Origin of the sequence: Curtobacterium sp. MCBD17_021 (genome assembly GCF_003234525.1) — a bacterium.
GTDB lineage: Bacteria > Actinomycetota > Actinomycetes > Actinomycetales > Microbacteriaceae > Curtobacterium.
On the sequence record NZ_QKTS01000003.1, the window covers coordinates 172,584 to 229,817 of the forward strand.

At 71.2% G+C, this 57,234-nt stretch carries 49 protein-coding genes, 5 tRNA genes, 1 other RNA gene and 1 pseudogene (1 of these 56 cut by a window edge); 13 read left to right on the plus strand and 43 right to left on the minus strand.

What is annotated here, in order from left to right; all coding sequences use genetic code 11:
- Both DEI83_RS04400 and DEI83_RS04405 read left to right on the plus strand, forming a co-directional pair.
- Window positions 1-627, plus strand: the 3' portion of a protein-coding gene (locus tag DEI83_RS04400) for a metallophosphoesterase (RefSeq protein ID WP_111080583.1). 327 nt of this gene lie to the left of the window's left edge; only the last 627 of its 954 coding nucleotides appear in the window; its start codon lies off the left edge, out of view; its stop codon occupies window positions 625-627.
- A gap of 94 nt (window positions 628-721) precedes the next feature.
- Window positions 722-795: transfer RNA gene (locus tag DEI83_RS04405), tRNA-Pro, on the plus strand.
- Window positions 796-1,014: 219 nt separating this feature from the next.
- On the opposite strand, the gene DEI83_RS04410 is transcribed toward DEI83_RS04405, so the two are convergent.
- The 12 genes and pseudogenes from DEI83_RS04410 to ffs form a co-directional block, all read right to left on the minus strand.
- Window positions 1,015-2,055, minus strand: a complete 1,041-nt coding sequence (locus tag DEI83_RS04410; RefSeq protein ID WP_111080584.1) for an LLM class flavin-dependent oxidoreductase — start codon at window positions 2,053-2,055, stop codon at window positions 1,015-1,017.
- Between the two features lie 121 nt (window positions 2,056-2,176).
- Window positions 2,177-2,812 (minus strand): thymidine kinase, encoded by a 636-nt coding sequence (locus tag DEI83_RS04415; protein WP_111080585.1) that lies wholly within the window; start codon window positions 2,810-2,812, stop codon window positions 2,177-2,179.
- Window positions 2,812-3,513, minus strand: a complete 702-nt coding sequence (locus DEI83_RS04420) for a response regulator (protein WP_258371057.1) — start codon at window positions 3,511-3,513, stop codon at window positions 2,812-2,814. Before DEI83_RS04420 ends, DEI83_RS04415 begins: the two co-directional genes overlap by 1 nt.
- A complete protein-coding gene (locus DEI83_RS04425; protein ID WP_111080586.1) occupies window positions 3,500-4,669 on the minus strand; it encodes a hypothetical protein in 1,170 nt (389 codons plus the stop codon). Before DEI83_RS04425 ends, DEI83_RS04420 begins: the two co-directional genes overlap by 14 nt.
- Window positions 4,666-5,913 carry a sensor histidine kinase gene (locus tag DEI83_RS04430; RefSeq protein ID WP_111080587.1) on the minus strand — a complete coding sequence of 416 codons (1,248 nt, stop codon included), beginning with the start codon at window positions 5,911-5,913 and terminating at the stop codon, window positions 4,666-4,668. The genes DEI83_RS04425 and DEI83_RS04430 overlap by 4 nt, the downstream gene beginning before the upstream one ends.
- Before the next feature lie 440 nt (window positions 5,914-6,353).
- Window positions 6,354-7,478: pseudogene (locus DEI83_RS04435) on the minus strand (Rv2578c family radical SAM protein); the annotation flags it as partial.
- A 46-nt stretch (window positions 7,479-7,524) separates the two neighbouring features.
- Window positions 7,525-9,012: a malate:quinone oxidoreductase gene (locus DEI83_RS04440; protein WP_111080588.1), complete on the minus strand. Its 1,488-nt coding sequence runs from the start codon at window positions 9,010-9,012 to the stop codon at window positions 7,525-7,527.
- A gap of 135 nt (window positions 9,013-9,147) precedes the next feature.
- Window positions 9,148-10,206 carry an aspartate-semialdehyde dehydrogenase gene (locus DEI83_RS04445; protein WP_111080589.1) on the minus strand — a complete coding sequence of 353 codons (1,059 nt, stop codon included), beginning with the start codon at window positions 10,204-10,206 and terminating at the stop codon, window positions 9,148-9,150.
- 20 nt (window positions 10,207-10,226) lie between these two features.
- Window positions 10,227-11,492 (minus strand): aspartate kinase, encoded by a 1,266-nt coding sequence (locus tag DEI83_RS04450; protein WP_111080590.1) that lies wholly within the window; start codon window positions 11,490-11,492, stop codon window positions 10,227-10,229.
- Between the two features lie 117 nt (window positions 11,493-11,609).
- Entirely contained in the window at window positions 11,610-12,209 is a 600-nt protein-coding gene (recR, locus tag DEI83_RS04455) for a recombination mediator RecR (protein ID WP_111080591.1), read from the minus strand.
- On the minus strand, window positions 12,209-15,127 hold the full coding sequence (locus DEI83_RS04460) for a DNA polymerase III subunit gamma and tau (RefSeq protein ID WP_111080592.1): 2,919 nt from the start codon (window positions 15,125-15,127) through the stop codon (window positions 12,209-12,211). The genes recR and DEI83_RS04460 overlap by 1 nt, the downstream gene beginning before the upstream one ends.
- A 94-nt stretch (window positions 15,128-15,221) precedes the next feature.
- Window positions 15,222-15,318, minus strand: an RNA gene (gene ffs, locus DEI83_RS04465) — signal recognition particle sRNA small type.
- 37 nt (window positions 15,319-15,355) lie between these two features.
- Here ffs and DEI83_RS04470 point away from each other — a divergent pair.
- Entirely contained in the window at window positions 15,356-16,030 is a 675-nt protein-coding gene (locus tag DEI83_RS04470) for an NAD(P)H-binding protein (RefSeq protein WP_111080593.1), read from the plus strand.
- A 183-nt stretch (window positions 16,031-16,213) separates the two neighbouring features.
- On the opposite strand, the gene DEI83_RS04475 is transcribed toward DEI83_RS04470, so the two are convergent.
- Complete coding sequence (locus DEI83_RS04475) at window positions 16,214-17,410, minus strand: acetate/propionate family kinase (RefSeq protein WP_111080594.1); 1,197 nt, start codon at window positions 17,408-17,410, stop codon at window positions 16,214-16,216.
- On the minus strand, window positions 17,407-19,536 hold the full coding sequence (pta, locus tag DEI83_RS04480; protein ID WP_111080595.1) for a phosphate acetyltransferase: 2,130 nt from the start codon (window positions 19,534-19,536) through the stop codon (window positions 17,407-17,409). Before pta ends, DEI83_RS04475 begins: the two co-directional genes overlap by 4 nt.
- Before the next feature lie 164 nt (window positions 19,537-19,700).
- Between pta and DEI83_RS04485 the strand changes: the two genes are divergently transcribed.
- Together DEI83_RS04485 and DEI83_RS04490 are read left to right on the plus strand one after the other, a co-directional pair.
- A tRNA-Ser gene (locus DEI83_RS04485) sits at window positions 19,701-19,785 on the plus strand.
- Window positions 19,786-20,107: 322 nt separating this feature from the next.
- The gene (locus tag DEI83_RS04490) at window positions 20,108-20,749 is read left to right on the plus strand and encodes a hypothetical protein (protein WP_146243236.1); all 642 of its coding nucleotides are present in this window, start codon (window positions 20,108-20,110) and stop codon (window positions 20,747-20,749) included.
- A gap of 20 nt (window positions 20,750-20,769) precedes the next feature.
- Here the strand turns inward: DEI83_RS04490 and DEI83_RS04495 are convergent, their stop codons facing one another.
- Window positions 20,770-21,987, minus strand: a complete 1,218-nt coding sequence (locus tag DEI83_RS04495; RefSeq protein WP_111080698.1) for a multidrug effflux MFS transporter — start codon at window positions 21,985-21,987, stop codon at window positions 20,770-20,772.
- A 348-nt stretch (window positions 21,988-22,335) separates the two neighbouring features.
- On the opposite strand from DEI83_RS04495, the gene DEI83_RS04500 reads away from it, so the two are divergent.
- Complete coding sequence (locus tag DEI83_RS04500; RefSeq protein WP_181431069.1) at window positions 22,336-22,917, plus strand: TetR/AcrR family transcriptional regulator; 582 nt, start codon at window positions 22,336-22,338, stop codon at window positions 22,915-22,917.
- A 27-nt stretch (window positions 22,918-22,944) separates the two neighbouring features.
- On the opposite strand, the gene DEI83_RS04505 is transcribed toward DEI83_RS04500, so the two are convergent.
- From DEI83_RS04505 to DEI83_RS04525, 5 genes are all read right to left on the minus strand, one after another.
- On the minus strand, window positions 22,945-23,535 hold the full coding sequence (locus tag DEI83_RS04505) for a substrate-binding domain-containing protein (RefSeq protein ID WP_146243237.1): 591 nt from the start codon (window positions 23,533-23,535) through the stop codon (window positions 22,945-22,947).
- Window positions 23,536-23,613: 78 nt separating this feature from the next.
- Window positions 23,614-25,017, minus strand: a complete 1,404-nt coding sequence (locus DEI83_RS04510; protein WP_111080599.1) for an MFS transporter — start codon at window positions 25,015-25,017, stop codon at window positions 23,614-23,616.
- 77 nt (window positions 25,018-25,094) lie between these two features.
- Complete coding sequence (locus DEI83_RS04515; RefSeq protein ID WP_111080600.1) at window positions 25,095-26,240, minus strand: cystathionine gamma-synthase; 1,146 nt, start codon at window positions 26,238-26,240, stop codon at window positions 25,095-25,097.
- Window positions 26,241-26,371: 131 nt separating this feature from the next.
- A complete protein-coding gene (locus DEI83_RS04520) occupies window positions 26,372-27,736 on the minus strand; it encodes a cystathionine beta-synthase (RefSeq protein ID WP_111080601.1) in 1,365 nt (454 codons plus the stop codon).
- 138 nt (window positions 27,737-27,874) lie between these two features.
- Window positions 27,875-29,755 (minus strand): ABC transporter ATP-binding protein, encoded by a 1,881-nt coding sequence (locus DEI83_RS04525; RefSeq protein WP_111080602.1) that lies wholly within the window; start codon window positions 29,753-29,755, stop codon window positions 27,875-27,877.
- A gap of 210 nt (window positions 29,756-29,965) precedes the next feature.
- On the opposite strand from DEI83_RS04525, the gene DEI83_RS04530 reads away from it, so the two are divergent.
- Complete coding sequence (locus tag DEI83_RS04530) at window positions 29,966-31,378, plus strand: amino acid permease (protein WP_111080603.1); 1,413 nt, start codon at window positions 29,966-29,968, stop codon at window positions 31,376-31,378.
- A 343-nt stretch (window positions 31,379-31,721) separates the two neighbouring features.
- Here the strand turns inward: DEI83_RS04530 and rplL are convergent, their stop codons facing one another.
- The 4 genes from rplL to DEI83_RS04550 form a co-directional block, all read right to left on the minus strand.
- The gene (rplL, locus tag DEI83_RS04535) at window positions 31,722-32,105 is read right to left on the minus strand and encodes a 50S ribosomal protein L7/L12 (protein ID WP_110824614.1); all 384 of its coding nucleotides are present in this window, start codon (window positions 32,103-32,105) and stop codon (window positions 31,722-31,724) included.
- A gap of 54 nt (window positions 32,106-32,159) precedes the next feature.
- Entirely contained in the window at window positions 32,160-32,675 is a 516-nt protein-coding gene (rplJ, locus tag DEI83_RS04540; RefSeq protein WP_111080604.1) for a 50S ribosomal protein L10, read from the minus strand.
- 302 nt (window positions 32,676-32,977) lie between these two features.
- Entirely contained in the window at window positions 32,978-34,576 is a 1,599-nt protein-coding gene (locus DEI83_RS04545; RefSeq protein ID WP_111080605.1) for a cell wall metabolism sensor histidine kinase WalK, read from the minus strand.
- A 14-nt stretch (window positions 34,577-34,590) separates the two neighbouring features.
- Window positions 34,591-35,331: a response regulator transcription factor gene (locus DEI83_RS04550; RefSeq protein ID WP_111080606.1), complete on the minus strand. Its 741-nt coding sequence runs from the start codon at window positions 35,329-35,331 to the stop codon at window positions 34,591-34,593.
- A 228-nt stretch (window positions 35,332-35,559) separates the two neighbouring features.
- Between DEI83_RS04550 and DEI83_RS04555 the strand changes: the two genes are divergently transcribed.
- Window positions 35,560-37,083 carry an ABC transporter permease gene (locus DEI83_RS04555; protein ID WP_111080607.1) on the plus strand — a complete coding sequence of 508 codons (1,524 nt, stop codon included), beginning with the start codon at window positions 35,560-35,562 and terminating at the stop codon, window positions 37,081-37,083.
- Window positions 37,084-37,175: 92 nt separating this feature from the next.
- The gene (locus DEI83_RS04560; protein ID WP_258371059.1) at window positions 37,176-37,907 is read left to right on the plus strand and encodes an ABC transporter ATP-binding protein; all 732 of its coding nucleotides are present in this window, start codon (window positions 37,176-37,178) and stop codon (window positions 37,905-37,907) included.
- A gap of 233 nt (window positions 37,908-38,140) precedes the next feature.
- Here DEI83_RS04560 and DEI83_RS04565 read toward each other — a convergent pair whose 3' ends face one another.
- The 6 genes from DEI83_RS04565 to DEI83_RS04590 form a co-directional block, all read right to left on the minus strand.
- A complete protein-coding gene (locus DEI83_RS04565) occupies window positions 38,141-39,079 on the minus strand; it encodes a hypothetical protein (protein WP_111080609.1) in 939 nt (312 codons plus the stop codon).
- Between the two features lie 122 nt (window positions 39,080-39,201).
- Window positions 39,202-40,041, minus strand: coding sequence for a carbohydrate ABC transporter permease (locus DEI83_RS04570; protein WP_111080610.1), 840 nt, complete (start codon window positions 40,039-40,041; stop codon window positions 39,202-39,204).
- Window positions 40,034-41,029, minus strand: coding sequence for a carbohydrate ABC transporter permease (locus DEI83_RS04575; protein ID WP_111080611.1), 996 nt, complete (start codon window positions 41,027-41,029; stop codon window positions 40,034-40,036). The genes DEI83_RS04570 and DEI83_RS04575 overlap by 8 nt, the downstream gene beginning before the upstream one ends.
- Before the next feature lie 92 nt (window positions 41,030-41,121).
- On the minus strand, window positions 41,122-42,423 hold the full coding sequence (locus DEI83_RS04580; protein ID WP_111080612.1) for an ABC transporter substrate-binding protein: 1,302 nt from the start codon (window positions 42,421-42,423) through the stop codon (window positions 41,122-41,124).
- A gap of 134 nt (window positions 42,424-42,557) precedes the next feature.
- Window positions 42,558-43,709 carry a Gfo/Idh/MocA family protein gene (locus tag DEI83_RS04585; protein ID WP_111080613.1) on the minus strand — a complete coding sequence of 384 codons (1,152 nt, stop codon included), beginning with the start codon at window positions 43,707-43,709 and terminating at the stop codon, window positions 42,558-42,560.
- Window positions 43,706-44,452 (minus strand): sugar phosphate isomerase/epimerase, encoded by a 747-nt coding sequence (locus DEI83_RS04590; RefSeq protein ID WP_111080614.1) that lies wholly within the window; start codon window positions 44,450-44,452, stop codon window positions 43,706-43,708. Before DEI83_RS04590 ends, DEI83_RS04585 begins: the two co-directional genes overlap by 4 nt.
- 141 nt (window positions 44,453-44,593) lie before the next feature.
- Here DEI83_RS04590 and DEI83_RS04595 point away from each other — a divergent pair, with 141 nt between their 5' ends.
- The gene (locus DEI83_RS04595; RefSeq protein ID WP_258377024.1) at window positions 44,594-45,805 is read left to right on the plus strand and encodes an ROK family transcriptional regulator; all 1,212 of its coding nucleotides are present in this window, start codon (window positions 44,594-44,596) and stop codon (window positions 45,803-45,805) included.
- 71 nt (window positions 45,806-45,876) lie between these two features.
- Window positions 45,877-46,569 carry a YqaJ viral recombinase family protein gene (locus tag DEI83_RS04600; RefSeq protein ID WP_111080615.1) on the plus strand — a complete coding sequence of 231 codons (693 nt, stop codon included), beginning with the start codon at window positions 45,877-45,879 and terminating at the stop codon, window positions 46,567-46,569.
- Here the strand turns inward: DEI83_RS04600 and DEI83_RS04605 are convergent.
- The 6 genes from DEI83_RS04605 to DEI83_RS04630 form a co-directional block, all read right to left on the minus strand.
- Window positions 46,520-47,170: a Pr6Pr family membrane protein gene (locus DEI83_RS04605; protein WP_146243238.1), complete on the minus strand. Its 651-nt coding sequence runs from the start codon at window positions 47,168-47,170 to the stop codon at window positions 46,520-46,522. The two genes, DEI83_RS04600 and DEI83_RS04605, sit on opposite strands and share 50 nt — an antisense overlap.
- Window positions 47,171-47,285: 115 nt before the next feature.
- Window positions 47,286-47,978 (minus strand): 50S ribosomal protein L1, encoded by a 693-nt coding sequence (gene rplA, locus DEI83_RS04610; RefSeq protein WP_110824625.1) that lies wholly within the window; start codon window positions 47,976-47,978, stop codon window positions 47,286-47,288.
- Between the two features lie 80 nt (window positions 47,979-48,058).
- Window positions 48,059-48,490 (minus strand): 50S ribosomal protein L11, encoded by a 432-nt coding sequence (gene rplK, locus DEI83_RS04615; protein WP_111080617.1) that lies wholly within the window; start codon window positions 48,488-48,490, stop codon window positions 48,059-48,061.
- Window positions 48,491-48,632: 142 nt separating this feature from the next.
- Window positions 48,633-49,697 (minus strand): transcription termination/antitermination protein NusG, encoded by a 1,065-nt coding sequence (nusG, locus tag DEI83_RS04620; RefSeq protein WP_111080618.1) that lies wholly within the window; start codon window positions 49,695-49,697, stop codon window positions 48,633-48,635.
- A 170-nt stretch (window positions 49,698-49,867) separates the two neighbouring features.
- Window positions 49,868-50,143 carry a preprotein translocase subunit SecE gene (secE, locus tag DEI83_RS04625; protein WP_111080619.1) on the minus strand — a complete coding sequence of 92 codons (276 nt, stop codon included), beginning with the start codon at window positions 50,141-50,143 and terminating at the stop codon, window positions 49,868-49,870.
- A gap of 19 nt (window positions 50,144-50,162) precedes the next feature.
- Window positions 50,163-50,235: transfer RNA gene (locus tag DEI83_RS04630), tRNA-Trp, on the minus strand.
- Between the two features lie 272 nt (window positions 50,236-50,507).
- Here DEI83_RS04630 and DEI83_RS04635 point away from each other — a divergent pair.
- The gene (locus DEI83_RS04635) at window positions 50,508-51,689 is read left to right on the plus strand and encodes a pyridoxal phosphate-dependent aminotransferase (protein ID WP_111080700.1); all 1,182 of its coding nucleotides are present in this window, start codon (window positions 50,508-50,510) and stop codon (window positions 51,687-51,689) included.
- Window positions 51,690-52,017: 328 nt separating this feature from the next.
- On the opposite strand, the gene DEI83_RS04640 is transcribed toward DEI83_RS04635, so the two are convergent.
- From DEI83_RS04640 to DEI83_RS04650, 3 genes are read right to left on the minus strand one after another with little or no spacing between them, the layout of a single operon-like run.
- Window positions 52,018-53,055 carry a UDP-N-acetylmuramate dehydrogenase gene (locus DEI83_RS04640; protein ID WP_375334647.1) on the minus strand — a complete coding sequence of 346 codons (1,038 nt, stop codon included), beginning with the start codon at window positions 53,053-53,055 and terminating at the stop codon, window positions 52,018-52,020.
- Complete coding sequence (locus DEI83_RS04645; protein WP_111080621.1) at window positions 53,052-53,474, minus strand: MaoC/PaaZ C-terminal domain-containing protein; 423 nt, start codon at window positions 53,472-53,474, stop codon at window positions 53,052-53,054. Before DEI83_RS04645 ends, DEI83_RS04640 begins: the two co-directional genes overlap by 4 nt.
- On the minus strand, window positions 53,471-53,920 hold the full coding sequence (locus DEI83_RS04650) for a MaoC family dehydratase N-terminal domain-containing protein (protein WP_111080622.1): 450 nt from the start codon (window positions 53,918-53,920) through the stop codon (window positions 53,471-53,473). The genes DEI83_RS04645 and DEI83_RS04650 overlap by 4 nt, the downstream gene beginning before the upstream one ends.
- 105 nt (window positions 53,921-54,025) lie before the next feature.
- On the opposite strand from DEI83_RS04650, the gene DEI83_RS04655 reads away from it, so the two are divergent.
- Entirely contained in the window at window positions 54,026-54,439 is a 414-nt protein-coding gene (locus DEI83_RS04655; RefSeq protein ID WP_111080623.1) for a hypothetical protein, read from the plus strand.
- Between the two features lie 149 nt (window positions 54,440-54,588).
- Here DEI83_RS04655 and DEI83_RS04660 read toward each other — a convergent pair.
- From DEI83_RS04660 to DEI83_RS04675, 4 genes are all read right to left on the minus strand, one after another.
- A tRNA-Met gene (locus DEI83_RS04660) sits at window positions 54,589-54,662 on the minus strand.
- Window positions 54,663-54,711: 49 nt separating this feature from the next.
- Window positions 54,712-54,783, minus strand: a tRNA-Thr gene (locus DEI83_RS04665).
- Between the two features lie 135 nt (window positions 54,784-54,918).
- On the minus strand, window positions 54,919-56,199 hold the full coding sequence (locus DEI83_RS04670) for a M23 family metallopeptidase (RefSeq protein ID WP_111080624.1): 1,281 nt from the start codon (window positions 56,197-56,199) through the stop codon (window positions 54,919-54,921).
- 147 nt (window positions 56,200-56,346) lie between these two features.
- A complete protein-coding gene (locus DEI83_RS04675; RefSeq protein ID WP_111080625.1) occupies window positions 56,347-57,180 on the minus strand; it encodes an inositol monophosphatase family protein in 834 nt (277 codons plus the stop codon).
- Window positions 57,181-57,234 lie beyond the last annotated feature (54 nt).

Below are 57,234 nucleotides of genomic sequence, written 5' to 3' on the forward strand. Positions count from 1 at the left end.
GGGGCGTTCGTCAACGGATCGAACGACCACTTCGCACCGTCACCGCGCAACCCGGCGAAGTACCTGTCCGGGCCGAGCAGCCTACGCCCGGACGCCGAACCGGCGAAGCTCGACGTCGACCGGCAGACAGCGTTCTTCGAGTCCCTCGGCTGGCTCGACCTCAACGACCATGCTCGTGCGATCGAGGTCCGTGGGTCGCGGTTCGAACTCTTCGGGACCTCGGACGCGCACCGCGACTGGGACCGGCTCGACCTCCTGCCGGCCAACGTCGACGAGATGCGCTCGGAGGTGCCCTGGTCCGAGGACGAGAGCGGCCCCTCCCCCGTCTCGATCGGCGTCACGCACGCGCCCTACCGCCGCGTGCTCGACGCCTTCGTGACCCAGGGCGCGGACATCGTCTTCGCCGGGCACACGCACGGCGGCCAGGTGGCGGTCCCCGGGTTCGGCGCACTCGTGACGAACTCGGACCTGCCCCGGCGGTACGCGAGCGGGCTGCACCAGTGGCAGAACCGCACCCACTGGTCGTGGTTGAACGTGTCGGCGGGTCTCGGGACCTCGATCTACGCGCCCGTCCGGTTCGCCGTCCGTCCCGAAGCCGTCGTCGTCACCCTCACCGCCCGCACCTGAGCGCGACGCGCCCGGCCGTCACGGTGTGGTCGTGACCACCCCCGAACATCGGATAGACTTCTGGGGTTGCTCCGGGAACGGAGTGATCACACCGCGGGGTGTGGCGCAGCTTGGTAGCGCGCGTCGTTCGGGACGACGAGGTCGCAGGTTCAAATCCTGTCACCCCGACAGCCACGGCCCTGGTTCCACTCGGAACCAGGGCCGTTCTGCATCTGCCGTGGCTCCGCGCACAGCGAAGACCGGCTCGGTCAACGGAGCTCCGCTGCCCGAACCGGTCGCTGGCTCAGCCGGTCGCTGGCTCAGCCGGTCGCTGGCTCAGCCGGTCGCTGGCTCAGCCGGTCGCTGGCTCAGCCGGTCGCTGGCGAGCCAGCCCCCGACGCCGCTGCGCTACCCGACCGCGACGCCGGGCCGGACGAGCCGTCCCTCGGCGTGGAGTCCGGCCACCACCTCGAGCGCCTGGTGCCGGTAGCGGGCCTGTGCCGCCCCCGGAGCGACGATGACGCCGTCGGCACCGGTCGACTCGACGAGCTCGTTGATCTTCACCGCCACCTGCTCCCGAGACCCGTACGCCTGGCGCTCGGTCCGAGCAGCGATGAACCGACGCTCGAGGTCCGAGAACTCGTACGCACGGGCCTCCTCCATCGACACCGGCTCGGGCTTCGCCCCCTGGCGCATGCGGATGAACGAGATCATGCCGGGTGCGCTCTGCTCCTCCACGACGCCCGGGTCCTCGTCCGTGACGACCTGCACGCCGATGAGCGCAAGCGGCTCGGAGCGGAAGCGAGACGGCCGGAACGCCTGGTGGTACAGGGCGAGGGCCGCCTCGGTGTTGTCCGACGCGAAGTGGTGGGCGAACGCGAAGGGGATGCCCAGGGCTCCGGCGACCTGCGCGCTGTAGCCCGAGGACCCGAGCAGCCAGAACTCCGGCACGTCGCCGTAACCGGGCACGGCTCGGATGCGGGACAGAGGGTTCGACTCCTCCATGCCGGTGAAGAAGCCGACCAGGTCGGCGAGCTGTTGCGGGAAGTCGTCGACGTCGAGCCGGTCGGTGCGGCGCAGGGCCATCGCGGTTGCCCCGTCGGTTCCGGGGGCGCGGCCGATGCCGAGGTCGACCCGGTCGCCGTACAGCGCGCGGAGGGTGCCGAACTGCTCGGCGACGACGAGCGGCGCGTGGTTCGGCAGCATGACGCCGCCGGAGCCGATGCGGATGGTGGAGGTCGCCGCCCCGACGGCGCTGAGCAGGACCGCCGGCGCCGACGAGGTGATCCCCGGCATGCCGTGGTGTTCGGCGACCCAGAAGCGCTCGTAGCCGAGCTGTTCTGCGCGGACGGCCATGTCGATCGAGCCCTGCAGGGCTTCGGTGTTCGATTGGCCGTACTCGCGCGTGGCGAGGTCGAGGACGGAAAGGTGCAGGGGTGCGTCGCTCATGTCCGAGGCAACGTCCTGCGTCGAGCGCCCATTCCGGGCCACGTGTGGGACAGGAGGCCCGCGACGTGTCGGCCGGGAAGCCCGCGACGGCTCCGGCCCGCGCCTCCCGTCCGTCCGGCGCTCAGCGCCCGGTCTCGCCGTCCAACCGACCGCCCGACTCGGTGAGGTAACAGTTGGCGCAGAGGGACTCGTACTCGACGTCGACGCCGTCGATCGCGACCTGTGACCCGTCGAACACGAACCGTCCGTCGACCTTCCGCGCGTTGAACACGGCCTTGCGGCCACACCGGCAGATGGTCTTGAGCTCCTCGAGGGAGTGCGCGACCTCGAGGAGACGTCGGCTCCCCGGGAACGCCTCGGTCCGGAAGTCGGTGCGGATGCCGTACGCGAGGACCGGGATGTCGTCGAGGACCGCGATGCGCAGCAGGTCGTCGACCTGCCGCGGGGTGAGGAACTGCGCCTCGTCGACGAGCACGCAGCTCACCGGACGGACCATGCCGTCCAGCCGGTCTGACGCCGGGTCGGTCGCACCCGCGTCGGCGACGGCGGCACGGACGTCAGCGTCGGCGGGCAGCACGACGTCCACGGTGCGGGTCACCCCGAGCCGCGACACGATCTCACGGTCGCCCTTGGTGTCGACGCTGGGTTTCGCGAGCAGGACGCGCTGGCCCCGCTCCTCGTAGTTGTACGCAGCCTGCAGGAGCCCGGTGCTCTTGCCGCTGTTCATCGCGCCGAAGCGGAAGTAGAGCTTGGCCACTAGGCGAGGAACCCGTCCTCCGCCGCACGACGGATGAGGTCCGACTTCTTCGACGCCGGCCGACCGACCTTGGCGTACTTCTCGCGGACGCGCCGGAGGTACGTCTTCGCGGTCTCGTACTGCACGTTCATCTGCGCGGCGACCTCGTTCGTCGAGTAGCCGGACACGTAGAGACGGAGCGCCTCTTCCTCACCGTGACTGAGCTTCGGACGCTGGTGCGCACTGGCACCGGTGGGCAGCGGCCGCCACTCCCGCTGTGCCGGCGTCTCGCGAGCGACGCCCATGACCTCGCGCGCGATGTCCATGACCTCGCGCATCGGCAGGGACTTCGACAGGAACGCCGCTGCACCGGCCGCCAGGGACCGGTCGCGGGACTCACGGGCGTCGACGCTGGAGAGCACGATCACCTTCGCCCCGGCCGCTCGGCAGGTCCGGACGCGGGCCTCGATCGACACCGGCTCCTTGAGCTGGAAGTCGAGGAACACCAGGTCGGTCGGGAAGCTGTCGCTGTGCACCATCTCGAGCCAGGTGTGCGCGGTGAGTGCCAGGTCGAAGTCGAAGGCGTTCACCGCGATCCAGCTCGACAGGCTGTCGAGCAGGACCTCGTGGTCGTCGAGGATGGCCAAGCGCACCCGGCGGGAACCCGGGGTCGGCATGGCGGGACCGCCCTCCGGGAACCGGGTCGGGTCAGTGCTGGTCATACGAGAACCTTAATGTCAGGGACGATGGTCGGACGGCGACGTCGAGGTCGGGGAACGTCACCCGGAGGACGGCGAAGTACGGGTCGAACGTGCGGTGGATGCCGACGTCCGAGTCGGCCACGGCGACGTCGAAGGTCATGGTGACCGGTGGCGACCCACCGCTGGCCGGGTCCTGCGGAGCGACGGTCACCCGGATGCCGGCGGGGTCGACCGTGTCGGCGGCGAGCACCGCGCGCACGAAGGTGCGGACGACGGTCCGCTGGTCCGCGTCCATCGCCGCGGCGAGGCCGTGCGGATCGTCGACGGTGGCCGCGGCGTCACCCGCGACGCGGACGGCGTACTCGAGCCAGGTCCGGTCCGCCTCGGCGACCATGACGCGCCGGATGCCGTCGGCGATGTCGCGCGCCCGGGCCCGGTCGGCGTCGGTGACCGACGCCCGCGTCCGGAGCTCGGCGAAGAACGGGGCGACGTCCCGCGCGAGGATCGTCGACCGGTCCTGCTGCACGCTCGCCGTGATGCCGTCGCGTTCGGCTCGCTCGACCGAGTACGAGCCGGCCCGGATCTGCACCCGCTCCGCCAGTCCGGCGAAGGTGTGGGCGAAGACGGCAGCCGCCGCGGTGAGGACCAGGGTCGGCGCCGCAGCGAGGAACGCGGCCACCGGCACCGGGACGCCCGCCGGGTGCATGAACGCCACCGTCCCGCCGGTCGCGGCGTTGACGGCTGCGAGCCCGATCCCGCCGACGACCAGGTCCGTCCAGGGACGGTACGGGGCGACCGCGACGACGCCCACCGCGCTCAGCAGCACCATGAAGTCGTTCACGAGCGACCGGTCCGGGCCCCACTGCGCCGCAGCACTCGTCACGGTCGCGAGCGCGAGCAGCGCGACGTGGGCGACGAACGCCCACCTCGTGAACGGGGCACGGAACGGACTGGAGGCGCTGATCACCACGACCGCGGAAGCGGCGAGCAGCAGGACGGTCAGGGCGCTCAGCGTCGGACTGCCGAGGACGTCCCGGTCGAGGAGTGACACGAGGGAAGCCCACAGCACCCCACCGGCACCGAGCACGACGGCGAGCGGCCGGGACCCCATCGCGCCGAGCGGGTCGTACTGCTGCGCGGTCCGGCGACCCGACCCGCGCTGCCGTCCGGCGCTCACGAGGCACGCTCCACGTCGTCGTCGCCGTGCTGGAGGACCGGGACGACTCCGGCCGCCGACGTGTACGGGACGCTCATCATGACGCTCGTGCCGGAGCCGGGCGAGGACCACACCTGCACCTCGCCACCGACACGGCCGATGCGCTCCCGCACCGAGTTGCGGAGGCCCATGCGGTCGGCTCCGGTGGCCTGCTCGTCGAACCCGCGGCCGTCGTCGACGACCATCACGGTGCACGCGACGCCGTCGTCGAAGACGCTGACCTCGGCCGCGTCGGTGCCCGCGTGCTTCCGGACGTTGGTCAGGCACTGCGCGACCGCGCGGAGGAGCGCCGTCATCGCGCGGGGATCGAGCCGGGCGACCGAGACGGGGTCCCCGGTGACGGTCACCTGGAGGCCGGTCTCGCGTTGCTCGGCGAGCATCCGCTCGAAGGCGGCGACCGCTCCCGCCGTCGCGTCGTCGGCGGTCGGCTCGGTGGTGGAGGCGTCGCCGGCGAGCCACGCCCGTCCGGTGAGCATCGCGACGTCGGACTCCATCGTCTGCGCGAGGTGCTCGTCCATCGGGCCGGCCGGAGCCAGCGCGATCGCGTTGAGGTGGTTCAGGACGGTGTCGTGCAGGATCGCCGCCGCCTCCGCTTCGATGCCGGCGCGGTACGCCGTCACGTGCTCCTCACGCGCCGACCGCAGCAACTCGGGCTGGATCCGCTCGGAGCGGGCGGTGGAGCGGCTGACCGCCAGCACCAGTCCGATCACGAAGCCGAGTGTCACCCAGGCGAGCACGAGCGGGTGGTCGGGACCGCCGGCCTGTGCCGCGGCGATCGACGTCACGACGCGCCCGACGACGAAGCCCGACACGGACCAGATCACCACGCGCACGGTCCCGCTGCCGGATCCGCCGATGAGCACGAGCGGTACGACGACGAGCGAGAGCAGGTACGACGTCACCCACGGGACCTCGGCGAGTTCGCGCTGCACGACCGTCGCGAACCAGTACGAGCAGAGGCCACCGACGACGAGGAACGCGGCGGCCGACCGCCAGGTGCCGACGTGGACGTGCACCCCGATCATGACGAGCATCGGCACGACGGCGAGCACCGCTCCGAACACGTGGTCGGACGGCGCGTCGATCCGGTAGAGCAGGAGGAGCAGGGCGGCTGCGACGAGGGACCCGATCGCAGCCGCGTGGAAGGCGCGCACGGTCGACCACGCGTTCACCCGTGGGGCGAGATGCGTGGGGATGCCGAGCACCGGGGCTGTCCTTCCGTGCGGTCGAGGGGTCACGGAGCACCCGGTCACCGGGTGCTCACCGCTACCGCAGGCCGTGGGGTGGCCTGTCGGACGCGGGGGCGCCGTCTTCGATCCAACCACGATGGGTACGGTCGTGTACCCCGATCGGTTCGTCCGGAGGCGGACTCGATCATGGTAGCGGCGACCACCGACCCTTCACTGTCCCCCGGAAGCGGGATCGACGATCAGAAGAGGCGCGGTGCCGTCGTGGCCGTGGTCACTGCTGCTGCTGCCGCGGTCCCTGCCGCCGCCGTCCGTGCCGCCGCGTCCCGTGCCGCCGCCGTCCGTGCCGCCGCCGTCGGTGCCACCGCCGTCCGTGCCGTCGAGCGGAACGGACCTGCCGCACCCGTCCCGTCCGACGCGACGGTGCCGTTGCCGACCCCCGTTCCGCTCCCGACCCGCGTCCCCGCCCCCGTGCCGGCTCCAGCTCCAGCTCCGGCCCCGGCCCTGGCGGCCGGACGGTACTCGGCCCGGTGCGCGTAGCCCGGGTCCGACCGTTTCAGCGGCGACTGGTCGGACGTGCGCGGTACGGCGTCGTCGGAGAACCCCATCGAACCGGTCGCCGGGTCGACCCGTCCGAGGGACAGCCCGTGCTCGTGCAGGATCGGACGGACGCGTTCCGCCAGCCACCGCCGGTAGTCCTTCGGGGCGTAGGTGTTGTCGAGGTACATCGCCCGGTAGCGGCCGACGAGGTCGGGGTGGGTCCGGCCGAGCCACTCGTACCACCAGGGCTTGATGCCCGGTTTGAGGTGCAACGCGGAGTACATCAGGCTCGTGGCGCCCGAGGCCGCGGCCCGCCCGACCGCGTCCTGCAGGTGCGCCCGGGTGTCCGTGATGTACGGCAGGACCGGCATGAGGAACACCGAGCAGTCGAGCCCGGCGTCACGCACCGCCCTGACGGTCGCCAGGCGTGCGGAGGTCGTGGGCGTCCCCGGCTCCACCGACTGCTGCAGGTCGTCGTCGTACACGGCGATCGACATGGCGATGTCGACGGGCACCGACTTCGCCGCCTCGGCCAGGAGCGGGATGTCCCGACGGAGCAGACTGCCCTTCGTCAGGATGCTGAACGGCGTGCCCGAATCGGTGAGCGCCCGGATGATCCCGGGCATCAGCCGGTACCGACCCTCGGCCCGCTGGTACGGGTCGGTGTTCGTCCCGAGCGCCACCGGGTGACGGTCCCAGGTCGGCTTCGCGAGTTCCCGGGTCAGGACGTCCGCGACGTTCGTCTTCACGACGATCTGCTGGTCGAAGTCGGCTCCGCCGTCGAACTCCAGGTACGTGTGGGTCGGGCGGGCGAAACAGTACACGCACGCGTGACTGCACCCGCGGTAGGGGTTGATCGTCATGCCCCAGGTGCCGCCGTCCGCTCCCCCGACCTTGTTCAGCGCCGACTTCGCCAGGACCTCGTGGAAGGTCACGCCGGCGAACTCGGGCGTCGTCACACTCCGGACGAACCCGCTGTTCGACTCGAGCCCGGGGAGCATGTCGCTCCGCTCGGCCGTGATCGCCTGTCCGTCCCACCGCATGCCTCCATTCGAACACACGTTCGAACGAGGCGCAAGGTGTGGCTCGTCAGCGGCGCAGCCCGAGCACCGATGCGGTCCGGTCGAGCGTCGCGCTCGCCAGGGCCGCGTCGTCGCCCAGGTCCTGCCCGTAGGTCGGGACCATCTCGCGCACGGCACCCTGCCAGCCGTCCCACCGGTCCGGGAAGCACTTGCGGAGGAGCCCGAGCATGATCGGCACCGCGGTCGAGGCGCCGGGCGATGCGCCGAGGAGCCCCGCGATCGAGCCGTCCGCCGACGTGATGACCTCGGTGCCGAACTGCAGCACGCCACCCTTGTCGGCATCGGGCTTGATCACCTGCACCCGCTGACCGGCCGTGATCCGGTGCCAGTGCTCCGGTCGGGCGCTCGGCATGAACTCGCGGAGCGCCTCGAACTTCGTGCGCTTGGACGCGAGGAGCTGACCGACCAGGTACTTCACGAGGTCGAGGTTCGAGAACGCGACGGCCAGCATCGGCCGCAGGTTGTGCGGGCGGATCGAGGCGAACAGGTCGAGGACGGAGCCCTGCTTGAGGAACTTCGGGCTGAACCCGGCGTAGGGCCCGAACATGAGTGAGGCCTTGCCGTCCACGATGCGGGTGTCGAGGTGGGGCACCGACATCGGCGGGGCACCGACGCTCGCCTTGCCGTAGACCTTCGCCGCGTGCCGCTGCACGACCTCGGGGTCGTCGGTGCGCAGGAACTCCCCGGACACCGGGAAGCCGCCGTAGCCGCGGATCTCCGGGATGCCCGACTTCTGCAGCAGCTGCAGCGCACCGCCTCCGGCCCCGACGAAGACGAACTTCGCGGCGACCCGCTGCTTCGAGCGCCCGACGTCGTTCATGACGTCGAGCACCCAGCCCTCGGAGACCTTCGAGCGGACGATCTTCGTCACGCGGTGCGAGGGCTCGAACTGCAGGCCCTCGATCTCCAGGTGGTCGAACAGCTGCCGGGTGAGCGAGCCGAAGTCGACGTCGGATCCCGCGGCCGAGTACGTCGCCGCGATCGGCTGGTCCTTCCTGCGCCCGGGGATGAGCGCCGGTGCCCACTTCCGGATCTGCTCGGCGTCCTCGCTGTACTCGAGCCCGGCGAACAGGGGGTGGTCCTTCATGGCGTCGTACCGGGCCCGCATGTAGGCCACGTTGTCCGCGCCCCAGACGAAGGAGATGTGCGGCGTCGGGTTGATGAAGCTCGTCGGGTCGGGCAGCGTGCCGTCCTCGACCAGGTGGGACCAGAACTGTCGCGAGACCTGGAACTGCTCGTTGACCGTGACGGCCTTCGCGATCTCCACACGGCCGTCCGGCAGTTCGGGGGTGTAGTTGAGCTCGCAGAGCGCCGAGTGTCCGGTCCCGGCGTTGTTCCACGGGTTCGAGGACTCCTGCGCCGCGCTGCCCAGCCGCTCGTACACGCGGATCGTCCAGTCCGGCTCGAGCCGGTGGATGATCGCGGCGAGGGTGGCGCTCATGATCCCTCCGCCGACGAGGACGACATCGATGGGGTCCACCTGCTTCACTGCCACCCGTCGAGCCTACCGCCGCCGCGCGTGAGCAGCCCACGACGCCACGGGAGGCCCGGTACCACCTGGTACCGGGCCTCCCGTGGCGTCAGTGGTCGCGACGGGCCGTGCGGAGCACCGTCCTGCCGCCCGAGCGCGTCAGACGGTGGCCGCGCGTCGCGCGACGACGACCTCGGCGATCTGCACGGCGTTGAGCGCGGCGCCCTTCCGCAGGTTGTCGTTGCTGACGAAGAGCGCGAGCCCGCGGCCCGCGGGGGCGGACTGGTCGGCGCGGATCCGTCCGACGAAGGACGGGTCCTGGCCGGCGGCCTGCAGCGGCGTCGGGACGTCGGAAAGCTCGACGCCGGGAGCACTCCCGAGCACCTCGGTCGCCCGCTCGGGCGACAGCGGCCGCTCGAACTCGGCGTGCACGGAGATGGAGTGCCCCGTGAAGACGGGGACGCGGACGCAGGTGCCCGCGACCAGCAGGTCCGGCAGGCCGAGGATCTTCCGGCTCTCGTTGCGGAGCTTCTTCTCCTCGTCGGTCTCACCCTCGCCGTCCTCGACGATGCTGCCCGCGAGCGGGACGACGTCGAAGGCGATCGGCCGGACGTACTTCACCGGCTCGGGGAAGGTGACGGCCGAGCCGTCGTGGGTGAGCGCTGCGGTGTCCTGCTCGAGGGCCGCACGGGCCTGTCCGAGCAGTTCCTCGACACCGGCCAGGCCGCTGCCGGACACGGCCTGGTACGTCGTCGCGACGAGACGGCGGAGGCCCGCCTCGGTGTCGAGCACCTTGAGGACCGGCATGATCGCCATCGTCGTGCAGTTCGGGTTCGCGATGATGCCCTTCTCGGCGGCGTCGATCGCCTCCGGGTTCACCTCGCTGACCACGAGCGGGACCTGCGGGTCCATCCGCCAGGCGCTGGAGTTGTCGATGACCAGCGCCCCCGCTGCAGCGAAGCGCGGCGCGAGTGCGCGGGACGCGGTGGCACCGGCCGAGAAGAGCGCGATGTCGATGCCGGACGGGTCGGCCGTCTCGGAGTCCTCGACGACGATCTCCTCGCCGCGGAACGGCAGCGTGGTACCGGCCGAGCGGGCACTGGCGAAGAAGCGGACCGTGCTGGCCGGGAAGTCGCGCTCCTCGAGCAGGCGGCGCATCACGGCGCCGACCTGTCCGGTGGCGCCGACGACGGCGACGGTGAGCTGGGTGTCGGTCATGGTCGTGCTCCTGCTCGGGTTCAGCGGCCGGTGCCGGCGTAGACGACGGCCTCGTTGTCGGCGTCGAGTCCGAACGCCTCGTGCACGACGCGCATCGCGTCGTTGAGCGTGTCGGCGCGCGTGACGACCGAGATGCGGATCTCCGACGTCGAGATCATCTCGATGTTGATCGAGGCGTCGTGCAGCGCGCGGAACAGCTGCGCCGAGACGCCGGCGTTCGTGCGCATGCCGGCACCGACCAGGGCGAGCTTGCCGATCTGGTCGTCGTACTGGATGCCCTCGTAGCCGATGTCGGACTTCGCGACCTCGAGCGCGGTGAGCACGGTCTGCCCCTGGTCCTTCGGCAGCGTGAACGAGATGTCGGTCCGACCGGTCGAGGCAGCCGACACGTTCTGCACGATCATGTCGATGTTGGCGCCAGCGCGCGCCACGATCGTGAAGATCTCGGCCGCCTTCCCCGGCTGGTCGGGCACGCCGACGACGGTGATCTTGCCCTCGGAGAGGTCGCCGGCGATGCCGGTGATGATCGGTTCTTCCACGGTTTCCCCCTCGGCAGGGTTGTAGACGATGGTGCCCTCGACGTTGCTGAACGAGGAACGGACGTGCAGGGTGACGCCGTGCCGTCGGGCGTACTCGACGGCGCGGATGTAGAGGACCTTCGCGCCGGACGCCGCGAGCTCGAGCATCTCCTCGGTCGTGACGCGGTCGATCTTGCGGGCCTTCGGCACGATGCGCGGGTCGGCGGTGAAGATCCCGTCGACGTCGGTGTAGATCTCGCAGACGTCGGCCTCGAGCGCGGCCGCGAGGGCGACCGCCGTGGTGTCGGACCCGCCGCGGCCGAGCGTGGTGATCTCGCCGGTGGTGCGGTTGAAGCCCTGGAAGCCCGCGACGATGGCGACGTGCCCGGCGTCGAGCGCTTCGCGGACGCGCTTCGGGGTGACGTCCACGATGCGGGCCTTGCCGTGCTGCGCGTCCGTGAGCATGCCCGCCTGGCTGCCCGTGTACGAGGACGCTTCGACGCCGAGGCTCTTGATCGCCATCGCGAGGAGCGCCATCGAGATCCGCTCCCCCGCCGTCAGGAGCATGTCGAGCTCGCGGCCGGCCGGGATCGGGGTGACCTCGTGTGCCAGGTCGACGAGTTCGTCGGTCGTGTCGCCCATCGCGGAGACCGCCACGACGACGTCGTTGCCGGCCTTCTTCGTCTCGACGATGCGCTTCGCGACGCGCTTGATGCTCTCGGCATCCGCGACGGACGAACCACCGAACTTCTGCACGATCAAGGCCACGGGCACGCACTCCTGGGGACGGTTCACCGCGACGTCACGCGGCTCGACGATCGTAGCCGGTGTTCCTCGGATGTTGCGTCGGGGCCGGTCGGCACGCAACGATCCCGCGCGGTGGGATCAGCCGCCGACGACCCGACGACCCTCGAACGCGCGACCCAGGGTGACCTCGTCGGCGTACTCCAGGTCGCCGCCGACCGGCAGACCGGACGCCAACCGGGTGGTGCGGATGCCCATCGGCACGAGGAGTCGACTGAGGTAGGTGGCGGTCGCCTCACCCTCGAGGTTCGGGTCGGTGGCGATGATGACCTCGTCGACGGTGCCGTCGGCCAGCCGCACCATGAGCTGCTGGATCCGGAGGTCGTCCGGACCGACGCCGTCGATGGGGCTGATGGCGCCGCCGAGCACGTGGTAGAGGCCACGGAACTCCCGGGTGCGTTCGATCGCGGCCACGTCCTTGGCCTCCTCGACCACGCAGATCGTGCTCGGCGACCGGCGCGGGTCACGGCAGATGCTGCAGCGGACGTTCTCGGTGACGTTGCCGCACACCTCGCAGAACCGCACCTTCTCCTTGACCTCGCCGAGGAGCTCGGAGAGGCGCGTGGGGTCGAACGACTCGGTCTGGAGGATGTGGAAGGCGATCCGCTGCGCCGACTTCGGGCCGATGCCGGGCAACCGCCCGAACTCGTCGATGAGGTCCTGCACGATGCCGTCGTACATCAGACACTCCCCTCGGTCAGTGACGTCTCCTCGATGAACTGCGCGCCGAGGATCTCCCGCACGACGGCTTCACCGTAGCGACCGGGGACGGCGGTCCGGCGCACGGCAGCAGGTTGCCCGACCGCGGGCTGCTGCCGATGCGGCGGTGCGGGCTGCTGCTCCGGTGCGCGCGGGGGTGCGGACTGCGGCGTCGCCGACCGGGGCGGTGCGGACCGCCCCGGGCTCACCGGGGTCCGCGGGCTCTGCTGCGGGTCACGTCGACCGCCGCCCGGACCAGGGTCGGGGAACGGCGCGCCGTCGTCGAACGGTTCGTCGTCGAGCGGGTAGTCGTCGACCGGTACGGCGTCCGACAGCGGGCCCCGACGGCTCTGGGCCGCGGCGCTGTCGGGAGGCCCGGCCGGGGCGGGCGCGTCGGCCGCGGTCGCGTCGGCGGCGGTCCCCCGGTCGTCACCCCCGGTCGGTGCGTGATCGCTCCTGGTCGGAGCACCGAGAGCAGGAGGCGTGGCCGGCTGCCCGGACGCGCGCGGCGTCTCACGCTCGGCCGGGGCCACGGTGGCATCGACGGGGACGGCACCGAAGGGAGCGGCCCACGAGGGCTCGACGTCCTCGGGGACGGCACCGGCGGTCGGGTCCGAGGCGGGGATCGTGGCGACGGCCCACTCGGTCACGGGGCCGGAGTCCTGGGGCTCGCTCGGGGTCGGCTGCTCCGGGGCTCGCTGCTCCGGGGCTCGCTGCTCGGGGGCTCGCTGCTCCGGGGCTCGCTGCTCCGTCGATGCCGGGGCCGCGGGCGCCCCCGGTTCCGGACGGGTCCGAGTCGCGGGGCCACCCGTCGCCGGACCGGGGTGAGCCGGCGCGGTCTGCGCCGGTCCGGTCGACGACTGCACCGTCGGCGCTGCCTGCGCGGGACGACGCTGCGCCGGAGCACCCTGCGCCGGGAGACCCTGCGACGGGACGCCCTGTGCCGGAGCACCGGGAGCCGGCGTGCTCGACGGTCGTGCGCCACCGCCGGTGGCAACGCCACCACCGGGGCCGCGGGCCACGAACTTCACGCGGAACCCGAGGACGTCGGTGATCGCGGTCCGCAGGTGTTCGCTGACGCTGGTGTTCGGGTCGCTCATCTCCTTGAACGACGCCACGTCCTGCTGGCTCGGGAACGTCAGGGTGAGGACGTCGTCCTTGAGCGCGGTGACCTGCGCCGTCGCGACGACCGCCCACGCAGAGCGCTTCGCGCGCTGCACGTGCTCGACGATCTGCGGCCAGGTGTCGCGCATCTGCTGCAGTCCCACCGGAGTGACGGGCCGGACGGCGGGTTCGTCACCGATGACGGTTCCGACGCCGGTGGACGACGGCGACGCCTGCCCCGCGGCTGGCGGAGACGAGGACGCGGCGGGCTCAGGGGTGCTCTCGGGGACGGCGGCAGCCCAGGAAGCGGCGGCGTCCCGGGCGGCGTCACCGGTCGAGGCGTTCGTCGGGACGCCCGCCTGCTCCGTCGCGTGCGCGGCAGGTGCGGGGGCAGCGGGGTGTCGCTCGGCGGACCTGGCGACGCCGTCGCCGGAGGTCGCGTTCGGCCCGGTCGCGCTCGGCGCGGTGACGCCCGACACGGTGGTGTCCGGGGCGGCGGTGCCGGACGCGGCGGTGCCCGACGCGGTGGCGCCGGACGCGGTCAGCGGCTCAGGACGAGGCTCGCCGGCGGTCGTCGGGGCAGGCGCTGCGGCCGGCATCACCGCCGGTCCGGCCTGGTGCCCGCCGGCGTCACCGACCCCGACGCGGCGCTCGAGCCGCTCGACGCGGGCGAGCGCGCCACGCTGGGTGTCGTCGGCCTCCGGCACGAGCATCCGCGCGACCATGAGCTCGAGGTGCAGTCGGGGCGAGGTCGCTCCGGTCATCTCGGTCAGGGCGCGGTTGGCGATGTCGGCGCCACGGGACAGCGCGGTCGCCCCGAACACCCCGGCCTGCCGCGACATCGTGTCGAGTTCTTCGGGTGAGACCCCGCGTAGCACCGCACCGGCGCTCTCGTTGGTGGCCGCGACGACGATGAGGTCGCGCAGCCGTTCGAGCAGGTCCTCGACGAAACGACGCGGGTCCTGCCCGGTCTGTACGACACGGTCGATGGCCGAGAACGCGGATGCGGGATCGGCCACGGCGAGCGCGTCGACGACGTCGTCGAGCAGCGCGGCGTCGGTGTACCCGAGGAGCGCCACGGCTCGCTCGTACGCGATCGCACCGTCTTCGCTGCCGGCCATCAGCTGGTCGAGCAGCGAGAGGGTGTCGCGCACCGAGCCACCACCGGCGCGCACGACGAGGGGCAGCACGCCCGGTGCGACGGAGACGGACTCCTGCGCGCAGAGCTGCTCGATGTACTCGAGCATCGTGGCGGGCGGGACGAGACGGAACGGGTAGTGGTGGGTGCGCGACCGGATCGTGCCGATGACCTTCTCGGGTTCGGTCGTCGCGAAGATGAACTTGACGTGCTCCGGCGGCTCCTCGACGAGCTTGAGCAGGGCGTTGAAGCCCTGCGGCGTGACCATGTGGGCCTCGTCGAGGATGAAGATCTTGTAGCGGTCACGAGCGGGCGCGAAGACGGCGCGGTCGCGGAGGTCGCGTGCGTCGTCGACGCCGTTGTGGCTCGCCGCGTCGATCTCGATGACGTCGAGCGATCCGCCACCACCACGGGCGAGTTCGACGCAGCTGGGGCAGACGCCGCACGGGGTGTCGGTCGGCCCCTCGGCACAGTTCAGGCAGCGGGCGAGGATGCGTGCCGACGTGGTCTTGCCGCACCCGCGCGGGCCGCTGAACAGGTAGGCGTGGTTGACACGGTTCGTCCGGAGCGCGGTGCGGAGCGGGTCCGTGACCTGCGACTGCCCGATGAGCTCGGCGAAGTTCTCGGGCCGGTAACGGCGATACAGGGCGGTGACCACGCGACCAGGGTAGTCGGCACCGCCGACACCTCGGCACCGCTGTCCACAGGCCACCAGAGGCGCCCCGGAAGACCGAGAAGAACCCTCCAGGAACGAAGAAGACTCCTCACGCACCCGCCAGAGCCCGGTTACCCTTGCTGCGTTTCCGCCCTGGGGGAGTTGGCCTGGATGGCGTCACGTGAGGAGCCGCTGAACACTCTACCGGACGGAAGGAGCAGCATCGAACCCATGAAGATCGCCATCGCCGGAGGCCACGGGAAGATCGCCCTGATCCTCGAACGCCTCATCACCGACGCCGGTCACGACGCCGTCGGCATCGTCCGCAACCCCGCACACGTCTCCGACGTCGAACAGACCGGAGCGAAGGCGCTCGTCGCCGACCTCGAGCAGCTGTCGGAGGAGGAACTCGCGCTCCGTCTGCGCGGGTTCGACGCGGTGGTCTTCGCCGCCGGCGCGGGCCCGGGCAGCGGGGCCGAGCGCAAGCTCTCGGTCGACCGGGATGCGGCCGTGCTGCTGGCGGAGGCCGCCGTGCGGTTGGACATCGACCGCTACGTGATGATCTCGGCGATGGGGGCCGACGCGTACGACCCCGAGGCCGCGAAGCTCCCCGCCGAGGACGAGGACGGCGTCTTCCAGGTCTACCTCCGCGCGAAGGCCGAGGCGGACGCCAACCTGCGGATGCGCCGGTTCCGGTGGACGATCATCCGGCCCGGCGGCCTCCTCGACACACCGCCGCAGGGCACCGTCACCGTCGGGACCACCGTCCCGCGCGGGTCGATCCCCCGCGCGGACGTCGCCGCGGTGGCCCTGCACGCCCTCCTCGACGACAGCGCGGTCGGCAAGCAGTTCGAGGTCACCAGCGGCGACACGCCGATCCCGGCCGCCCTGCACGCCCTCGGCTGAACCGATCCGGACGACGGACGGGAGGCCCGCCACCGGACCGGTGGCGGGCCTCCCGTCCCACAGGTGCCGACCCGGTGCCGGGACTGCCACGCCACACCATGTCCCACAGGTGCCGACCCGGTGCCGGGACTGCCACGCCACACCATGTCCAACAGGTGCGGACCCGGTGCCGGGATGCGCGTGTCAGAGTGCGACGGCCGCGGACTGCCGGGCGATCTCGAGCTCCTCGTTCGTCGGGATGACGAGCACCGCGACGCGGGAGGCGTCCGTCGAGATCCGCCGGGCCTCCTTCGCGTGGAGTTCGTTGCGGTCCGGGTCGACCTCGATGCCGAGGTGCTCGAGTCCGGCGAGCACCCGACGACGGAGCAGCGCGTTGTTCTCCCCCACGCCGGCGGTGAAGACGACCGCGTCCAGCCCGCCGAGCTGGGCGGTGTAGGCACCCACGTAGCGGCGGATGCGGTGGCGGTAGACCGCGAGCGCGGCCTCGGCGGTCTCGTCGCCGTTGCTCGCCGCCTCCTGCACGTCGCGCATGTCACCGCTGCCGGTGAGGCCGAGCAGGCCGGACTGCTTGTTGAGCATCGTGTCGAGGTCGTCGAAGGACAGGCCGGCCTCGCGGTGCAGGTGGATGAGCACGGCCGGGTCGAGGTCGCCCGAGCGGGTGCCCATGACGAGGCCCTCGAGCGGTGTGAGCCCCATCGAGGTCTCGATCGAGCGACCGCCGTCGATCGCGGCGGCCGAGGCGCCGTTGCCGAGGTGCAGGACGATCGTCTTCAGCTCGGACAGCGGCCGGTCGAGGAACACCGCGGCCTGCTCGGAGACGTACTTGTGGCTCGTGCCGTGCATGCCGTAGCGACGGACCTGGTGCTGCTCGGCCAGGTCGGCCGGGATCGCGTAGGTGTACGCGTGCGGGGGCATCGTCTGGTGGAAGGCGGTGTCGAACACGGCGACGTGCGGGACGTCGTCGAAGACCTGCTTCGCGGCCCGGATCCCCTCGAGGTTGGCCGGGTTGTGCAACGGCGCGAGGCTCGACAGGGCGTCGATCTGCTGCTCGACCTCGTCCGTCACGACGGTCGCGGCGTCGAACCGGGTCCCGCCGTGCACGACCCGGTGTCCGACGACGGCCGGCGGGTGCTCGTCGAACGAGGGACCCACCTTGTCGAACGCGTCGATCATGGCCTGGAACCCGGCGGCGTGGTCCGGCACCTCGGCGCTCTCGTTCGACGAGGTCTCCCCCGTCAGGGCGTTCGTGTGCTTCCACGAGCCGGTCGACTCGCCGATCCGCTCGACCAGGCCGGACGCGAGGGTCCGCTCGTCCTCGAGCTCGATGAGCTGGTACTTGAACGAGCTCGAACCGGAGTTGACGACGAGGGCTGCGCTCACGAGGGGTCGCTTTCTGTGCGGGGTGCGGCGGCCGCGGTGCCGGCCTGGATGGCGGTGATCGCGACGGTGTTGACGATGTCGCTCACGAGGGCGCCGCGGGACAGGTCGTTGATCGGCTTGCGGAGGCCCTGCAGGACCGGACCGATCGCGACCGCGCCGGCGGAGCGCTGGACGGCCTTGTACGTGTTGTTGCCGGTGTTGAGGTCCGGGAAGATGAACACCGTCGCTTGGCCGGCGACCGGCGAACCGGGCATCTTGGCGCTCGCGACCGTCGGGTCGGCGGCGGCGTCGTACTGGATCGGCCCCTCGACGAGCAGGTCCGGCCGGCGCTCGCGGACGAACGCGGTGCTGGCGCGGACCTTGTCGACGTCGGCGCCGGAACCGCTGTCGCCGGTCGAGTAGCTGAGCATCGCGACCCGGGGCGCGATGCCGAACTGTGTCGCCGTCTCGGCGGACGAGATCGCGATGTCGGCGAGTTGCTCGCTGGTCGGGTCCGGGATCACCGCGCAGTCGCCGTAGACGAGGACCCGGTCGGCGAGCGCCATGAGGAACACGCTCGACACGATGGAGGTGTCCGGACGGGTCTTGATGATCTCGAACGACGGCCGGATGGTGTGCGCCGTGGTGTGCTTCGCGCCGGACACCATGCCGTCGGCGAGGCCGAGCTGCACCATCATCGTGCCGAAGTAGGACACGTCGGTCACGGTGTCGCGGGCGAGTTCGACGCTCATGCCCTTGTGGGCGCGGAGGGCCGTGTACTCCTGGGCGAACCGCTCGCGCAGGTCCGGGTCGAACGGGGAGAGCAGCTGCGCGCCGTCGAGGTCGAGCCCGAGCTCGGTCGCCCGTGCCCGGATGGCGGTCGGGTCGCCGAGGATCGTCAGCGCGCACACCTGCCGCTGCAGCAGGGTCGACGCCGCTCGCAGGATCCGGTCGTCGTCGCCCTCGGGCAGGACGATGTGCTTGCGGTGTTCGCGTGCCCGGTCGATGAGCCCGTGCTCGAACATCAGTGGCGTGACGACCCCGGAGGGCGTCAGCTGCAGTCGGTCGCGCAGGGCCTCGGCGTCGACGTGGCGCTCGAACAGGGCCAGCGCCAGGTCGGCCTTGCGGGGTGAGTCCGCGGCGAGACGACCGCGGGTCTGGGTGATCCGCATCGCGGTGTCGTACGTGCCGAGGCCGTTCTGGGCGATCGGCAGGGAGCTCGACAGGCCCTCGAGCAACCGGGACACCTGCGGGGCGGTCTCGAACCCGCCGTTGAGGATGACGCCGGCGAGGCTCGGGAACGTCTCGGACTCGTTCGCGAGGAGGGTCGCGATGAGGACGTCGTTGCGGTCGCCCGGAACGACCACGATGCCGCCCTCGATGAGCCGCGGGAGCACGTTCTCCATGCTCATGCCGGCGACGACCGTCCCGAGCGCCTCGCGGTCGAGCAGGGCTTCGTCCCCGCGGACGAGCGTCGCGTCGGTCGCGGCGAGGAGCGCGCGCACGGTCGGGGCGACCAGGACCGTGTCCTCCGGGATCGCCCACACGGGGGCGTCCGGGTGGTGGTCGCGCACCGCGGCGGTGACGCTCGCGACGATCGCGTCGAGGGCGTCCGGGTCGGCCCGGTTCACCACGACACCGAGGAGCTGGGCGTGCTCGGCGCGGAGTTCACTCGTCGTGACGTCGGCGACCTGCGCCATGCCGTCCGCCGAACGGGCGGCACGTTCGGCGGAGTCGCGCCCGCCGAGCACGAGCAGCACGGGGGCACCGAGGTTCGCCGCGACCTTGGCGTTGAAGGACAGCTCGGTGGGGCTGCCGACGTCGGTGTAGTCGGACCCGAGGACGACCACCGCGTCGCAGCGGCGCTCCACCCCGGCGAAGCGGGTGAGGATCGTGGCGAGCGCGGCGTCCGGGTCGGCGTGCACGTCGTCGTAGGTGACACCGACGGCGTCGTCGTACGGGATGTCGACGGCGGTGTGCTGGAGCAACAGCTCGAGCACGTAGTCGGGCTCGTCGACCGACCGCGCGACGGGTCGGAAGACGCCCACGCGCCCCACGGTCCGGGCGAGGGTCTCGAGCACCCCGAGGGCGACGGTGCTCTTGCCGGTGTGTCCTTCTGCTGACGTGATGTAGATGCGGGTCGACACCCCTCCAGGCTAGACCTCGCCCGTGCGCGGACATCGGGAGGACCCGGCATGTGCACACACGTGCAGGTCGTGACCGAGGCGCGACGGGAGCAGCGCAGGTCCCGTGGTCGTGAGCACCGTCCAGGACCTGTACCATGGGGTGTCGTCACCGCGAGGTGGCGCCCGGAGGATTCGCCTAGTGGCCTATGGCGCACGCTTGGAAAGCGTGTTGGGTGCAAGCCCTCGGGGGTTCGAATCCCCCATCCTCCGCAGGATCATCACGACGACGAAGCCCCCGCCCCGTGCGGGGGCTTCGTCGTTGCCGGCCCCGCCGTGGACCGGTGTCACGTCGGTCCGGGAGGCCCGGAGTCGCCCCGGTCCCCCGGCCTGCGGACCGCCGCGCACCCCGGTCCGCCCCCGACCCTCCGGAAAACGGCCGACGACCTGTGCTCGCCGTGGGCGGTCCCCTATGCTGACCGGACGAGCGAGCCGGAGGGACCCGGGTCGCCCGACCAGCATCGGACGGCAGGGGCGCCGTCGCGGGCCCGGCGCTCCGCCGTGCCCGTGCACTCCGGGGACGAGGAGACCAGCCGTGGGGGACATGACGGCGCGAGCGACACCGCTCGACACGAGGACCGCCGAGGAACTCGTACGACCACGGGCGTCACTCGTGCGCTCGACCGGACTGAGCATCGTGTTCTCGGCCCTGCCGATCGCGGTCGCGGTCGTCTGGTCTGCCGTCCCGACCGGGCTCTGGCTCGTGGTCGCCGCAGTCGTGCTCGTGCTCACCGCCGCGGTGCTCGTGGCCTACCTGCGGCTCCGCTCCTCGTACATCGCGGTGCACCCCGACCGGGTCACGATCCGCGGCGTGCTCTCCGGCACCCACACCTTCGCCCGCTCCCGCGTGCACGAACTCGTGCTCGTCACCCGACACGGGGTGTCCGCCGACCGGACCAGCCGTGACGTCGTCGCGCTCGACACCGCGGGCGAGGCGATGTTCCGCATCCGGGGCGACGTGTGGGGCGAAGCGGGTGTCGACCGGCTCGTGGACCGCCTCGACGTCCGGACGAGCCGCGTGGCGAAGGCGATGTCGGCGCGTGAGTTCCAGCGACGCTGGCCGCGCCTCCGCGCCTGGTACGAGCAGCCGGTGGCGATGGTGCTCGTGGGCGGGGCGGCCGTCCTGACCGTCGGCGGTCTGCTCGTCGCGGAGACGGTCGGACTCGCGCGGAAGTGAGCGCCCCCCGCACCGCGGGGTCAGTGCGACAGTGCCGGGACCGTCTTCGGCCGCACCACGAACCACAGCACCAGGATCGCGACGGACGCCGTCGTGCCCATCACCAGGGCCATCGGGGTCGCGGTCGAGATGCCGAGCAGTCCGACGACCGGCGAGATGAGCCCCGCGACACCGAAGTTGAGCGCCCCGAGCAGCGACGCCGCCGTGCCCGCTTCCTTGCCGTGCGAGGCGAGGCCGATCACCTGCACGAGCGGGAACGAGAACCCGCAGGCGGCGATGTAGAACCAGAGTGGCACGAGCACCCCGACGAGGCCGGCACCGAGCTGGTCGAGCACGACGATCGCGAGCGCCGCCAGGAACAGCGTGGCGGTCGAGCACGCGAGGATCCACTGCGGTCCGACGCGCTGGGCCAACCGTGACGAGATCTGCACGCCGAGCACGACCCCGACGGAGTTCACCGCGAAGAGCAGGCCGTACTGCTGGGCGTCGAGGCCGAACACCCCTTGGAACAGGAACGGCGACGCGCTGAGGTACGAGAACAGCCCACTGAACACCATCGCGCCGATGAGGGCCACGCCGACGAAGATCCGGTCGGAGAACAGGGCCCGGTACCGCTGGCCGATCGTGGAGTGCCCGGCCTCCTGACGACGTTCCTCGGGGAGGGTCTCGACGATGAGCAGGATCGACGCGATGACGACCGCGAGCCCGTAGCAGGCGAGGAAGACGAAGATCCCGCGCCACGACACGAACCGGAGCATCTGCGAACCGATGAGCGGCGCGAGGATCGGGGCGAGCCCGTTCACCATGGCCAGTCGCGAGAGCATCCGGACGAGCGGCTTGCCGCCGAACAGGTCGCGGACGGTCGCCATCGCCACCACACCACCGGCCGCGGCGCCCATGCCCTGCAGGACGCGGAACAGCGCGAGCACCTCGACGTTCGGCGCGAGCGCGGCGCAGACCGAGGCGGTGACGTGCACGCTGGTCGCGATGATGAGCGGCAGCCGACGGCCGACCTTGTCGCTCCAGGGGCCCACCAGCAACTGACCGATGGCGAACCCGAGGGTCGTCGCCGTGAGGGTGAGCTGGACCGCCCCCTCCGAGATGGAGAGGTCCCGCTCCAGCGAGGGGAACGCCGGCAGGTAGAGGTCGATCGTGAACGGCCCGAGCGCGGTGAGCGCCCCGAGCACGAAGACGTAGACCAGTCGCTGGCCCCGGGTGAGCGAGTCGCCCGGGTGCATGATGACCTTGAGTGAGCCGGTGGTCGCAGGCGCGGACACGACGAGATCCTCCGAGGGGAGACGTGGGTGGGATCGGCCGCTCGAATCGATTCGGTCCGTTCCACCATGGTACGGGTCAGCCGGACACGTCGACAACCGTCGGCGGCGCCGTCCGCGTCCTCCGGACGCCGGTCCGTCATGCCGCCCGCACCCTTCCCGCCTCGGTGTGGTGACCTCCGACGCCGGGAGGCCCGTCCGCCTCCCGCACGCCGGTGCGGCGGACCCGTGGCCCGACCTGACCGTGCGGTACCGTCGGACTCCCGGCCGAGGCGCGTCGGGAGCCGTCGTGAACGAGATGGGAGGAGCGTCATGGTCGACGCTCGGATCCTGCACACCACCGCCGCCCTCCGGGAGGCGGTGCTCCGACTCGCGGCCGACCGCCCGGTCTCCGAGATCACGGTCGCCGACGTCTCGCGCGCCGCCGGCATCAACCGGGCGACGTTCTACTCGCACGCCGTCTCCCCCGGTTCGCTGCTCGCCGACGTGCTCACTCCCGAGCTCGACCGCATCCGTGCTGACGACGCCGAAGCACACCGTGCCGCCGTCGACCGCGGTGCCGGCCCCGAGGAACTCGCTGCCATCACACGACGCGGCATCGACGCCGTGGTCGACCACGTGACGGCCCATCGCGACATCTACGCCCGGGCGCTCCCGGACCCGAACGACGCCTCGCTGCACCGCCTGCTCGTCGAGCACTTCACCGTGTCGAGCGCGATGCACATCCGCGAGCTCGACCCTGCCGTGAAGCCCGACATCATCGACGAGGTCGCCGCCGGCTTCGTGGCGCAGGGGTTCGTCGGCGCGATCGAGGCGTGGCTCGGTGGCCCGCGGCGCTCGCGGAAGGCGCTCGTCGAGACCATCACGCGCTCGTTCCCGGCCTGGTGGCGCTGACCGGTACCCGTCTCGCGGGGACAGGCGCTACTGCGCGGGGTCGTCGCCGTCCTGCGGCTCCTCGCCGCGCTGCAACGAAGCCACCATGTCGACACTGCGACTGACGAGGTCGGCGTCCGAGTCCGCGCCGTCGATCCGGTAGTCCGACGCGAGTCCGTCGTTCCCGCCGCCGGACGAAGGCAGTGCGCTGCCGAGTGCCACGACGACCACACCGGCGTCGTGCGCGTCGCGGAGTTCGGCCCGCAGGGCGTCGGGGTCGGCGGCCCGCACGAGGAGCGCCTTCGCCCCGGTGCCGACCAGGTCGCGCACGGCGGCACGCTGCCGGGCCGGCTGGTCGGAGCCGGCCACCCGGACGTCGGGTCGGAAGCCGGCCTCGGTCAGGTCCTCACGGAACAGCGTCGCCAACGAGCGCCCGTCGCCCGAGTCGCTCGGGGTGGCGGCGTCCCCGGTGAGGACGACGCCGATCACCGCGTTCTCGGCGAACCCGCCGTCGGAGCTCGTCAGGTCGGTGCTCCGCACCGGCGTCGGCGCCGCGGTCGTCGTCCCGCTGCACCCCGAGAGCGCGAGCGCGCCGACGGCCAGGGTGGCGGTCAGCACGGCTGCGGCGTTGCGACGCACGGGTCCTCCTCGGTCCGGGTCTGCCAGGCTACCCGCCCGACGGCCCCGGCGACGGGCGGTCGACGTCGGCCCGCGCGGTCAGCCGACTGCGGTGACGGACGGTACGGACACCGGCGGCGCCGGCACGGGTCCGAGCCGACGGACCGCCACCAGCCCGACGAGGGCGATCACCGTCATCGCCGTGAACACGAGGGCGAATGCCCCGGGCTCGTTGCGTCCGCCGGCGGTCGTGAACAGCAGTCCGGCGACCGCCAGCCCCACGACGCTGCCCGAGGCGTCGGCGATGGTCAGGGCCGAACTCGCGAAGCCGTCGTCGCCCTCGCGGGAGAACCGGAGCGTGAGCATCGACGTCCGCGGGTACGCCACGCCCATCCCGGCGCCGCCGACGAACCACCCGGCGACGAGCACCCACACCGGCAGGTCGAACAGCGCGACCGCGAGCGCCGACAGCAGGCTCACCAGCACGAGCACCAGCCCGGTCCCGAACGCGCGAGCCGCCGGCAGCCGCGTCTCGCCCAGGCGTCCGTGCAGCCAGCTCGCACCGGCCCAGCTCAGCGCGGCCACGGTGAGCGCGAGTCCGGCCGCCGAGGGCTCCAGTCCGTGCTGGGCCTGCAGCAGGAAGGGGACGTAGGCCTCGCCGCCGAAGAACCCGGCCGCCAGGACCCCGCGGAGGAGCACCACGGACGGCAGTCCGGCACCTGCCGTGAAGGTCCGTCGGGGCAGGAGCGGTCGGAGTGCCACCCAGGCGCCGAGGAGCCCGACCACGACGGAGGCGAGCCGGACCGCGACCGGCAGGTCGGGGGCGAGGTTGAGGAGGAGCACGGCGGCGGACGCGCCCACCGACCAGGCGATGCGGCCGCGCTGCCAGGGCGGTCGGGCCTCCGGTGCGGGCGGGCGGAGGTGCCGCAGCGTCGGGACCAGACAGGCGAACGCGACGACGGCGATGACCAGCGCACCGGCGAAGACCCAGTGCCATCCGACCGCGTCGGTCACGATGCCGGCGACGGCCGGTCCGACGAGGGCGGGGACGACCCACGCGGCCGCGAACCCGGCGAACACCGAGCCGTGCAGTCCGGCCGGGAAGACCCGGGCCACCAGCACGTAGAGCACGACGTCGATCGCGCCCGCGCCGAACCCCTCGACCAGGCGCCCGGCCAGGAACACCGGCATCGTCGGAGCGATCATCACGATCGCGGTGCCGATCGCGAAGAGCGACGCGGACACCCACGCGACGATCCGACCGCCGGACCGGTCGGTCCAGTTGCCCGCGAGGACCATCCCCGGCACACCCGCGGCGAGGGGCGCGGCGAAGCTCAACGAGTACAGCGTCTCGCCGTGCAGGTCGTCGGAGATGACCGGCATGATCGTCGTCATCGCGAGGTTCTGGAAGGCCGAGACAGCGACGATCGCGACCATCCCGATCGTCGCCACGAGGTACCGGGGCTCGAACAGGCTCGCCCGGGTCGCCGTCGTGGAGGTCACTCGGTCATCGTAGGACGCCGGGTCCGGGCGTCCGTGTCAGCGGGGGCCGGACGTGCCCCGGTCCCCGCTGCCCGACGTCAGCGCTCGAGCGCCTGCTGCACGTCCGCGACGAGGTCGCCGGCGTCCTCGATGCCGACCGACAGGCGGACGACGTTCTCCGGCACGGCGAGTTCGGTGCCCTTCACCGACGCGTGCGTCATCTCGCTCGGGTACCCGATGAGCGACTCCACCCCGCCGAGCGACTCCGCCAGCGCGAACAGCTCGGTCGACTCGGCGAACCGCTTGGCGGCGTCCGGGCCTCCGGCGAGCGCCACCGAGAGCATGCCGCCGAACCCGCGCATCTGCTTCGCGGCGACGTCGTGCCCGGGGTGCTCCGGCAGACCCGGGTAGTACACGTGCTCGACGGCCGGGTGCGCGAGCAGGGCCTCGGCGACGGCCTGCGCGTTCGAGGAGTGCCGCTCCATGCGGACGCTGAGGGTCTTGATCCCGCGGATGGTGAGCCAGGCGTCGAAGGGTGACGAGATGGCACCGCCGCCGAACTGCACGAACTGCACCGCGTCGGCCAGCTCCTGGTCGCGCAGCACCACGGCACCGCCGACGACGTCCGAGTGTCCCCCGAGGTACTTCGTCGTCGAGTAGACGACCACGTCGGCACCGAGCGACAGCGGCTGCTGCAGTGCGGGCGAGGCGAAGGTGTTGTCCACCACGACGAGCGCGCCGGCCTCGTGTCCGACGGCGGCGAGGGTCTCGATGTCCGCGATCTTCATGAGCGGGTTCGTCGGCGTCTCGACCCACAGCACGGTCTTCGCGGGGGCGTCGGCGAGTGCGGCTCGGACACGGTCCGGCTCGCTCATCTCGACGGTGACGAGGTCGACCCCCCACGGCACGTGCAGCCGGTTCGCCAGGCGGTGGGTGCCGCCGTACACGTCGTTCCCCATCACGATCCGGGCGCCCGGCTCGAGGTAGGCGCGCAGGAGCGCGTCCTCCCCCGCCAGCCCCGACGAGAACGAGAAGGCGGCGACGCCGCCGTCGAGGTCGGCGAGCAACGTCTGCAGCGAGTCGCGGGTCGGGTTGCCGGAGCGGGAGTACTCGTACCCGCCGCGCAGTCCGCCGATGCCGTCCTGCACGTAGGTCGAGGTCAGGAACAGCGGCGGGATGACGGCGCCGGTGGCGGCGTCGGGCTCCTGGCCGGAGTGGATGGCGCGGGTGCTGAACTCGGTCATGTCTCGGGTGCCCCTTCCTGGAGGCTCGGTACGACTGTGTGGGACGGTCGCGGCCGCGCGCGACGGGGCTGCTGCGGCCGGTGGGTGACGGGTGACGGTCGGCCCCGCGGTACGCGGCCGACCGTCCGTCGTCATTCGGAGAGGTAGGTGAGGAGGTCGTGTCGGGTGAGGACCGTCACCGGCTTGCCGTCGCCGACGACGAGCAGCGCATCCGCCGACTCCAACGCCCGCCGCGCGGCCGAGACGGACTCGCCGATGCCGATGAGGGGCAACGGGTCCCCGACGAACGGGGTGAGTGCGTCGGCCATCGCCGCTGCACCGGTGAACACGTGCTCGAGCAGGGCCCTCTCCTCGACCGCACCGACGACCTCGCCGATGACGACGGGCGGTTCGGCACTGAGGACCGGCATCTGCGAGACACCGTACTTCGTCATGATGTCGACGACGTCGCGGACGGTGTCCGAGGGGTGGGCGTGCACGAGGTCCGGCAGGCGTCCGTCCTTGCCGGCGATGAGGTCGCCGACGGAACGCTCGTCCTCGGTCTCCGCGAAGCCGTAGGAGCGCATCCACCGGTCGTTGAAGATCTTGCCGAGGTAGCCACGTCCACCGTCCGGCAGGAGCACGACCACGACGTCGTCCTCGCTGAGGTCGCGGGCGGCGCGGAGTGCTGCGACCACCGCCATGCCGCTCGAGCCACCGACGAGCAGGCCCTCCTCGCGTGCGAGACGGCGGGTCATCGCGAACGAGTCCGCGTCCGACACGGCGATGATCTCGTCCGCGATGTCGGGGTCGTACGCGCTCGGCCAGAAGTCCTCGCCGACGCCCTCCACCAGGTACGGCCGGCCGGTGCCGCCCGAGTACACCGAGCCCTCGGGGTCGGCTCCGACGATGCGGACGCGCCCGTCGGACGCCTCCTTGAGGTACCGACCGGTGCCCGAGATCGTGCCGCCGGTGCCGACGCCGGCGACGAAGTGCGTCAGGCGCCCGTCGGTGTCGCGCCAGATCTCCGGCCCCGTCGTCTCGTAGTGGCTGCGCGGACCGTTCGGGTTCGCGTACTGGTTCGGCTTGTACGCGCCGGGGATCTCCCGCACCAGGCGGTCGGACACCGAGTAGTACGACTCCGGGTCCTCCGGCGCCACGGCCGTGGGGGTGACCACGATCTCCGCGCCGTACGCCGTGAGGACGTTCCGCTTGTCCTCGCCGACCTTGTCCGGGAGCACGAAGACGCAGCGGTACCCGCGCTGCTGGGCGACCAGCGCGAGGCCGACACCCGTGTTGCCCGAGGTGGGCTCGACGATGGTGCCGCCGGGCCGCAGCTCGCCGGACGCCTCGGCGGCGTCGAGGATCCGGGTCGCGATGCGGTCCTTCGCGGATCCACCGGGGTTGAAGGACTCGACCTTCACCAGGACGGTCGCCCGGATGCCCTCGGTGACGCGGTTGAGCTTGACGAGCGGGGTGTCGCCGACGAGGTCGATGACGGAGTTCGCGTAACGCACCCGACGAGTCTAGGTCGCGTGCCCCGCTGTGCGACGTCCCGCGACGAACACCCAGCCGGTGTCAGCCGAGGGCGAACGAGCGGACTGCTCGTCCCGACGCAGCGCACCCGAACAGCCGCTCCGACGGGGGCCGTCGGGTCATTCGCGAGCTGCCACCACCGGGTCGCTCTGCTGCTCGTGCAGGGTGGCGTACGTCCCGCCCAGCGCGAGGAGTTCGTCGTGCGTCCCCTGTTCGACGATCTGCCCGTGGTCGAGCACGAAGACGACGTCGGCGTCCCGGATGGTCGACAGGCGGTGGGCGATGGAGATCGTCGTCCGGCCACGGGCCGCGGTGTCGAGCGCCGCCTGCACCACACGCTCCGAGATGGAGTCGAGCGCGCTCGTCGCCTCGTCGAGGACGAGCACGGGCGGGTCCTTGAGCAGCACCCGGGCGATGGCGATGCGCTGCTTCTCGCCGCCGGAGAGTCGGTACCCCCGCTCCCCCACCACGGTGTCGTACCCGTCGGGGAACGAGGCGATCGTCTCGTGGATGTTCGCCGCCCGCGCCGCTCGCTCGAGTTCGTCGTCGGTCGCCCCCGGCTTGGCGTACCGCAGGTTGTCGCCGATGGACGCGTGGAACAGGTACGTCTCCTGGCTCACGATGCCGATGTGCGCCATGAGGTCCTCGTGCACGAGGTCGCGCACGTCCTGCCCCGCGAACCGCACCGAACCGGCAGTGGCCTCGTACAGTCGCGGCACGAGGTACGAGATCGTCGTCTTGCCCGCGCCGGACGGTCCGACGAAGGCCGCGAACTGCCCGGGCTGCAACTCGAACGACACGCCCCGCAGGGTGGGCTTGTCGGGTTCGCCGTCCGGGTAGGAGAAGGAGACGTCCTCGAACGCGACGTGCCCGACCCGGTGCTCGTCGACCGGCTTCGCCGTGGCGGAGTCGGTGATGGCCGGCTCCAGGTCGAAGTACTCGAAGATCCGGGCGAACAGCGCCCCGGAGGTCTGCAGGTCGAGCACCACGCGGAGCAGTCCCACGGTCGGGAACAGCAGCCGGGACTGCACGGTGGTGAACGCCACGATCGTGCCGGCGGTGATCGGGACGCCACCCTGGATCAGGTAGGCAGCCACCAGGTAGATGACGGCGGGGATGATCGACAGGAAGATCTGCACGATGGCGAAGAACCACTGGCCGGACATCTGCTGCCGGACCTGCAGGCCGATCTGGTTCCGGTTCTCGTCCCCGTAGCGGTGGATCTCGCTGCGCTGCTGGTTGAAGCTCTTGGCGAGCAGGATCCCCGACACGCTCAGCGTCTCCTGCGTGATCGCCGTCATGTCGGACAGCGACTCCTGGGTCTGCGCGGCGATCCGGGCACGGACCTTGCCGACCTTGCGCTGCGCGATGACGAGCAGGGGCAGCAGGACCACCGCCACCAGGGTCATCTGCCAGCTGAGGAGCAGCATCGCGACGACGGCCGCGATGACGGTCACCGTGTTGCCGAGCACCGACGAGATCGTGTTGTTCAGCACGCTGGCGACGCCGCCGACGTCGTTCTGGAGTCGGCTCTGGATCACGCCGGTCTTCGTGCGGGTGAAGAACGCCAGTTCCATCCGCTGCAGGTGACCGAACAGCCGCATCCGCATGGCACCCATGACCTTGTTGCCGACCGTCGCGGTCAGGTAGGTCTGCCACACCCCGATGCCGGCGCTCGCGATCCAGAGCCCGATCATCGCGCCGACCAGCACGGCGAGCACCGGGACGTCCGGGCCACCCTCCGGCGGGAAGAGACCGCGGTCGAACGCCTGCTGGGTCAGCAGCGGCGGGATGACCGACAGGGCCGCCCCCACCAGCACGAGCACGACCGTCAGGACGATCGCGCGTCGGTGCGGCACGAACAACCCGGCGATGCGACGGAGCAGGTGCGGGATCTGCGGGGCCTCGGCGTTCGCCGCGCGCTGCGCCTCGGGGTCACCGCTCGAGATCCGACCGCGACCGCCGCCGCGCATCCCGCCGCCGCCCGCGACGGAGTCCATCCGACTCATCTGCACCCTCTCCGCGCCGTCCGGCGTCGTCCTCGGATGAATGTACGCCCGCGCGCGGACCCGGCCCGACCCGTTCGCCGAGGGCTGTGGACGGAGGTGATCCGGGCCTCCCGTGTGGAGGGACGGACACGACCGGTTTGGACCCCGTCCGAGGGCCGTGGGACGATGACCCGTCCACCGCCAGCGCTCCCGTGAGGTCCCATGTCGTCCGCGCCGTCACTCAGCCACCAGCTCCTCCGGCGCAAGCCGGTCGACCAGCTCCGCGCGGAAGCGGCTGAAGGGGTCGACGGCCAACCGCTCCGTCGGACGCTGGGCGTGTGGCACCTCACCATGATCAGCGTCGGTGCGACGCTCGGCACGGGCATCCTCGTCGTGCTCGGCACCGCCGTGCCGCTGGCCGGCCCCGCGGTCTGGATCGCGTTCGTGGTCGCCGGGGTCGCGGCGCTGCTGTCCGCGCTGTCGTACGCCGAGATGGCCGGCGCGGTGCCCACCTCGGGGTCGAGCTACTCGTACACCTACGCGACCATGGGCGAGGGGATCGCCTGGATCTGCGGGTGGTGCCTGGTCCTCGAGTACGCGGTGTCGGTCGCCGCCGTCGCCGTGGGTGCGAGCGAGTACGTCGACGAGACGCTGCGGGTGTTCGGACTGCACCTGCCCACCGTGCTGTCCGCGCCTCCCGGCGACGGCGGGTTCGTCAACCTGCCCGCGGCGGCGCTCGTCCTCATCGCGATGCTGGTCCTGCTGCCCGGGGCGAAGGAGAGCGCCTGGGTGAACACGCTCATGGTGCTCGTGAAGATCGCGCTCCTGGTGTTCTTCGTCATCGTCGCCTTCTCGGCGTTCCGCGTCGGGAACTTCGAACCACTCGCGCCGATGGGGGCCGCGGGTGTCAGCGCGGCCGCCTCCCGGCTCTTCTTCTCGTACATCGGCTTCGATGCCGCGTCGACCGCGGGCGAAGAAGCCGAGGACCCCCGCCGGGACCTGCCGCGCGCCATCATCGGGTCGATCGCCCTCATCACCGCGCTGTACATCCTGGTCGCCGTCGCGGCCATCGGCGCTCGGTCGTGGACGTCGTTCTCCGCGGACGAGGCGTCGCTCGTCCGCATCGTCGTCGACGTCACCGGGCAGCCCGTCGTGGCGCTCGTGTTCTCCATCGGTGCCGTGATCGCGATCGCCAGCGTGGTCCTCACCGTCCTCTACGGGCAGACCCGGATCCTCCTGTCCATGGCTCGGGACGGGCTCGTGCCGAAGGTGTTCGGGCGGGTGTCGCCGCGCACGGGTACCCCGATCGCCAACACCCTCATCGTCGGCGTCGTGGTCACGATCGTGTCCGCACTCGTGCCCCTCGGTGAGCTCGCCGACGCCACGAGCATCGGGACGCTCATCGCGTTCGCCCTCGTGAACATCTCGGTGATCGTGCTCCGTCGGACGCAGCCGGACCTCGAGCGCTCCTACCGCGTGCCGCTCTTCCCCGTGGTGCCGGTGCTCGGCGTCCTGTTCTGCCTGTTCCTGGCGGTGACGCTCGGCGCGGGGACCTGGATCGCGTTCGGCATCTGGATGGTCGTCGGCGCGGTCCTGTACTTCGCGTACGGCCGCCGCCACAGCACGCTGGCGTAGGCCGAGACGCACGCCAGCGGAACGGTCGATCCCGAGGAGTTCGAGCACGCCCTTCCCCGCCGACCGGCACGAGGATCGCGTCGCGCGCGTCTGGTCGCTGCGGCGCTCGACGTCCGACATCCGCGAGGACCAGCCGCGCCGCCTCCCGGAGGTGCGGACCGTCATCTGACGGCGCCACCGGCCCGAGGCTCGCCCGGGCGGACAGGATCAACCGGCCGGGAGGCGCAAGTCGTCAGCCCAGCCGAGGCCCGGCTCCGCCACACCCACACCCGGCCACCACTCCCGCACACGACGAAGGCCGCCACCCCGAGGGGCAGCGGCCTTCGTGACCAGGAGGTCGGACTCAGACGAGCTCGACGGTGGCGCCAGCGGCCTCGAGGGCAGCCTTCGCCTTGTCGGCAGCTTCCTTGTTCGCACCCTCGAGGATCTTCGCGTCGGCGGTCTCGACGAGCGCCTTGGCCTCGCCCAGGCCGAGCGACGTGAGGCCACGGACCTCCTTGATGACCTGGATCTTCTTGTCACCGGCCGACTTGAGCACGACGTCGAACTCGGTCTTCTCCTCGACCTCCTCGGCGGGGGCAGCAGCGCCACCGGCCGCGGCGACCGCGACGGGGGCAGCAGCGGTGACCTCGAAGACCTCTTCGAACTTCTTCACGAAGTCCGAGAGCTCGATGAGCGTGAGCTCCTTGAAGGCCTCGATGAGCTCGTCCTGCGAAAGCTTCGCCATGATTTTCTCCTACTACTTACTGATGCGTGGTGTGGTTGTGGAACGCGTGCCTGGTCAGGCCGCGGACTCCTGCTTCTCGCGGAGGGCGTCCACCGTGCGGACGGCCTGCGAGAGGGGTGCGTTGAACAGGTACGCAGCACCGAACAGCGAGGCCTTGAAGGCGCCGGCGAGCTTGCCGAGCAGCACTTCGCGGGACTCGAGGTCGGCGAGCTTGTCCACCTCGGTCGCGGTGAGCGGGTTACCGTCGAAGTAACCGCCCTTCACCACGAGCTCGGGGTTCGCCTTGGCGAATGCACGCAGCGACTTCGCGACGGCGACGGTGTCACCGTGGACGAAGGCGAGAGCGGACGGACCGGCGAGCTCGTCGTCGAACGACGTGATGCCTGCCTCGTTGGCCGCGATCTTGGTCAGCGTGTTCTTCACCACGGCGTACGTGGCGTGCTCACGGATCGAGTTGCGGAGCTCCTTGAGCTGCGCGACCGTGAGACCGCGGTACTCGGTGAGCAGAACGGCGTTCGAGCTACGGAAGGACTCCGTGAGCTCGGCGACCGCAGCTTCCTTGTTCGCCATGGTTCTCCTTGGGGTTCTTGCTGGCAGCCCCTGGTCCACGAACGAAAAAAGCTCCGGCGCAGAGGCTCGGAGCTGCTCCCGCACGACGTGTGGGAGTGGTTCTGAACACCTGCGCGGGCTGCCTCGTGACGAGGACCTTCGGTCACTGTCCATGCGTGAGCACGGCAGCGACGACCAGCGGTCTTTGGCTGAGAAGAACGGTAACACATCCGAGTGGCGTTCCGGAACCCCGCCCGCGGCCAGGAGGCCCGGCATGCGCACGCCCCAGGCGTGCCGGCTCGCGGCCAGCCGGGACCGGTGGCTCAGGACCGTTCCGGGACGCCCGCCCAGGTCGCCGCCGACGTCGGCGGCGCCGCGTCGGCAGGAGAACCCGCCGCCCCTGGTCGGTCACCCGAACCGACTCCGCCGTCGCCGACACCCCGGCCAGCAGCAGGACCAGCGACAGCGACGTCACCGGCCCCGCTCGTCGCCCGCTCCCCCGGTCGCTCCGGCAGGTGCACCGTGAAGACCGTCTCCCCCGGCCGGCTCGTCACTCCGACCCGTCCGCCGTGCGCCTGCACGACCGCGTCGACGATCGCGAGGCCGAGCCCCGTCGACCCGGCGGTCCGGGAGCGCGAGCTGTCGGCGCGCGCGAAGCGCTCGAAGAGCTTCGGCAGGAACTCCGGGTCGATGCCCTGCCCGTCGTCGCGGACGGTGAGGTCGACGCCGCCGCCGTCGGCCGCAGGCACCCGGGCGAGGCCGACCGTGATGCGTGTGCCGTCGGGCGTGTGGGTCCGCGCGTTCGTGACGAGGTTGACGATCACCTGGTGCAACCGGGCGGCGTCCCCGACGACCTCGACGGGGTCCTCCGGCAGGTCCACCTCGATCGGGTGGTCCGGCGAGGCGGCGTGTGCGTCGTTGACGGCGTCGAGCACGAGGCCGGTGAGGTCGACGTCGGCGAACTGGATCTCGCGCCCTTCGTCGAGTCGTGCCAGGAGCAGCAGGTCCTCGACCATCGAGGTCATCCGGACCGACTCCGACTCGATGCGGCTCATCGCGTAGACCACGTCCGGCGGCAGGTCACCGCCCATCCGGCGCGTCAGTTCGGCGTAGCCGCGCACCGAGGCGAGCGGCGTCCGGAGTTCGTGCGACGCGTCGGCGACGAACTGCCGGACCTTCTGCTCGGAGCGCTCGCGGGCCTGCATGGCGCCGGCAATGTGCCCGAGCATCCGGTTGAAGGCGGCGCCGACCCGACCGACCTCGGTCTCCGGGTCGTCGTCGGGTACGCGGATGCCGACCAGTGCGTCGCTCCGCTCGAGCGGCATGCGCGCGACGGTCGAGGCCGTCTCGGCGACCCGGTCGAGCGGCCGGAGGGCTCGGCGGACCGCGGCCGTCGCGACGAGGGACGCAGCGAGGAGGGCGAGCCCGGTGACCACGAGCACCACCCCGAACAGCTTCCACACGCTCTCGTGGACGGGTGCGAGCGGCAGCCCGACGACGAGGACCGCGGGACCCACGGTCGCGGCGCTGACGCGGTAGCTCCCCAGGCCCCCGCCCAGGTCGATCGTGTGCGGGCGCCCGTCGACGCGGACGGTGCCGAGCGGCCGGACGGCCGAGGCGGACAAGCGGTCGACGTCGCCCGCGTTGTCCAGGACGCTGCCGACCACGACGCTGCCGTCGAGGAAGTAGACGGTCAACGTCCCGGCGGCCTGCCCGGACGGCCGACCGATGTCGAGCCCGGGTCCGTTCGGCCCCTGCTGCTCGACCGAGCGCTGGGCGCGGTTCGTGGCGTACTGCAGTTGCTCGTCGATCGCGGACCGTTGGATGGAGAAGAGCGCGACGATGCTGCCGCCGCCGATCACCGCGCTCACGGCGACGACCAGGGCGACGATGCTCAGGACGAGCCGACGACGGAGGGTCATGCGGGTGCGACCGCTCAGGAGGTGGGCTTGATGACGTAACCGACGCCGCGCACCGTGTGGATCATGGGCTGCTCGCCGGCGTCGATCTTCTTGCGCAGGTAGGAGATGTAGATCTCGACGACCGACGACTTGCCGCCGAAGTCGTACGACCACACGCGGTCGAGGATCTGCGCCTTCGAGAGCACGCGGCGGGGGTTGCGCATGAGGAAGCGGAGCAGTTCGAACTCCGTCGCGGTCAGCTCGATGGCCCGTCCGGCTCGCGAGACCTCGTACGACTCCTCGTCGAGCACGAGGTCGCCGACGACGATGCGGGAGTCCCCGGCCTCGCTGATCGAGATCTGCGACCGACGGATGAGGCCCCGGAGTCGCGCCACGACCTCCTCCAGCGAGAACGGCTTCGTGACGTAGTCGTCCCCACCGGCGGTGAGCCCGGTCACGCGGTCCTCGACGGAGTCCTTCGCGGTGAGGAACAGCACCGGGGTGTCGTCGTTGTTCTGGCGCAGTCGGCCGAGCACCTGCAGTCCGTCGAGGTCCGGCATCATCACGTCGAGCACCATGGCGTCGGGCTGGAACTCGCGCGCCTTCGCCAGCGCGTCCTGACCGCCGTTCGCACTCCGGACGTCCCAGCCCTCGTACCGGAGCGCCATCGAGAGCAGGTCGGTGAGGCTGGCCTCGTCGTCGACGACGAGGATGCGCAACGGGGAACCGTCGGCACGGGTGAGACGCGGGGCTGCGGAGGGCTGGGAGATGGTCACGTCTTCGAGTATCGAGAGATTCCTATGAGCGGTCTGTGGCAGCTCCCAGTGTGACCTGTGGATCGCCCGGGTCACGCGTCCGCGCCCTCCCCGTCCTGAGCCCCATACCGTTCTCATAGCGGACGGAAGGGGTGCCCTTGGCACGCCTTCCTAGGTTCTCCCCGTCGGCCCCGCCGCGCGATCCGCGCGGTCGGTGTCCCCGGAGCCGGCCCCCCACCGAGGAGAACCATGTTCCTGACCTACCTCAGGCGCGAACTCACGAACCGCAGGAAGCAGACGGTCATCATCGCCGTCGGGATGGCACTCGCCATCGCGCTCGTCGTGATCGTGTCGTCCATCGCGAGCGGTGTGCAGTCCGCTCAGTCGAGCGTGCTGCAGTCCGTCTACGGCGTCGGCACCGACATCACGGTCTCGAAGACCGAGACGCCCTCGTCGAGCAGCACCGGACGGCCGTCCTTCGACTTCGGCGGCCAGGACTCCTCGGACGGCAGCGGTTCGACGGACCTGTCGCAGTCCCGCCTGGCCGTGTCGCGGGGCGCGAGCACCCTGAGCTCCACGGACGTCGAGCGTGTCACCGGCACGGACGGCGTCAAGGCGGCCACCGGCGTCCTCACGCTCGAGAACAGCACGTTCTCCGGCCAGGTCCAGCAGAGCGAGGACAGCGACGGCAGCAGCGACAGCGCCGCCCAGGCCGGTCCGCCGAGTGACGGCGGATCGGGTGGCGGCGGGTTCGGCGGCGGCTCCTTCTCCGTCGACTCCTTCACCGTCACGGGCATCCCGGTGTCCGGCGACACGGTCGGACCGCTCACGAGCACCGAGATCACGGACGGACGCACCTTCACCGCAGCCGATGCGGGCGAGGACGTCGTCGTGCTCGACTCGGCGTACGCCACGAGCGCGTCGAAGGCGGTCGGCGACACGGTCGAGATCGGCGGCGAGGACTTCGAGGTCATCGGCATCGTCGCCTCCACCGGCTCCGCGTCGACCACCGGCTCGAACACGTACGTCCCGCTCGACACCGCGCAGACGCTCGCGGACCTCGACGGGCAGGTCACGTCGATCTACGTCTCCGCCGAGTCGTCGTCCGACGTCGCGACGATCAAGACCGCACTGCAGGACGAGCTGGCGGACGCGACCGTGTCCACCGAGGCCGACCTCGCCTCGAGCGTCTCCGGCTCGCTCGCCACCGCGTCGTCCCTCGTGTCGAACCTCGGCACCTGGCTCTCGATCGTCGTCCTGGCCGCGGCGTTCCTCATCGCGATCCTGTTCACCGTCTCCGGCGTCACCCGACGCACCCGTGAGTTCGGCACGCTCAAGGCCATCGGCTGGTCGAACGGCCGCATCACCCGGCAGGTCGCCGGCGAGTCCCTCGTGCAGGGTCTGATCGGCGGTGTCATCGGCGCCGCGGTCGGTCTGGTCGGCATCCTCGTCGTGAACGTCATCGCGCCGACGATCTCGGCGAGCGCGTCCTCGAGCACCGCGACGGGCCCCGGGGCCGGACGTGGGATGCCCGACGGCGCCGCGACGGCAGCGGCCGGCGGCGCCACCACCGGCGGTGCCCCGGCCGGCGGCTTCGGTGGCGGCGGGCAGAGCGCCACGACCACCGACGTCGTGCTGCACGCGCCGGTCACGGTCGAGGTGATCCTGCTCGCGATCGGTCTGGCGATCCTCGGCGGCCTCATCGCCGGCGCACTCGGCGGCTGGCGGGCCTCCCGTCTCCGTCCGGCGGAAGCCCTGCGGAGCGTGGCCTGATGCGGCGCCGGAGCACGCCCGCCACCCTGAACGCACCCGCACCCGCACCCGCCCGCGCACCCCGTGTCCCGACGACCGACCCAGGAGCCACCGTGACCACCACCGACGCCGCACCCTCGACGGGTGCCGTGCCCGCCGCCTCCCGACCGGTCTACCGACTGACGGGCGTGACCAAGACCTACCAGCAGAAGAACCGCGCGGTCACCGCGCTCACCGGTGTCGACCTCGAGATCCCGCAGGGACAGCTCGTCGCGATCCAGGGGCCGACCGGCGGCGGCAAGTCGACGTTGCTGCAGATGCTCGGGGCGCTCGACCGGCCGACCGCCGGGTCGGTGTACCTGGGTGACCGGGACATCGCGACGCTCGGCGACCGGGCGCTGACCGACGTGCGGGCGAGCGAGATCGGGTTCGTGTTCCAGAGCTTCAACCTCATCCCGACGTTGACCGCGCTCGAGAACGTGGAGACCGCGTTCTCCGGGTCACTCGCCGACCGGTCGCGGGCCGAGGTCCGCGACCGCGCGACCGCTGCGCTCGGCGAGGTCGGGCTCGGCGAGCGCCTCGACCACCTGCCGGCCGAACTCTCCGGGGGCCAGCAGCAGCGGGTCGCGATCGCGCGGGCGCTGGTGAAGGACCCGAGCGTGCTCCTGGCCGACGAACCGACGGGGGCGCTCGACGAGGCGACGCGCGACGAGATCATGGCCCTCGTCGAGCGGCAGTGGCAGGACCGCGGTCTGACGGTGGTCATCGTGACGCACGACTCGTGGGTGGCCCGACGTGCGGAGCGCCGGCTGCACATCAAGCAGGGGCAGGTCCGCGACGTGTAGTCGATCGTCGCGGTGCCCGGCCGCGGAAGACACGCCACGGTCCCTGAGCGGCCTGTCGCGCCGGTGGCGCGTCGTGACCGGCTGCGTGGCATGACCGGTGGCGCAGCGCGCCCGTCGTCACCGCCTGGAGGCCCGGTGCCGGTCTCGTCGACCGGGGACCGGGCCTCCGGGCGGGTGGTCCGGTCCGGGCCCGGAGCCCCCGCGACCGGCAGGCACCGCTACGGCGGTGGTCCTCAGCCGGCGACGGGGTAGTCGCAGAAGGCGAACCACGACGAGTCCGGCGCCCACGGCGGCACGTTGACGGTCCCCTGCCCGCCGTCGAGCACCACGAGTGTCTCGGGCACGACGGTGATCCTGGCCCCCGACGCCAGGACCCCGGGCAGGAGCCGGAGTTCCACCCGGTGGTCGGCCGGGTGGCCCTGCACCCCGGGCTCGTACGACAGGTACAGCAGGTGCGCGCCGTCCGGCGAGACGTGCGGGAACCAGTTCACCCGCTCGTCCGCGGTGATCCGCACGGGCTCGGTCGATCCGGTCCGCAGCGCGGCGAGCTGCGCGGTCCCGGGGGTGAACCGCTCCGTGTTGAACAGGAGGGCGGCACCGTCGGGCGTCCACGCGCAGCCGTCGTCGGGGTGCTCGTCGCGGGTGACGAACTCGGTCGTACCGGTCGAGGGGTCGACCAGCGCCACGTCGGTCGTCCAGACACCCTGCTCGTCGCGTTCGCCGACGATCGCGGCGAGCGCCGAGGCGTCCGGGGCGATGCCGTGCAGGTAGTACTTCCGGACGACGGGCAGCACTGCTGCGGTGTCGGTGATCCGGGTCCCGGTGCCGCCGCCGGGCAGCGGCACGCGGTAGAGCTCGCCGTCCCGGCCGCTCACCACGACGGAATCCCCCGAGGGGTCGAGCACGTGGTCGTTGTTGATCTCCGGCACGCCGTCCATCGGCACCGGCACGAGCGCGGTCTCGTCCAGGACCGTCCCCGCCGCCGGCAGCGGCAGCAGCCACAGGTCGCCGTCGGCGTTGAGCACGAGTGTGTCGGCGTCGAGGACGTTCGGCGCCTCGACGAGCACCGTGTCGGACGCGAAGACGAGACGCCGGGCCCGCGCCTGGACGTCGTACACGTGTACGCGGCTGGTCTGTCCGGGCAGCAGCTGCCGCCCACGGGTCTCGGTCATGCGTCCATCCTGTCGTGCGTGGTCGGGCGGCGGGCAGGACGGCGGTGGGCCGCGCCCGCAGAACGGACGGGAGGCGCGGTGCGGGTCCCACCCGCACCGCACCTCCCGTCAGGTGGCTGCGTCTACTTCACCGCACCGGCGGTCAGGCCGGCGACGAACTGCCGCTGGACCACCAGGAACGCGATGACGACCGGGATCGACACGACCAGCGAAGCGGCCATGATCTGGTTCCAGTACACGTTCGTCTGCGTCGAGTACTGCTGCAGGCCGACCGCGAGCGTCGAGCCGAGACCGTTCGTCATCACCGAGGCGAAGAGCACCTCACCCCACGCGGTCATGAACGAGTAGATCCCGACCGCCACGAGACCCGGACGGGCCGACGGCAGGATGATCCGGAACAGCGCACCCATCGGGCCGGAGCCGTCGACCATCGCGGCCTCGTCGAGTTCGCGCGGGATGGTCTCGAAGTAGCCCGCGAGCATCCAGATCGAGAACGGGAGCGTGAACGTCAAGTACGTGATGATGAGCCCGAGCCAGCTGCCGACGAGCTGGATGCCGAGCGAGTTGCCGAGGTTCGTGAAGATGAGGAACAGCGGCAGCAGGAACAGCACGCCCGGGAACATCTGCGTGGAGAGCACCGTCGTGGTGAACGCGCTCTTGCCCCTGAAGTTCCATCGCGACACCGCGTAGGCGGCGAACGTCGCGATGATCAGGGAGAACACGGTCGCGACGGTGCAGACCACGAGCGAGTTGATGAAGTACCGACCGAGCGGCACCGTGGACCACATGTCGATGAACGGCTGGATCGTGATGTTCGACGGGATCCACGTGAAGTCGTTCTGCACGTCACCGAGCGGCTTGAGTGCCGTCGTGACCATCACGTAGAGCGGCACCACCGTGAAGACGGTGAGCAGCGCGAGGACGACGATCTTGAAGGACTTGGCGCCCACTGTTTCACGCACGGACGGACCTCCGGTTGGTGACGGCCAGGTAGATGCCCGTCACGACGAGCAGGAAGAGGAGCAGGAGCACGCTCATCGCCGCTCCGGAGCCGAAGTTCCAGGTGATGAACGACGCGTTGTAGATGTGGAAGCTCAGCAGGTCCGCGGCCGGGGGCTGGGCGGTCGAGCCGAACAGCACGAACGGCGTGTTGAAGTCGTTGAACGTCCAGAGGAACATCACGAGCACGAGGGTGACGTTGACCGGGCGGACCATCGGCAGCGTGATCGAACGCCACTGCCGGAAGGGCTTCGCGCCGTCGACCGAGGCGGCCTCGTACACGTCGGCGGGCACGGACTGCAGACCCGCCATGAGCATGAGGAACGCGAACGGCCAGGTCTTCCAGATCGCCACGACGACGACCGCCACGAAGGCGTTGTTGCCGATGAGCCAGAACGGGGCGCCGTCGCCGAACAGCCCCAGCTGGTCGACGAGGACGTGGTTGATGGCGCCGGAGTCACGCTGGAACATGAACTTCCACGTGATGACGCCCGCGTACATCGGCAGGGCGTACGGCACGAGGAACAGCGTGCGGAAGAGCCCACGGCCGAGGAACGGCTTCTGCAGGGCGACCGCGGCGGCCATGCCGAAGCCCCAGGACAGGCCGACGACGAGGATCGTGAACGCGCAGGTGATGAGGAACGAGCTGAGCAGTCCGCGACCGATGGCCTGGTCGAAGTCGACCGCGACGGAGTAGTTCCGGAAGCCGGCGAACGGGGCGGCGCCCCAGTTGGCGATGAAGTACTTGGTGAGCTGCACGAAGCTGATCCAGATGCCGACGAGCATCGGCACGATGTGGATGAGCAGCTCGAAGAGGATCGCGGGACCGACGAGCGCGTACGGGAGCCACGAGACGCGACGCTTCCCGCGGGGCGACGGGCCCGAGAGGGTCGGCGCCTTCGTGTGCGTCAGGTCGATGGCCTCGGAGTCTGGCAGGACCGTCGTGGACATGGGCAGGCCTTCCGGCTGGGTGGAGGGTGTTCAGAGGTGGGGCGGGGGGCCCGGACGCGTCCCTGCGGACGCGTCCGGGCCTCCCGTCGGGGTCAACCTGCGGCCTGGGAGACCTGGTCCTGAGCCGTCTGCAGGGCGTCCTTGATGTCCTTCTCGGACACCGTCGAACCGGTGGCGATCTTGGCGAACATCTCGTTCATCGCCTTGCCGACCGTGGACTCGAACTGGTCCTCGGCGGGGACCAGCGGGAGCGGCTTCGCCTTGTTGTTGTAGATGTCGAGGAACGTCTTCGTCTGCTCGTCGGTGACCGACTCGGCAGCGTCGGCGAGCACCGGCAGGGCCGAGTACGGCTTGTCGAGCGTCGTCTGCGTGTCCATGCTCGTCATGTACTTGACGAACTTCAGCGCGCCGTCCTTGTTGTCGGTGTTCTTGAAGATCGACAGGTTGATGCCGGCCGGGAAGCTGGCGATGTCCTCGCCGCCGGTCGGTGCCGGCAGCGGCACGACGCCGAACTCGTCGGCCTTCATGCCGAGCGACTCGATCGTCGTGTTCGCGTTGTTCTGGTTGAGGATCATCGCGGCCTTCTTGTTCGCGAAGTCCGCGACCGACTGGTTCGCGTTGTCGTACTGCGCGTTCGACGGGTTGGCCGCCTTGCTCTCCTGCATGAGGTCGAGGTAACGCTTGATGCCGTCGACGTTCGCCTTCGAGGTGAAGGTCGGGTTGCCGTCGCCGTCGAACCACTCGCCGCCGTTCTGAGCCGAGTTGATGAAGGCGAAGTGTGAGTTCTCGGTGTACGAACCACCGGCGAGGCTGAACCCGTACGTGCCGTCGGTGGTCAGCTTCTCGGCGGCCGAGACGAGGTCCTCCCAGGTGGTGGGCGGCTCGACGCCGGCGTCCGCGAGCATCTGCTTGTTGTAGAACAGGCCGTAGGCGAGGCCGTAGAGCGGGACGCTCGTGACGGTCTCACCCGGTGCGCCACCGGTCGAGAGCGCGACCTTGCCGAACTTGTCGGCGCCGCCGATCGCCTTCATCTCGGCGTCACCGAACTCCTGGAAGGCGCCGGTGGCCTGGAGCGAGGTGGCCCAGGTGTTGCCGATGTTGACGACGTCCGGGCCCTGGCCCGAGGTGACGGCGGTCTGGATCTTCGTCTGCAGGTCGTTCCACCCGATGACCTGGAGGTCGACCTTGATCCCGGTCTCGTCGGTGAACTTCTCCAGGACGGGGGTCAGCACCTCCTTGTCGTGCTCGAGTGAGGTGCCCTGGTTCGACGCCCAGTAGGTGAGCGTCTTCGAGTCGCCCGATGCGCCGGAGGACCCGGAGGAGCAGGCGGCGAGGCCCGACACGGTGAGTGCCGCGGCCGCGGTGATGGCCAGTGCGCGGATGGCAGTGCGCATGACTCTCTACTTTCTCGTCGTTGAGATGGTGCAGGAGGGTGGTGCTGGATCGTGCTGGGTGCTGCTGTGTGGGACGGGCAGCTCTGGTCCACCGGGTTCCGGTCCGCCCAGGTCCTGGTCGGGCCGGGGTCTGGTCAGGCCAGGGTCTGCGCCGCGGGGTCCCAACCCTCGGGGAGGGTCGGGGAGGGTGCGACGGTGCTCTCGACGAGCACGGTCTCACCACGTTCGGCTGCCTCGGCGATGGAGACCATCACGTCGAGGACGTGGAAGGCGAGGGCACCGGGGACCCGGTTCTCCTCGCCCGCACGGAGGGAGCGGGCCAGGTCGACCACGCCGGTCCCCCGCGAGTAGGTGGACCCGACGGCCGGGATCGTCTCGGGCTCCTCGGCGCCGAGCGCGTACAGCTCGGTGTCGCCGTCGAAGTCGTTCGGGTCGGGGAACACGACCGTGCCGGTCTCGCCCGCGATCTCGACGAAACCGGTGCGGCCGCGGTCGGACTCGAACGAGAAGACGCTCTGCGCGCTCCCACCGTTCTCGAACTGGATGAGCGCCGAGTGGTTCGTCGGCACCTCCACCGGGAACTCGGTGCCGGCCTTCGGACCCGAGCCGATCGTGCGGGTGGCACGCGACTTCGACGCCGTGGCGGTGACCTTCGCGACGGGTCCGAAGGCCTGCACGAGGGTCGTGATGTAGTACGGGCCGATGTCGAACAGCGGGCCAGCGCCGTACGCGAAGAGGAACTCGGGGCTCGGGTGCCAGGACTCCGGCCCGGGGCTCTGGAAGAGCGTCAGCCCGTTGAGCGGCTTCCCGATGCGGCCGTCGCGGATCGTGCGGAGCGCGGTCTGGAGCCCCGCACCGAGGAACGTGTCGGGTGCGACGGACACGGTGCGTCCGGCCGCGACCGCGGCGTCACGCAGCTCCGCAGCGCTCTCCCGGTCCAGTGCGTAGGGCTTCTCGCCCCAGACGTGCTTGCCGGCACGGAGCGCCTGGAGCGCGACCTCGACGTGTGCTGCCGGGATGGTGAGGTTCACGACGATCTCGATGTCGTCGATCGCCAGGAGCTCCTCGACCGTGCCCGACCCCTGGACGCCCCACTTCTCGGCCTGCGACGCGGCGCGGGGCAGGTCGATGTCGGCGATGAAGAGGACCTCGACGTCCGGGAAGACCGTGAGGTTGGACAGGTACTGGTCCGAGATGACCCCGGCGCCGATGACACCGACGCCGACGCGACCCGACCGGGAGGCGGTGGTCGCGGTGTCGACGGCGGTCGTGCTGTCCGCGCTCATGCGGCGGCTCCCGCGAGGAAGGCGTACGAGTCGCGGACGGCCTGCACGACGTCACCGTCGTGGTCGTCGAGCTCGATGACCTGCTGCGCCTGGGGTGCGGCGGCGACGATGTCGCGGACCGGCATGACCCCGTTGCCGACGGCCACCTGCTGCTTGTCGTCGTGCGAGCCGTCGCCGTCCTTGACGTGCAGGAAGCGGACCTGGTCGCCGAGTCGGCCGAGCACGGCCACCGGGTCGTCCCCGCCGACCTTCGCCCAGTAGGTGTCGAGTTCCAGGACGACGTCTCCCGACAGGGCTCCGGCGAAGACCTCGAAGGCGCTCGTGCCGTCGATCCGGTTCGAGAACTCGAACGCGTGGTTGTGGTAGCCGAGCACCAGGCCGTGGTCGGCGGCGCGGACGGCGAGGTCGTCGAACCGGCGGGCGATCGCCTCGACGTCCTCGCGGGTGGTCCAGCGCGACTCGTCGACGTGCGGGTCGATGAGCGTGGTGAGTCCGACGGTGACACTCGCGGCGAGGATCCGCTCGAGCTCCTGCTCGTCCACGTCCACCAGACGTGCGTGCCCGCTCGGCGCGGTCAAGCCGGCCTGCTGCAGGGCGGCGGCGTACTCGTCGGCACGGTCGACGAAGCCGAAGAGCTCGACGTTCGTGAAACCGATGTCGGCGATCGTCGCCAGGGTTCCGGGGAGGTCCGCCGACAGTGCGTCACGCACCGTGTACAGCTGGACCGAGAGCGGTTGGGTCACCGTGTGTTCTCCTCATCGAGACGTGGTCTGCACTGACCGATCGTCACACTATGGGCGCTTCTGTCGGCGGTCAAGCAGAAGTTCGAAGAGGTTCGACGGACTTCGTTGCGTGGCTCGGAGGATGTGTGGTTCACTCCGAGCATGGTCGACATGACTCGGACGGCAACGTCGCCGCCGGTCGGGACGAGTGAGCTCTTCCAGATCCTGCGTGACGGAGTGCCGCGGACCCGTGGTGAACTCGCCGCCCTGACGGGGATGGCCCGCTCGACCATCGGCGTGCGCCTGGACGCCCTCGTCGACGTCGGACTCGTCGGCGCCGTCGACACCGCGGCCTCCACCGGGGGCCGCCCACCCGCCCAGATCGCCCTGCGGCCGGCCGCGCGGCTCGTCGTCGCCGCCGACCTGGGCGCATCGCACGGCCGCGTCTCGGTGACCGACCTCGTGGGCACGCAACTCGCCACCCGCGACGCCAGCATCGACATCGCCGCCGGCCCCGTCCCGACACTCGAGTGGCTCATCCGGGTCGTCGACGAACTCCTCGACTCGGTCGGGCGCGGTCGCGACGACGTCATCGCCGTCGGCATCGGCCTGCCCGGGCCGGTGGAGTTCTCGACCGGACGCCCGGCGAACCCCCCGATCATGCCCGGATGGGACGGCTTCGACGTGCCCGGGTGGCTCCGGCAGCACGTCCGCGCCCACGTGCTCGTCGACAACGACGTCAACATCGCCGCGCTCGGGGAGCGCGCACACGGCTGGCCGGACCTCGATCACCTGCTCTTCGTCAAGGTCGCCACCGGCATCGGTTCCGGCATCGTCTCCGAGGGTCGGCTCCAGCGCGGCGCGCAGGGCACCGCCGGTGACATCGGGCACGTCCGGGTCTCGCGCGCCGGTGACGTGCCGTGCCACTGTGGCAACACCGGCTGCCTGGAGGCCGTCGCCTCCGGCCCGGCGATCGCCCGCGCACTCCGGGCGAAGGGCCACGACGTGCACACCAGCGCTGACGTCATCGACCTGGTCGCACGCTCCGACATCGACGCGATCGGCGCGGTGCGGCAGGCGGGCCGTGACATCGGCGAGGTCCTCGCCACGTGCGTCTCGCTCATGAACCCGTCGGTCATCGCCCTCGGCGGTTCGATCACCCAGGCCGGGGAGCACCTGCTCGCCGGTGTCCGCGAGGTCGTCTACTCCCGCTCGATGCCGCTCGCCACCGAGCACCTCGTCATCGCCCAGTCCCGCGCGGGATCGATCGCGGCGCTGCAGGGCGCCGCGGCCCTCGCGATCGCCTACGCCCTCTCCCCCGCCGGCGTCGACGAGCTGGTGACCCTGGCCGAGGGCCGCCAGCTCGTCTCCTGACCGCGGTCAACCGCGGTGATGACCAGCGCGCCGGTTTCGCCGGTGCCGGTGGTCGGGTGGACAATCGTCGCGTGACGATCGTGCAGCCCACCCTGTGGGGCGACCTTGATGACGGGTGGGAGGCCCAGCCCGCCTCGGGCACGGCGCCGTCCGTCCCGGCACGGTCGAGCCGGAACGCGTTCACGTCACTGCGCGGGCACACCGAGCGCATCGTCGCGCACTCCTCCGACCGGGTCGCCTGGCTCCGCGCGCGGGCCATGGGCATCACCGCCACCGACGTCGCACGTCTCGCCTCGCTCCGCGCGGTCGACGCCGTCGTCGCCGACAAGCGCTACGGCTCACGGTTCTCCGGCAACGTCTACACCGAGCACGGCAAGGACCGTGAGCCGGTGATCGCCTCGTGGGTCGCCGCGACCCACGGCATCCAGCCCTCGGCGCACCTGTTCCACGCGGCAGCGAACCGGGCGCACCTCGCGACGCCGGACGGTGTCGGGCAGGACCGTGACGGTCGCCTGCTCCTCGCCGAGATCAAGACGACCTCGTCCGGCTGGAAGCGTGTCCCCCGGCACTACCTCCGGCAGATCTGGTGGCAGCAGTACGTCCTCGGTGCCGACCGCACGCTGTTCGTGTGGGAGGAGCACGACGACTTCGTGCCGGTCGCCGACGAACCGGAGTGCCGCTGGATCGACCGCGACGACGACGCGATCCGCGGGCTCATCGCGCTCGCCGACCTCGTGCTCGACCGGCTCCGGGACGCCCGCTGACCGGGACGACCCGGAGTCGGCTGAGCGCCACGACACCGAGGCCCATCAGCCCGATGAACACCGCCACGCCGAGGCAGTACAACGCCACGGCTCCGTAGCCGGACACGGGGTCGAGGAACGGGTACGGGACCCAGCCGTCGGTGGCCCCACGGGTCACGACGACCACGAGCCAGACCGCCGGGTAGACGAGGAACCACCAGACGTCACGGAAGAGCAGGCGGCTCCGGTCCGAGAACAGCGCCCAGTCGAGCACCACGACCAGCGGGATCCAGCGGTGCACGACGTCGTTCGACCAGGACGCCCCCAGCGGCTGACCAACCTGCGCCAGGAGGGTGTTGTAGACCAGGCCGGTCGTGGCGATGTACACCGTGGCCGCCCCGCGGAACAGGTCGAGACGCCGACCGGTCGGACGGTCCCCGAACGCGGCCACGACGGTCAGGGTGAACACCGCGGCGACGAGCAGGTTCGACTGGTTCGTGAAGTACCCGAAGAAGTCCCAGAACACGAAGTCGTCGCGGAGCGCACCCTGCAGGTCCGTGACCACCGCGGCGACGGCGACGATCGCGACGACGAGCCGCAGGGAGTTCACGAAGGTCCGCACCCTCCCACGGTAGTGGTCCGTGCCGGGCACACCGGTCGTGCCGCCGGCCACCAGACCCCGCACGGACGACGACGGCCCGCACCTCCCGGTGCGGGCCGTCGTGTGGTGCGGTGGATCAGGCCAGGACGTTGACGTCCAGCGGGATGCCCGGGCCGAAGGTCGTCGAGACGGCGCCCTTCATGATGTAGCGGCCCTTGGCAGCGCTCGGCTTGAGGCGGACGACCTCGTCGAGCGCGGCGGTGATGTTCTCGTCGAGCTGCTCCGGGGTGAACGAGGCCTTGCCGACGACGAAGTGCACGTTGGCGTGCTTGTCGACGCGGAACTCGATCTTGCCGCCCTTGATGTCGTTCACGGCCTGGGCCACGTTCGGCGTCACGGTGCCGGTCTTCGGGTTCGGCATGAGGCCGCGCGGGCCGAGCACCTTGCCGAGACGACCGACCTTGCCCATGAGCTCCGGGGTCGAGACGGCGGAGTCGAACGACGTGTAACCCTCGGCGACCTTCGCGATGAGCTCGTCGCCACCGACCTCGTCGGCGCCGGCGGCGATGGCGGCCTCAGCCGCTGCACCCGTGGCGAAGACGATGACGCGGGCGGTCTTGCCGGTGCCGTGCGGCAGGATGACGGTGCCGCGCACCATCTGGTCCGCCTTGCGCGGGTCGACGCCGAGCTTCAGCGCGACCTCGACGGTGGAGTCGGTCTTCGCCGAACCGGTCTCCTTCGCGAGGGCGACGGCCTCGGTCGGGGTGTAGAACTTGTCGGCCTCGATCTTCGCGGCCGCGGCGCGGTACGCCTTGGACTTCTTCGCCATGGTGGTCTCCTTGCGAGATACGTGGTTGGCGAGCCGGCGCGGCTCTCCCACGGTGAGTACTGGGGTGTGAGGGGTGAGGCTCAGGCCTCGACCGTGATGCCCATCGACCGAGCGGTGCCGGCGATGATCTTCGTCGCCTGCTCGAGGTCGTTGGCGTTCAGGTCGGGCTGCTTGGTCTCGGCGATCTGACGGATCTGCTCCGCCGTGATGCGTCCGGCCTTCACCGTGTGCGGCGTCGCGGAACCCTTGTTCACACCCGCAGCCTTCTTGATGAGCTCGGCGGCCGGCGGGGTCTTGAGGATGAACGTGAACGAACGGTCCTCGTAGACGGTGATCTCGACCGGGATGACGTTGCCGCGCTGCGACTCGGTCGCCGCGTTGTACGCCTTGCAGAACTCCATGATGTTCACGCCGTGCTGACCGAGCGCCGGACCGATCGGCGGGGCCGGGTTGGCGGCGCCCGCGTTGATCTGCAGCTTGATCAGGCCCGTGACCTTCTTCTTCGGTGCCATGTTCCGTTTCCTCCTGGGATCGAACGCACGGGGATCCGTGCACTCTCCCGCGTCTCCGGCGGATCCGGATCGCGGTCACGAGCCCGCAGCGCACGAGGCGCGCGGACCCAAACTCAGACAGTCTACTGGATGTTCGCCAGGACTAGAGCTTCGTCACCTGGTCGAAGCTGAGCTCGACCGGCGTCTCGCGCTCGAACAGCGACACGAGGACGGTGAGCTTGCCGCTCTCCGGCTTGATCTCGGAGATCGAACCCGGCAGACCCGCGAACGAGCCTTCCTTGATGGTGATCGTCTCGCCGACCTCGAAGTCGACCTCGGCCTGCGGCTGGGCCTGTGCGGCACCGCCGGACTTCGAGCCGCCCTTGGTCGGCGCGGCTTCGGCGACCTGCACCAGGGACTTCAGCATGCCGAACGCTTCGTCGAAGCGGAGCGGCGTGGGGTTGTGGGCGTTGCCAACGAAGCCCGTGACGCCGGGGGTGTGCCGGACGACGGACCACGAGTCCTCGTTGAGGTCCATCCGGACGAGTACGTAGCCGGGGATCCGGACGCGGGTGACGAGCTTGCGCTGCCCGTTCTTGATCTCGACGACGTCCTCCATCGGGACCTCGGCCTGGTAGATGTAGTCCTCCATCGACATCGAGACCATGCGGTTCTCGATGTTGGCCTTCACGCGGCGCTCGAAGCCCGCGTAGGAGTGGATGACGTACCACTTGCCCGGCTTCATCCGGAGCTCGGCCTTAAAGGCGTCGTACGGGTCGGCCTCGGTCTCGTCGTCCGCCTGCTCGGCGTCGGCGTCGAGCGCGTCGGCGGCTTCCTCGCCCGCGATGGTGGCGTTCGCCTCGGCTGCCGTCTCCATCTCGAGCTCGGACTCTTCCTCGTCCTCGACGGCCTCGACGGCGGCTTCAGCCTCGTCCGCGGTGTCGATCTCGAGTGCGTCGTCGACCACGGCGTCGGCCTCGGGGTCACGCGACTCGGCGAGGGCGTCCAGCGTCTCGTCCAGTCCGGCGGCGACGGTGCCGTCGTCCGGCTCGTCGCTCAGGCCGAGCGACTCGTCGTCCTCGTCCTCGACGGAGATCGCGCGCTCCTCGGCGGAGTCGGTCGAACGGAGCTCGCTCGTCTCGACGTCGCCTTCCTGGTTCTCCTCGACCTCGGAAGACTGCTCGGCAGCGGTCGCGAGGTCGATGTCGTCGCGGGAGTAGTCAGACACAGTCGGTTCTTTCCGTTCGATGGTGCGGATCGGGTTGGCGCTCGCATCCCCGGCGGGGAACGGGTCGCCGTCTCCGGGAGACCGTACCCCGAGGAGGACCGGAGCGGTCGGACCTGCGGTCAGGCCGGGCGCGCCAGAAGTGCAGCACGCCGGGGTTCATGCCAGCTGGGTCAGGCCGTGGGGCCGTTGCCGAACACGTAGCCGACGCCGAGACCGAACACGAAGTCGAGGACCGACACGAGGACCATCATGACGACGACGAACACGAGCACGACGCCCGTGTAGCTGAAGAGTTCCTTGCGCGTCGGGGTGACGACCTTGCGCAGTTCGCCGAGGACCTGGCGGATGAACAGCGCGATCGCAGCGAAGGGGCCGCGGCGCTGTGCGCGGTCGACCTTCGCCTGGGCGACGACGTCGTCGGTCGTCTCCACGTCTTTGCTCGCCACTTCAACCCTTCCCGATGTGCAGGGCGGACAGGACTTGAACCTGCAACCTGCGGTTTTGGAGACCGCTGCTCTACCAATTGAGCCACCGCCCTTCGGAACGGCCACCCGCGAGGGATCCCGCCGTTCCAGGTCGGAGAAGTCCTGTGTCCTGCCGAGCAGGACGGCCGGGACTGCGCCGGAGCGCTGACCCGACGGACTTCAACCGCCGCAGAACAGTGTACGGGAGTCCCGATGGCGGTGTCCACTTGACGGATGCTCCGGCGCGGCGCGTCGGTAGGCTGACCCCGTGAGCACCGACGCCGCCAGCCCTCAGCCCACCGCCCGCCCGACCACCGACCCGGTCGCGTCCACGGACCGTCCCCGCATCGCGTCGCGGATCGCCGCGATCGCGGAGTCCGCGACGCTGAAGGTCGACGCCAAGGCCAAGGCGCTCAAGGCCGCCGGCCGTCCCGTCATCTCCTTCGCCGCGGGCGAGCCCGACTTCGCCACCCCGCAGCACGTGGTGGACGCGGCCGTCCAGGCCGCGCAGGACCCGGCCAACCACCGGTACACGCCGGCGACGGGTCTGCCCGACCTCAAGCGCGCGATCGCCGAGAAGACCGAGCGGGTCTCCGGCATCGCCGTCGACCCGTCGCAGGTGATCGTCACGAACGGCGGCAAGCAGGCCGTCTACCAGGCGTTCCAGACCGTCGTCGACGAGGGCGACGAGGTCCTGCTCCCCGCCCCCTACTGGACGACCTACCCCGAGGCCGTCCGTCTGGCCGGCGGCGTCCCCGTCGACGTCTTCGCCGGTAGCGACCAGGACTACCTCGTGACGGTCGAGCAGCTGGAGGCCGCCCGCACACCGCGCACGAAGGCCCTGCTGTTCTGCTCCCCCTCGAACCCGACCGGCGCGGTCGCCTCCGCCGAGCAGACCCGCGCGATCGGCGAGTGGGCGCTCGAGCACGGCATCTGGGTCATCAGCGACGAGATCTACCAGGACCTGGTCTACGACGGGGTCCGGTTCTCCGGGGTCCTCGAGCAGGTCCCGGCCCTGGCGGACACAACGATCCTGGTGAACGGCGTGGCCAAGACCTACGCCATGACCGGCTGGCGCGTCGGGTGGATGATCGGCCCGACCGACGCCGTCAAGGCGGCCTCGAACCTGCAGTCGCACCTGTCCTCGAACGTGTCGAACGTGTCGCAGCGCGCCGCGATCGCAGCACTGACGGGGCCGCAGGAACCGGTGACCGCGATGCGGGACGCCTTCGACCGCCGACGGAAGGCCATCGTCGCGGGCCTCAACGCGATCCCGGGCTTCGTCACGCCGGAGCCACAGGGGGCCTTCTACGTCTACCCGGACGTCACCGCCCTCCTCGGTCGCGAGTGGGCCGGCAGCACCCCCACCACCACGCTCGAACTGGCGGACCTGATCCTCGAGCACGCCGAGGTCGCCGTGGTCCCCGGCGAGGCGTTCGGCCCGTCCGGTTACCTCCGTCTGTCCTACGCCCTCGGCGACGACGACATCGCCGAGGGCGTCGAACGGCTGACCCGCTTCTTCAGCTGACGCCGGCCGCGTCGCCCCGCCGGCCGCGCCGCCCCGCCGGGCGCCGCGGTCCGCACCACTCGACGCGCCCCGACCCGACGGGGCGCGTCGTCGTCCCCCCGCGGTCATGGCCCGGCGGGTCCCGTCGTCGTCCCGGCGCGGTCATGACCCGGCGGCGGGTCCCGTGGTCATCCCGGCGCACGGCGACGCGACGGGTCCCGACCGGGACGGGAGGCCCGCCCGTGTCCGGTCCGCTGCCGACCCGTCCGGAGCCCAGCACGTTCGGACGACGGTGTGCGGGCCGAGACCCCCTACCGGGACCCGCCACCACCGCCGTGATCGCGCGTCGTCAGCCGAGCAGGTCGCCGACGACCACGGGTTCCGGTACGAGGGTCACCCCGAAGCGGTTCGCGACCGTCAGCTGCACGTAGCGGGCGAGCTCGGCGACCTCGGCGGCGGTCGCTCCTCCGCGGTTCGTCAGGGCGAGCGTGTGCTTGGAGGAGATGGCGGCGTGCGACCCCGGGACGCCGTAGCCCCGGTGCACGCCGGCGTGCTCGATGAGCCAGGCGGCGCTGAGCTTGACGTCGTCACCGGCCGGCCAGCGCGGGGCGTCGAGCGGCATCGACTCGGCGAAGGACGCCGAGACGATCGGGTTCGTGAAGAACGATCCCGCGCTCCAGGTGTCCGGATCCGCGTCGTCGAGGACCATGCCCTTGGACGACCGGAGGCGGAGGACCTCGGCCCGGACGTCGGCCGGCGCGACCCGGGTGCCGAGCTCGACACCGAGCGATCCGGCGAGTTGCGCGTACCGCACCGGCACGCCGTCCTCGTTCGCCGTCCCGAGCCGGAACTCGACCGTCAGGACGACACCGCGACGCCCGTGCTTGAGGGTGCTCGTGCGGTAGCCGAGCGCCAGTTCGGCGGCGGGGACCCAGGAACGCTCGCCGGTCTCGGCGTCGAGGAACTCGACCGCGGTGAGCACGTCGGACAGTTCGACCCCGTATGCACCGATGTTCTGCACGGGGGACGCGCCGACGGTCCCCGGGATGCCGCTGAGGGCCTCCAATCCGGTCCACCCGCGCGCGACGGTCGTGGCGACGAATCCGTCCCACGGCTCCCCCGCCGCGACCCGGACGGTGACGCCGTCGGCGTCGGACTCGTGGGCGACTCCGCGGGTGCGGACGACCACGACCGTGCCGGCGAAGCCGCCGTCGGCCACCAGGAGGTTGCTGCCACCGCCGAGCACGAGCCAGTCCTGGTCGTCGGACCAGGCGTCCACGACGTGGGCGACGAGGTCGTCGGTCGTCTCGGCGACCAGGAGCCGTCCGGCGGGACCACCGACGCGGAGGGTGGTGAGCTCGGCGAGCGCCTGCGCCGCCACGGTCAGTGGAAGGCCACCGTGACCTGCGCCTTGCCGAGCACGGTCTGCCCGGCGGCGGTCACGGTGAGGTCGATGCGGTGCGGGCGCCCCTGGTCGTCGAGGGTGCCGACCTTCGCGACGACACCGACGTCGGCTCCGTCGCGCGGGTCGACCACGACAGGACGGGTGAAGCGGACCCCGTAGGAGGCGACCCAGCCGCGGTCCCCGAGCCACTCGGACACCGGCTGGACCGCGAGGCCCATGGTCAACATGCCGTGGGCGAGGACGCCGGGCAGACCCACCTCGGCCGCGACGTCGTCGCGGTAGTGGATCGGGTTGAAGTCGCCGGAGGCGCCGGCGTAGCGGACGAGCGAGTCACGCGTGAGGTGGACCTGCCGCTCGGCGACGGTCGCACCGACCTCGGGGCCTGACGTGGTGTCGGTCATGCGTCATCTCCTCGGACGACCAGGGTGGACGTGGCGGTCACGACGTGCGCCCCGTGGGCGTCGACGACGGCGGACTCCGCGGTGACCATCGCGTTGCCGCCCAGGGTCTTCACGCTCGTCACGCTGAGGGTCGCGGTGAGTTCGTCCCCGGCGACGATCGGGCGCTCGTAGGCGAACTTCTGCTCACCGTGGACCACGCGTGAGAAGTCGATGCCGGCGTCCGGCTCGGCGAGGAGCTGTGCGAGCGTCGCTTCCTGCACGACGACCGCGAACGTCGCCGGGGCGACCACGTCGGGGTGTCCGGCCGCACGAGCGGCCTCGGGGTCGGAGTGGATCGGGTTCGTGGCGAAGACGGCGCGGGAGAACTCGCGCACTTTCTCACGACCGACCAGGTACGGCTGGGCCGGCGGGAACGTCCTGCCGACGAGCTCGGGGTTCACTGACACCCGGGCAGTCTACCGAGCCCCTCGGACGCGGGGGTGTAGATGAGTTTGCATCGGTTAAGCTGGCGCTGGTCGGGGGGCGACCGTGTGGTCCGGCGGGGAGTGGCGATGGAGACGACGACCGAGTACGCGGTGCTCGAGCGCGACCGCTGCACCGCCGTCGATCTGGTCGATGCGGCCCTCCGCGCCGACGGCCACCGGGTCGTGCCCGACACGGACCGCCTCGTCGTGTCCGGCGGCGATCGCGTCCTCACCGCACTGCTCGGCGCCCTCGTGCACCCGACCCGGCAGTACCGGCGGTACGAGCTCGCGCTGACCTCGGTGCCGGGCCACGCCGTGTTGACCCTCCGGCACGCGGACCACGGGGCGGCGGTCGCCGGCGGTCCGATCGGAGCCCACCGTCGCCGTGCGGCGTGGCACCGTGTGACCGCCCTGGTCGAGGCGACCCTGCACGGCGGTGGCGTGCTGCTGCACCGGACCGACCGACTCGACACCTCGGGGATCGCGCTCGGCGACCGGTGACCGCGACCGGTCCGGAGGCACATCACCGTGGCAGGGTCCGGCTGACCGCCACCGGGCCGGAACGACGGAAGCCCGGCGCTGCTGCGCCGGGCTTCCCGTCTGTTGCGTCGTACCGCTGGTCTGACGAGCGTGTCGTCCGACCAGCTCGGTAGCGAGGGCGGGACTTGAACCCGCGACACCACGATTATGAGCCGTGTGCTCTAACCAACTGAGCTACCCCGCCAAGGATCCGCAGTGATCAGCACTGCGAGAGTGATCACACTGCGAGTCGGAGCCCCGAGTCAGGATTGAACTGACGACCCCTTCCTTACCATGGAAGTGCTCTACCACTGAGCTATCGGGGCGAGTACCGCGAGCGGCACCACACGAGGATAGCAGACCCCCGACGGTGGTCTGGAACCGACCGCGACGCCCGGGCGCGCCGTCCTCACGGACGCCGTGTGCGCGCACCTCGTGCGCGCTGTCGACGCCGTACGGGCCTAGCCCGCGTTGGCTTCGAGCCACGCCAGCGGGTCCACGGGGACGCCGTCGATGCGGATCTCGAGGTGCAGGTGCGGGCCGGTGGAGTTGCCCGTGCTGCCGACGAGACCGAGGACGTCGCCGACCTCGACCTGCTGACCCTGGACGACCTCGAACGAGTTGTCGAGCATGTGTCCGTAGACGCTGACGAACTTCTTGCCGTCCACGTCGTGCTCTACCCAGACGTCGTTGCCGAAGGCGCCGTCGTTCGCCTGCACCTTGATGACGGTGCCGTCGGCGACGACCCCGATCGGGGTGCCTGCGCCGGGGGCGAAGTCGACGCCCTGGTGGAAGGTCGAGCAGAACGAGCACCCGGCGACCTGGCGACCGCCGAAGCCGGACGAGATCGGCACCGCGGTCGGGAACGGCCACTGGATGGCGCCCGACGTGTCGCTCGTGGAGATCGTCGACGACGACGCTCCGGCCGCCGCCCCGGTCCCGGTTCCCGCCCCCGTACCCGTGGAGGGGAGGACGACGCGCTGCGGCTGGGAGACGGTGTAGGCGTCACGGTCGACGGGGCCTTCGACCGCGTCACCGACGGAGAGCGACTGGACGTCCTGCACGGCGGCACGGACGGTCGCGGCACCGGGCTGCGGCACGTAGAGCGCCTGCGCCGGGAGGGACGTCGAGACGACGAGCCCGGCCGTGAAGAGGAGCGCACCGACGACCGTCACGCCCGACGCCGTGCGTCGGAAGGACGTCCCGTGGCCCACTCGCGAGGTGGTCGGGGCGGTGCGGGAGATGTGGCGGGTGGCGCGGTCGACCCGGGGGCCGTCGGCGATGACTGGGACGGACGGCGTCCGACGGGCGGAGTGGGCAGTCGCGCCCGTGGCGCGGGCGACACCGACGGGCCGGTCAGCACGCTCGAGGCGCTTCGCTCCGGACTTCCGCTTGGTGCTGGCTGCCCGCTTCGTGGGGACCGCGCGCTCGGTGGCGGCCGACCGGCCGGACACCGGTGCGGCTTCGGCCAGCGGCGCGACGACCGGCGAGGACGGTGCCGGCGGGGTCAGCGGTGCTGCATTCGACGCCGGCAGGACCGGTGAGGAGGGCGCCGGCGGCGTGACGGGCCCGGAGCCCCGGGGCGCGGTCGCCGCGGGGCGGACCGCCTCGGCCCGACGACGGGTCGTCTTGGCGGCGGCGCGTTCGGCTTCGATCCGAGCTCGTCTCGTCAGGTGCACGGACGGCGTCACCTGGTCGGCGTCGCGGTCGATGGTCGTGGGCGTCTGCGAGGAGTCGAGCATGTGTTCGGTAGCGATCCTGAGTTCGAGGCACGGGCGCTCGCGTCGGGTAACGAGCAGGTAACGGGACCCCAGAACGGTAGCAAAGGACGGTGCTCGCCGCCAGTCGTGTGGACGTCCGTGCAGCACCCCCAGAGCGGGTGGCGGCGCTCAGGCCCCGAGGACGTCCTCCTCGAGTGCGCGGACGAGGGTGACGAGGTCCTCCGCGATGCTCGGCGCGGCGAACAGGAAGGACCGCGTGTCGCCGGCCTCCCACGTGCGGACGACGGCTCCGGCAGCGGCAGCGACGATCGACCCCGCCGCCATGTCCCACGGGTTGATGCCCCGTTCGTAGTAGGCGTCGACGGTGCCCGCCCCGACCGCGCAGCAGTCCAGCGCGGCCGCTCCCCCACGACGGACGTCCCGCACCTCCGTGATGAGGCCGGCGAGCACGGCGGCCTGCTCCCACCGGCGGTCGGCGGTGTAGCCGAAGCCGGTGGCGACGAGCGTCTCCGCCAGGGACCCGGGCGCGGCCACGGTGAGGGGGCGTCCGTCGAGGGTGGCCTGCCCGTCGGCCACGGCGCGGTACACCTGGCCGGTGGCCGGTGCGATGACGACTCCCGCCACGGGTTCCCACATCGACGGGTCGGGCACACCGCGCACCACGGCGATGCTCACGGCGTAGGCGGGGCTGCCGTAGAGGTAGTTGACGGTGCCGTCGATCGGGTCGACCACCCAGGTGAGCCCCGAGGCGCCGTCCGCGGCACCGGACTCCTCACCGAGGAAGGCGTCGTCCGGTCGGGCCTCGGCGATGCGTCGCCGGATGAGGGCCTCGACCTCACGGTCGGCGGCGGTGACGACGTCGGCGATGCTCGACTTCCGGTCGGCCACCTCGACCCCCTCGGCGCGACGGCGCGCAGCGAGGGCAGCGGCTTCACGAGCGATCGCCTCCGCCAGGTCGGCGAGGGTGTCAGGGGCGTCGGCAACGAGCGGGGCATCCGTCATGCCCTCGATCCTGCCGCACCCCACCCCCGGGGGACGCAGCGAGGCGACGGCCGG

Coding starts and splice junctions, on each gene's coding strand:
- rplJ (WP_111080604.1), bottom strand. CDS start 32,675: ATGGCGAACAAGGAAGCTGCGGTCGCCGAGCTCACGGAGTCCTTCCGT.
- rplL (WP_110824614.1), bottom strand. CDS start 32,105: ATGGCGAAGCTTTCGCAGGACGAGCTCATCGAGGCCTTCAAGGAGCTC.
- DEI83_RS04670 (WP_111080624.1), bottom strand. CDS start 56,199: ATGCTCGACTCCTCGCAGACGCCCACGACCATCGACCGCGACGCCGAC.
- recR (WP_111080591.1), bottom strand. CDS start 12,209: ATGTACGACGGCATCGTGCAGGACCTCATCGACGAGTTCGGGCGGTTG.
- DEI83_RS04470 (WP_111080593.1), top strand. CDS start 15,356: ATGAAGATCGCCATCGCCGGAGGCCACGGGAAGATCGCCCTGATCCTC.
- DEI83_RS04530 (WP_111080603.1), top strand. CDS start 29,966: ATGTCGTCCGCGCCGTCACTCAGCCACCAGCTCCTCCGGCGCAAGCCG.
- DEI83_RS04525 (WP_111080602.1), bottom strand. CDS start 29,755: ATGGACTCCGTCGCGGGCGGCGGCGGGATGCGCGGCGGCGGTCGCGGT.
- DEI83_RS04595 (WP_258377024.1), top strand. CDS start 44,594: ATGGTCGACATGACTCGGACGGCAACGTCGCCGCCGGTCGGGACGAGT.
- DEI83_RS04410 (WP_111080584.1), bottom strand. CDS start 2,055: ATGAGCGACGCACCCCTGCACCTTTCCGTCCTCGACCTCGCCACGCGC.
- DEI83_RS04585 (WP_111080613.1), bottom strand. CDS start 43,709: ATGAGCGCGGACAGCACGACCGCCGTCGACACCGCGACCACCGCCTCC.
- DEI83_RS04555 (WP_111080607.1), top strand. CDS start 35,560: ATGTTCCTGACCTACCTCAGGCGCGAACTCACGAACCGCAGGAAGCAG.
- DEI83_RS04545 (WP_111080605.1), bottom strand. CDS start 34,576: ATGACCCTCCGTCGTCGGCTCGTCCTGAGCATCGTCGCCCTGGTCGTC.
- DEI83_RS04575 (WP_111080611.1), bottom strand. CDS start 41,029: ATGTCCACGACGGTCCTGCCAGACTCCGAGGCCATCGACCTGACGCAC.
- DEI83_RS04500 (WP_181431069.1), top strand. CDS start 22,336: ATGGTCGACGCTCGGATCCTGCACACCACCGCCGCCCTCCGGGAGGCG.
- DEI83_RS04580 (WP_111080612.1), bottom strand. CDS start 42,423: ATGCGCACTGCCATCCGCGCACTGGCCATCACCGCGGCCGCGGCACTC.
- DEI83_RS04565 (WP_111080609.1), bottom strand. CDS start 39,079: ATGACCGAGACCCGTGGGCGGCAGCTGCTGCCCGGACAGACCAGCCGC.
- DEI83_RS04675 (WP_111080625.1), bottom strand. CDS start 57,180: ATGACGGATGCCCCGCTCGTTGCCGACGCCCCTGACACCCTCGCCGAC.
- DEI83_RS04655 (WP_111080623.1), top strand. CDS start 54,026: ATGGAGACGACGACCGAGTACGCGGTGCTCGAGCGCGACCGCTGCACC.
- DEI83_RS04645 (WP_111080621.1), bottom strand. CDS start 53,474: ATGACCGACACCACGTCAGGCCCCGAGGTCGGTGCGACCGTCGCCGAG.
- rplK (WP_111080617.1), bottom strand. CDS start 48,490: ATGGCACCGAAGAAGAAGGTCACGGGCCTGATCAAGCTGCAGATCAAC.
- DEI83_RS04420 (WP_258371057.1), bottom strand. CDS start 3,513: ATGACCAGCACTGACCCGACCCGGTTCCCGGAGGGCGGTCCCGCCATG.
- rplA (WP_110824625.1), bottom strand. CDS start 47,978: ATGGCGAAGAAGTCCAAGGCGTACCGCGCCGCGGCCGCGAAGATCGAG.
- DEI83_RS04445 (WP_111080589.1), bottom strand. CDS start 10,206: ATGACCGACACCCAGCTCACCGTCGCCGTCGTCGGCGCCACCGGACAG.
- DEI83_RS04515 (WP_111080600.1), bottom strand. CDS start 26,240: ATGACCGAGTTCAGCACCCGCGCCATCCACTCCGGCCAGGAGCCCGAC.
- DEI83_RS04495 (WP_111080698.1), bottom strand. CDS start 21,987: ATGCACCCGGGCGACTCGCTCACCCGGGGCCAGCGACTGGTCTACGTC.